Annotated in this window: 53 protein-coding genes and 1 other RNA gene (1 of these 54 only partly in view); 31 read left to right on the plus strand and 23 right to left on the minus strand. The window is 61.1% G+C overall.

Annotation, left to right across the window (positions count from 1 at the left end):
- Nucleotides 1-377: hypothetical protein (locus AACV02_RS01855; protein WP_177413681.1), on the plus strand; the 377-nt coding region annotated here is incomplete at its 5' end.
- Here AACV02_RS01855 and AACV02_RS01860 read toward each other — a convergent pair.
- On the minus strand, nucleotides 374-838 hold the full coding sequence (locus tag AACV02_RS01860) for a TIGR02444 family protein (RefSeq protein ID WP_119737277.1): 465 nt from the start codon (nucleotides 836-838) through the stop codon (nucleotides 374-376). The genes AACV02_RS01855 and AACV02_RS01860 overlap by 4 nt on opposite strands.
- A gap of 50 nt (nucleotides 839-888) precedes the next feature.
- Between AACV02_RS01860 and AACV02_RS01865 the strand changes: the two genes are divergently transcribed.
- The 3 genes from AACV02_RS01865 to AACV02_RS01875 all read left to right on the plus strand — a co-directional run bounded on the left by AACV02_RS01865 (nucleotide 889) and on the right by AACV02_RS01875 (nucleotide 4,093).
- On the plus strand, nucleotides 889-2,799 hold the full coding sequence (locus tag AACV02_RS01865; RefSeq protein ID WP_119737279.1) for an ATP-binding cassette domain-containing protein: 1,911 nt from the start codon (nucleotides 889-891) through the stop codon (nucleotides 2,797-2,799).
- Nucleotides 2,799-3,371 carry a mechanosensitive ion channel family protein gene (locus AACV02_RS01870; RefSeq protein WP_106575809.1) on the plus strand — a complete coding sequence of 191 codons (573 nt, stop codon included), beginning with the start codon at nucleotides 2,799-2,801 and terminating at the stop codon, nucleotides 3,369-3,371. The genes AACV02_RS01865 and AACV02_RS01870 overlap by 1 nt, the downstream gene beginning before the upstream one ends.
- Before the next feature lie 89 nt (nucleotides 3,372-3,460).
- On the plus strand, nucleotides 3,461-4,093 hold the full coding sequence (locus AACV02_RS01875; protein ID WP_106575808.1) for a LysE family transporter: 633 nt from the start codon (nucleotides 3,461-3,463) through the stop codon (nucleotides 4,091-4,093).
- A 138-nt stretch (nucleotides 4,094-4,231) separates the two neighbouring features.
- Here AACV02_RS01875 and AACV02_RS01880 read toward each other — a convergent pair whose 3' ends face one another.
- Genes AACV02_RS01880 through AACV02_RS01895 form a run of 4 tightly spaced genes read right to left on the minus strand, consistent with a single transcriptional unit; the run spans nucleotide 4,232 to nucleotide 7,375 of the window.
- Nucleotides 4,232-4,972: a penicillin-binding protein activator LpoB gene (locus AACV02_RS01880; RefSeq protein WP_119737281.1), complete on the minus strand. Its 741-nt coding sequence runs from the start codon at nucleotides 4,970-4,972 to the stop codon at nucleotides 4,232-4,234.
- 3 nt (nucleotides 4,973-4,975) lie between these two features.
- Nucleotides 4,976-5,563, minus strand: coding sequence for a penicillin-binding protein activator LpoB (gene lpoB, locus AACV02_RS01885; protein WP_106575805.1), 588 nt, complete (start codon nucleotides 5,561-5,563; stop codon nucleotides 4,976-4,978).
- A 35-nt stretch (nucleotides 5,564-5,598) separates the two neighbouring features.
- Nucleotides 5,599-5,970, minus strand: a complete 372-nt coding sequence (locus AACV02_RS01890) for a YcfL family protein (protein ID WP_106575804.1) — start codon at nucleotides 5,968-5,970, stop codon at nucleotides 5,599-5,601.
- Nucleotides 5,971-5,980: 10 nt separating this feature from the next.
- On the minus strand, nucleotides 5,981-7,375 hold the full coding sequence (locus tag AACV02_RS01895; RefSeq protein WP_119737283.1) for a COG3014 family protein: 1,395 nt from the start codon (nucleotides 7,373-7,375) through the stop codon (nucleotides 5,981-5,983).
- 257 nt (nucleotides 7,376-7,632) lie between these two features.
- On the opposite strand from AACV02_RS01895, the gene AACV02_RS01900 reads away from it, so the two are divergent.
- Entirely contained in the window at nucleotides 7,633-9,528 is a 1,896-nt protein-coding gene (locus tag AACV02_RS01900; RefSeq protein WP_119737285.1) for an FTR1 family protein, read from the plus strand.
- 2 nt (nucleotides 9,529-9,530) lie between these two features.
- The gene (locus AACV02_RS01905; RefSeq protein ID WP_101273534.1) at nucleotides 9,531-9,986 is read left to right on the plus strand and encodes a YaiI/YqxD family protein; all 456 of its coding nucleotides are present in this window, start codon (nucleotides 9,531-9,533) and stop codon (nucleotides 9,984-9,986) included.
- A 228-nt stretch (nucleotides 9,987-10,214) separates the two neighbouring features.
- Here AACV02_RS01905 and elbB read toward each other — a convergent pair whose 3' ends face one another.
- Nucleotides 10,215-10,880, minus strand: a complete 666-nt coding sequence (gene elbB, locus AACV02_RS01910) for an isoprenoid biosynthesis glyoxalase ElbB (protein ID WP_119737287.1) — start codon at nucleotides 10,878-10,880, stop codon at nucleotides 10,215-10,217.
- A gap of 116 nt (nucleotides 10,881-10,996) precedes the next feature.
- Between elbB and AACV02_RS01915 the strand changes: the two genes are divergently transcribed.
- Entirely contained in the window at nucleotides 10,997-12,232 is a 1,236-nt protein-coding gene (locus AACV02_RS01915) for a sterol desaturase family protein (RefSeq protein WP_106575800.1), read from the plus strand.
- Here AACV02_RS01915 and AACV02_RS01920 read toward each other — a convergent pair.
- On the minus strand, nucleotides 12,213-12,860 hold the full coding sequence (locus AACV02_RS01920; protein ID WP_106576073.1) for a DedA family protein: 648 nt from the start codon (nucleotides 12,858-12,860) through the stop codon (nucleotides 12,213-12,215). The genes AACV02_RS01915 and AACV02_RS01920 overlap by 20 nt on opposite strands.
- A gap of 208 nt (nucleotides 12,861-13,068) precedes the next feature.
- On the opposite strand from AACV02_RS01920, the gene hemB reads away from it, so the two are divergent.
- Nucleotides 13,069-14,082, plus strand: a complete 1,014-nt coding sequence (hemB, locus tag AACV02_RS01925) for a porphobilinogen synthase (protein WP_119737289.1) — start codon at nucleotides 13,069-13,071, stop codon at nucleotides 14,080-14,082.
- Nucleotides 14,083-14,100: 18 nt separating this feature from the next.
- A complete protein-coding gene (gene ppk1, locus AACV02_RS01930) occupies nucleotides 14,101-16,323 on the plus strand; it encodes a polyphosphate kinase 1 (protein WP_106575798.1) in 2,223 nt (740 codons plus the stop codon).
- A gap of 138 nt (nucleotides 16,324-16,461) precedes the next feature.
- Here ppk1 and ppx read toward each other — a convergent pair whose 3' ends face one another.
- A complete protein-coding gene (gene ppx / locus AACV02_RS01935; RefSeq protein ID WP_106576072.1) occupies nucleotides 16,462-17,964 on the minus strand; it encodes an exopolyphosphatase in 1,503 nt (500 codons plus the stop codon).
- A 483-nt stretch (nucleotides 17,965-18,447) separates the two neighbouring features.
- On the opposite strand from ppx, the gene AACV02_RS01940 reads away from it, so the two are divergent.
- The 4 genes from AACV02_RS01940 to AACV02_RS01955 all read left to right on the plus strand — a co-directional run bounded on the left by AACV02_RS01940 (nucleotide 18,448) and on the right by AACV02_RS01955 (nucleotide 22,967).
- The gene (locus AACV02_RS01940) at nucleotides 18,448-19,095 is read left to right on the plus strand and encodes a DUF1120 domain-containing protein (protein ID WP_106575797.1); all 648 of its coding nucleotides are present in this window, start codon (nucleotides 18,448-18,450) and stop codon (nucleotides 19,093-19,095) included.
- Nucleotides 19,096-19,227: 132 nt separating this feature from the next.
- On the plus strand, nucleotides 19,228-19,917 hold the full coding sequence (locus AACV02_RS01945; protein ID WP_119737291.1) for a fimbria/pilus chaperone family protein: 690 nt from the start codon (nucleotides 19,228-19,230) through the stop codon (nucleotides 19,915-19,917).
- A 70-nt stretch (nucleotides 19,918-19,987) separates the two neighbouring features.
- Entirely contained in the window at nucleotides 19,988-22,426 is a 2,439-nt protein-coding gene (locus AACV02_RS01950) for a fimbria/pilus outer membrane usher protein (protein WP_256680288.1), read from the plus strand.
- A 142-nt stretch (nucleotides 22,427-22,568) separates the two neighbouring features.
- Complete coding sequence (locus tag AACV02_RS01955) at nucleotides 22,569-22,967, plus strand: hypothetical protein (RefSeq protein WP_305955850.1); 399 nt, start codon at nucleotides 22,569-22,571, stop codon at nucleotides 22,965-22,967.
- On the opposite strand, the gene AACV02_RS01960 is transcribed toward AACV02_RS01955, so the two are convergent.
- From AACV02_RS01960 to AACV02_RS01975, 4 genes are read right to left on the minus strand one after another with little or no spacing between them, the layout of a single operon-like run.
- Nucleotides 22,939-23,676, minus strand: coding sequence for an amino acid ABC transporter ATP-binding protein (locus tag AACV02_RS01960; protein ID WP_106575793.1), 738 nt, complete (start codon nucleotides 23,674-23,676; stop codon nucleotides 22,939-22,941). The two genes, AACV02_RS01955 and AACV02_RS01960, sit on opposite strands and share 29 nt — an antisense overlap.
- Nucleotides 23,663-24,313 carry an amino acid ABC transporter permease gene (locus AACV02_RS01965; RefSeq protein WP_106575792.1) on the minus strand — a complete coding sequence of 217 codons (651 nt, stop codon included), beginning with the start codon at nucleotides 24,311-24,313 and terminating at the stop codon, nucleotides 23,663-23,665. The genes AACV02_RS01960 and AACV02_RS01965 overlap by 14 nt, the downstream gene beginning before the upstream one ends.
- Nucleotides 24,310-24,978 carry an amino acid ABC transporter permease gene (locus AACV02_RS01970; protein ID WP_064454658.1) on the minus strand — a complete coding sequence of 223 codons (669 nt, stop codon included), beginning with the start codon at nucleotides 24,976-24,978 and terminating at the stop codon, nucleotides 24,310-24,312. Before AACV02_RS01970 ends, AACV02_RS01965 begins: the two co-directional genes overlap by 4 nt.
- Nucleotides 24,979-24,995: 17 nt before the next feature.
- Nucleotides 24,996-25,781 carry a transporter substrate-binding domain-containing protein gene (locus tag AACV02_RS01975; protein WP_106575791.1) on the minus strand — a complete coding sequence of 262 codons (786 nt, stop codon included), beginning with the start codon at nucleotides 25,779-25,781 and terminating at the stop codon, nucleotides 24,996-24,998.
- A 255-nt stretch (nucleotides 25,782-26,036) separates the two neighbouring features.
- On the opposite strand from AACV02_RS01975, the gene AACV02_RS01980 reads away from it, so the two are divergent.
- The 6 genes from AACV02_RS01980 (at nucleotide 26,037) to AACV02_RS02005 (ending at nucleotide 33,330) form a co-directional block, all read left to right on the plus strand.
- On the plus strand, nucleotides 26,037-26,732 hold the full coding sequence (locus AACV02_RS01980; protein WP_106575790.1) for a FadR/GntR family transcriptional regulator: 696 nt from the start codon (nucleotides 26,037-26,039) through the stop codon (nucleotides 26,730-26,732).
- 121 nt (nucleotides 26,733-26,853) lie between these two features.
- Nucleotides 26,854-27,183, plus strand: a complete 330-nt coding sequence (gene trxA, locus AACV02_RS01985) for a thioredoxin TrxA (RefSeq protein ID WP_106575789.1) — start codon at nucleotides 26,854-26,856, stop codon at nucleotides 27,181-27,183.
- Nucleotides 27,184-27,417: 234 nt separating this feature from the next.
- On the plus strand, nucleotides 27,418-28,677 hold the full coding sequence (gene rho / locus AACV02_RS01990; RefSeq protein WP_003176825.1) for a transcription termination factor Rho: 1,260 nt from the start codon (nucleotides 27,418-27,420) through the stop codon (nucleotides 28,675-28,677).
- Nucleotides 28,678-28,832: 155 nt separating this feature from the next.
- A complete protein-coding gene (locus AACV02_RS01995) occupies nucleotides 28,833-30,836 on the plus strand; it encodes an acyltransferase family protein (protein ID WP_119737297.1) in 2,004 nt (667 codons plus the stop codon).
- Between the two features lie 59 nt (nucleotides 30,837-30,895).
- Nucleotides 30,896-32,362, plus strand: a complete 1,467-nt coding sequence (ubiD, locus tag AACV02_RS02000; RefSeq protein ID WP_106575787.1) for a 4-hydroxy-3-polyprenylbenzoate decarboxylase — start codon at nucleotides 30,896-30,898, stop codon at nucleotides 32,360-32,362.
- Nucleotides 32,362-33,330, plus strand: a complete 969-nt coding sequence (locus AACV02_RS02005; RefSeq protein WP_106575786.1) for a CDP-6-deoxy-delta-3,4-glucoseen reductase — start codon at nucleotides 32,362-32,364, stop codon at nucleotides 33,328-33,330. Before ubiD ends, AACV02_RS02005 begins: the two co-directional genes overlap by 1 nt.
- On the opposite strand, the gene AACV02_RS02010 is transcribed toward AACV02_RS02005, so the two are convergent.
- Nucleotides 33,327-33,809, minus strand: a complete 483-nt coding sequence (locus tag AACV02_RS02010; RefSeq protein ID WP_119737299.1) for a sn-glycerol-3-phosphate transporter — start codon at nucleotides 33,807-33,809, stop codon at nucleotides 33,327-33,329. The two genes, AACV02_RS02005 and AACV02_RS02010, sit on opposite strands and share 4 nt — an antisense overlap.
- 321 nt (nucleotides 33,810-34,130) lie before the next feature.
- On the opposite strand from AACV02_RS02010, the gene AACV02_RS02015 reads away from it, so the two are divergent.
- Nucleotides 34,131-36,518: a TonB-dependent receptor plug domain-containing protein gene (locus tag AACV02_RS02015; RefSeq protein WP_119737301.1), complete on the plus strand. Its 2,388-nt coding sequence runs from the start codon at nucleotides 34,131-34,133 to the stop codon at nucleotides 36,516-36,518.
- A gap of 40 nt (nucleotides 36,519-36,558) precedes the next feature.
- Nucleotides 36,559-37,212 (plus strand): gamma-glutamylcyclotransferase, encoded by a 654-nt coding sequence (locus tag AACV02_RS02020; RefSeq protein ID WP_119737303.1) that lies wholly within the window; start codon nucleotides 36,559-36,561, stop codon nucleotides 37,210-37,212.
- On the opposite strand, the gene glpT is transcribed toward AACV02_RS02020, so the two are convergent.
- Together glpT and AACV02_RS02030 are read right to left on the minus strand one after the other, a co-directional pair.
- Nucleotides 37,209-38,546: a glycerol-3-phosphate transporter gene (glpT, locus tag AACV02_RS02025; protein ID WP_106575782.1), complete on the minus strand. Its 1,338-nt coding sequence runs from the start codon at nucleotides 38,544-38,546 to the stop codon at nucleotides 37,209-37,211. The genes AACV02_RS02020 and glpT overlap by 4 nt on opposite strands.
- A 293-nt stretch (nucleotides 38,547-38,839) precedes the next feature.
- Nucleotides 38,840-39,817: an NADPH:quinone oxidoreductase family protein gene (locus AACV02_RS02030; RefSeq protein WP_106575781.1), complete on the minus strand. Its 978-nt coding sequence runs from the start codon at nucleotides 39,815-39,817 to the stop codon at nucleotides 38,840-38,842.
- Between the two features lie 150 nt (nucleotides 39,818-39,967).
- Here AACV02_RS02030 and AACV02_RS02035 point away from each other — a divergent pair, with 150 nt between their 5' ends.
- Entirely contained in the window at nucleotides 39,968-40,375 is a 408-nt protein-coding gene (locus AACV02_RS02035) for a flagellar basal body-associated protein FliL (protein WP_106575780.1), read from the plus strand.
- A 204-nt stretch (nucleotides 40,376-40,579) separates the two neighbouring features.
- Here AACV02_RS02035 and AACV02_RS02040 read toward each other — a convergent pair whose 3' ends face one another.
- The 4 genes from AACV02_RS02040 to AACV02_RS02055 form a co-directional block, all read right to left on the minus strand.
- Nucleotides 40,580-41,698, minus strand: a complete 1,119-nt coding sequence (locus AACV02_RS02040) for an ABC transporter permease (RefSeq protein ID WP_119737305.1) — start codon at nucleotides 41,696-41,698, stop codon at nucleotides 40,580-40,582.
- The gene (rbbA, locus tag AACV02_RS02045; RefSeq protein ID WP_119737307.1) at nucleotides 41,698-44,415 is read right to left on the minus strand and encodes a ribosome-associated ATPase/putative transporter RbbA; all 2,718 of its coding nucleotides are present in this window, start codon (nucleotides 44,413-44,415) and stop codon (nucleotides 41,698-41,700) included. Before rbbA ends, AACV02_RS02040 begins: the two co-directional genes overlap by 1 nt.
- Entirely contained in the window at nucleotides 44,412-45,377 is a 966-nt protein-coding gene (locus AACV02_RS02050) for an HlyD family secretion protein (RefSeq protein WP_119737309.1), read from the minus strand. Before AACV02_RS02050 ends, rbbA begins: the two co-directional genes overlap by 4 nt.
- 141 nt (nucleotides 45,378-45,518) lie before the next feature.
- A complete protein-coding gene (locus tag AACV02_RS02055; RefSeq protein ID WP_106575776.1) occupies nucleotides 45,519-45,968 on the minus strand; it encodes an EVE domain-containing protein in 450 nt (149 codons plus the stop codon).
- Between the two features lie 194 nt (nucleotides 45,969-46,162).
- On the opposite strand from AACV02_RS02055, the gene AACV02_RS02060 reads away from it, so the two are divergent.
- A complete protein-coding gene (locus AACV02_RS02060; RefSeq protein ID WP_010207387.1) occupies nucleotides 46,163-46,312 on the plus strand; it encodes a hypothetical protein in 150 nt (49 codons plus the stop codon).
- A gap of 6 nt (nucleotides 46,313-46,318) precedes the next feature.
- On the opposite strand, the gene AACV02_RS02065 is transcribed toward AACV02_RS02060, so the two are convergent.
- The 4 genes from AACV02_RS02065 to AACV02_RS02080 form a co-directional block, all read right to left on the minus strand.
- The gene (locus AACV02_RS02065; protein WP_119737311.1) at nucleotides 46,319-46,948 is read right to left on the minus strand and encodes a 5-formyltetrahydrofolate cyclo-ligase; all 630 of its coding nucleotides are present in this window, start codon (nucleotides 46,946-46,948) and stop codon (nucleotides 46,319-46,321) included.
- 57 nt (nucleotides 46,949-47,005) lie between these two features.
- Nucleotides 47,006-47,184, minus strand: a non-coding RNA gene (gene ssrS / locus AACV02_RS02070) — 6S RNA.
- A 30-nt stretch (nucleotides 47,185-47,214) separates the two neighbouring features.
- On the minus strand, nucleotides 47,215-47,532 hold the full coding sequence (locus AACV02_RS02075) for a cell division protein ZapA (protein WP_003213956.1): 318 nt from the start codon (nucleotides 47,530-47,532) through the stop codon (nucleotides 47,215-47,217).
- On the minus strand, nucleotides 47,529-47,738 hold the full coding sequence (locus AACV02_RS02080) for a TIGR02449 family protein (RefSeq protein WP_003177365.1): 210 nt from the start codon (nucleotides 47,736-47,738) through the stop codon (nucleotides 47,529-47,531). Before AACV02_RS02080 ends, AACV02_RS02075 begins: the two co-directional genes overlap by 4 nt.
- Before the next feature lie 138 nt (nucleotides 47,739-47,876).
- Between AACV02_RS02080 and AACV02_RS02085 the strand changes: the two genes are divergently transcribed.
- The 8 genes from AACV02_RS02085 to gcvT all read left to right on the plus strand — a co-directional run.
- Nucleotides 47,877-48,434, plus strand: coding sequence for a YecA/YgfB family protein (locus AACV02_RS02085; RefSeq protein WP_106575774.1), 558 nt, complete (start codon nucleotides 47,877-47,879; stop codon nucleotides 48,432-48,434).
- 20 nt (nucleotides 48,435-48,454) lie between these two features.
- Complete coding sequence (gene pepP, locus AACV02_RS02090) at nucleotides 48,455-49,777, plus strand: Xaa-Pro aminopeptidase (RefSeq protein WP_106575773.1); 1,323 nt, start codon at nucleotides 48,455-48,457, stop codon at nucleotides 49,775-49,777.
- Nucleotides 49,774-50,961, plus strand: coding sequence for a 2-octaprenyl-6-methoxyphenyl hydroxylase (ubiH, locus tag AACV02_RS02095; protein ID WP_119737313.1), 1,188 nt, complete (start codon nucleotides 49,774-49,776; stop codon nucleotides 50,959-50,961). Before pepP ends, ubiH begins: the two co-directional genes overlap by 4 nt.
- Nucleotides 50,954-51,439: a DUF4442 domain-containing protein gene (locus tag AACV02_RS02100; RefSeq protein WP_119737315.1), complete on the plus strand. Its 486-nt coding sequence runs from the start codon at nucleotides 50,954-50,956 to the stop codon at nucleotides 51,437-51,439. Before ubiH ends, AACV02_RS02100 begins: the two co-directional genes overlap by 8 nt.
- A 9-nt stretch (nucleotides 51,440-51,448) precedes the next feature.
- Nucleotides 51,449-52,666 (plus strand): 2-octaprenyl-3-methyl-6-methoxy-1,4-benzoquinol hydroxylase, encoded by a 1,218-nt coding sequence (locus tag AACV02_RS02105; protein ID WP_177413682.1) that lies wholly within the window; start codon nucleotides 51,449-51,451, stop codon nucleotides 52,664-52,666.
- 158 nt (nucleotides 52,667-52,824) lie between these two features.
- Nucleotides 52,825-53,829, plus strand: a complete 1,005-nt coding sequence (locus tag AACV02_RS02110) for an extracellular solute-binding protein (protein WP_119737320.1) — start codon at nucleotides 52,825-52,827, stop codon at nucleotides 53,827-53,829.
- Nucleotides 53,830-54,006: 177 nt separating this feature from the next.
- Nucleotides 54,007-55,623: an ABC transporter permease gene (locus tag AACV02_RS02115; RefSeq protein ID WP_119737322.1), complete on the plus strand. Its 1,617-nt coding sequence runs from the start codon at nucleotides 54,007-54,009 to the stop codon at nucleotides 55,621-55,623.
- Between the two features lie 156 nt (nucleotides 55,624-55,779).
- Nucleotides 55,780-55,912 carry the 5' end (the start) of a glycine cleavage system aminomethyltransferase GcvT gene (gene gcvT / locus AACV02_RS02120; protein ID WP_119737325.1) on the plus strand. The gene runs 950 nt beyond the window's last position, so 133 of the gene's 1,083 nt are visible here — the first part of the coding sequence; its start codon is at nucleotides 55,780-55,782; the stop codon falls past the right edge of the window.

A 55,912-nucleotide genomic window follows, 5' to 3' on the forward strand; every position in this document is an offset into this window, starting at 1 on the left:
CGGCCGCCAAGCCAGCCGCTAAAACTGCTGCTGCCAAACCAGCCGCCAAGCCAGCTGCCAAAACTGCTGTTGCAAAACCAGCTGCCAAGCCAGCCGCTAAAACTGCTGCTGTAAAACCAGCCGTCAAGCCAGCCGCTAAACCCGCTGCTGCAAAACCAGCGGCCAAGCCAGCTGCCAAACCGGCTGCTGCAAAACCAGCTGCCAAGCCAGCCGCAAAACCCGCTGCTGCAAAGCCAGCCGCCAAGCCTGCACCGGCCAAGCCAGCAACCCCTGCAGCTCCGGCTGCTACCCCGGCACCGTCCACCGCTCCAACTGCGTCGGCCAGCAGCACGCCTGCACCGGTAGCGCCAAGCACCACCCCAACCAGCGCTTCCTAAGTGCCGGTGGCCTCGACGCGCAGCGACTGCAGCGCGTCGTGGTCAAGGTTGGCGGCTTCGGTCGCCAAGCCTTCAAGCCATCTCGATTGACCCCCTTTCTCGCCCGTCGGCCATGTTTGCGCCAGTGCTTGCAGGCGCGTCAGCAACTGCCGTTCAGCTTCCAACTCCAGGGCCTTGACCCTTTCGCGTAGCGTCGCCAATTGCGCATCCTGCTGCGCCATGGCTCGCCATTGCACGCGTATCTGCCGCAATGGTTCGACCACGTCTTGCTGCCACGGCTGCGCAATCTGGCGCAACGCCTGCATGCGTTCGGCGGTCGGTGCAACACCGCGCTGCTCCAGCCAGGCGCCGCAGAGCAACAGGCACACATCCGCGCCTTGTGCCTGCAAGCGCAGGCAAGCGGCTTCGACGCCCGAGTGGGCATACGTCGAGAGGGCAAAGCTCCACAGGTCAGCGCACATATTCACACCCAAGCCAGCGGCCAACGAAGCTGGTAGACTCCGCCGCCATTATGATCCGACTTCAAAGCCTAACATTACAGCGTGGCCCGCAACGTCTTCTTGAAGACGCCGAGCTGACCCTGCACGCCGGTCACAAAGCCGGCCTGATCGGTGCCAACGGCGCCGGCAAATCCACGTTGTTCGCCCTGTTGCTCGGTGAGCTGACCCCGGATTCCGGGAACTGCCTGCTGCCGGCCGACTGGCGCATCGCCCATATGCGCCAGGAGATCGACACCCTGGACCGCATCGCGATCGACTACGTGCTCGATGGCGACCTGCGCCTGCGCCAGGTACAACACGACCTGGCCGAGGCCGAGAAAGCCCAGGACGGCGCCGCCCAGGCCCGCCTGCACTCGGAACTCGACAGTGCCGACGGCTACACGGCGGACGCTCGCGCCCGCAAGATGCTGGCCGGCCTTGGTTTTACCAATGAACAGATGGACCGCCCGGTGGCCGACTTCTCCGGCGGCTGGCGCATGCGGCTGAACCTGGCCCAGGCGCTGATGTGCCCATCCGACCTGCTGCTGCTCGACGAACCGACCAACCACTTGGACCTCGATGCGATCCTGTGGCTGGAGGATTTCCTCAAGAGCTACCCGGGCACCTTGCTGCTGATTTCCCACGACCGGGATTTCCTCGATGCCGTGGTCGACAATATCGCCCATGTCGAACAGAAGAAAATCACGCTCTACCGTGGCGGCTACACCGCGTTCGAACGCGCCCGCGCCGAACGCCTGGCTCAGCAGCAGCAAGCCTTCGAGAAGCAGCAAGCGCAACGTGCGCACATGGAAAGCTACATCGCCCGGTTCAAGGCCCAGGCCACCAAGGCCCGTCAGGCCCAGAGCCGGATCAAGGCGTTGGAGCGCATGGAAGAGCTGTCGGCGGCGCACGTCGATTCGCCGTTCGACTTCGTGTTCCGCGAGTCGGTAAAGATCTCCAGCCCGTTGCTGGACCTTTCGGATGCACGCCTGGGTTATGGCGACAAAACCATCCTGGAGAAGGTCAAGCTGCAGCTCACGCCGGGTGCGCGTATCGGTTTGCTCGGCCCCAACGGCGCCGGCAAGTCGACGCTGATCAAGAACCTGTCGGGTGAACTGCAACCCCTGGCCGGCCGCCTGACGCGCGGCGAGAACCTGGTGGTGGGCTACTTCGCGCAGCATCAGCTGGATTCCCTCGATTCCAAGGCCAGCCCGTTGCTGCACCTGCAGCGTCTGGCGCCGACCGAACGTGAGCAAACCTTGCGTGACTTCCTCGGTGGTTTCGACTTCCGTGGCGCACGCATCGATGAGCCGGTGTTGAACTTCTCCGGCGGCGAAAAAGCCCGCCTGGCCTTGGCCCTGATCGCCTGGGACCGGCCAAACCTGCTGCTGCTCGACGAACCGACCAACCACCTGGACCTGGAAATGCGCCTGGCGCTGACCATGGCCTTGCAGGAATTCAGTGGTGCGGTACTGGTGGTGTCTCACGATCGCCACTTGCTCAAGAGCACCACCGACAACTTCCTGCTGGTGGCTGACGGCAAAGTTGAAGAGTTCGACGGCGACCTGGACGACTACGCACGGTGGCTGACGGACTACCGTCTGCGCAACGCTCCGGCCAGCAACACGCCGGTCAACCCGGACAAAACTGACAAGAAGGCCCAGCGCCAGGCCGCCGCCGCACTGCGCCAGCAGTTGGCGCCGCACAAGCGCGAAGCCGACAAGCTGGAAGCCGAGCTGGGCAAGGTGCACGAGCGCCTGGCCAGGATCGAAACCAGCCTGGGCGACAGCGCCGTGTACGAGGCGGCGCGCAAGGACGAGTTGCGCGACCTGTTGGCCGAACAAGCCAAGCTCAAGGTGCGTGAAGGTCAGTTGGAGGAAACCTGGATGGAAGCCCTCGAACTGCTGGAAACCCTGCAAGCGGAGCTGGAGGCGCTGTCCTGATGGAAGCGCTGCAATTGCCATTGCCGACGCAGTGGGTCGAACCGGTCTGGATCGCTGTGCAAATCCTGCTGATCCTGCTGGCGGGTTATCTCGCCCAGCGCTTCGTCGCCAAGGGCCTGAATCGTCTGGGGGAGCGCTACCCGTTCCCGCCACAACTGCTGATGCCCCTGCGTGGCGGCCTGCGCTGGCTGATCATGGGCAGCGCGTTGATCTTTGTGCTGGGCCGTCTTGGTGTGTCAGCCACGGTGCTGTGGACGGCGCTGTCGGGGTTTGTCGCAGTGGCCGCCGTGGCGTTTTTCGCGATGTGGTCGGTGCTGTCCAACCTGCTGTGCGCGATCTTGATTTTCACCGTCGGGCCGTTCCGCCTGGGTGACATCGTCGAGTTGGTGGATACCGTCGACAAACCGGGCGTCAAAGGCCGGGTCGTGGCGATCAACCTGCTCTACACCACATTGATTGAAGTGCAGGACGCCGGTACCGACAGTGCGATGGTGCAAGTGCCTAACAGCCTGTTCTTCCAGCGCTCGGTGCGGCGTTGGCCCGGCACCCATGTGTTTCCGGGCGACCGCTAGTATTTACATCCTGTAAAAATATCTAGCCAGCCTTTGCTCGGCGGAGTTAGCTTTAGGCTCAACCGCTAACTCTCCCTCTGAGGTGTGTAATGGCACTCGACACATGGCTGGCCTTTTTTGTGGCCAGTTGGATCATCTCCCTGTCCCCCGGCGCTGGCGCCATCGCGTCGATGTCCAGCGGCCTGCAATACGGTTTCCTGCGTGGCTATTGGAATGCCATTGGCCTGCAACTGGGCCTGGCGATGCAGATTGCCGTGGTCGCGGGTGGCCTGGGTGCCATTCTGGCGGCGTCCTCGAACGCGTTTTATGCGATCAAATGGTTTGGCGTGGCGTACCTGGTGTACCTCGCGGTCAAGCAATGGCGCGCGCTGCCCATGGACATGAGCGAAGATTCAGCCATACGCCCGATCGGCAAGCCGCTGGCGATGATGTTCCGTGGTTTTCTGGTCAATGCCAGCAACCCCAAGGCGCTGGTGTTCATGCTGGCGGTGCTGCCGCAGTTCGTGAACCCGCAGGCGCCACTGCTGATTCAGTACCTGATCCTGGGCGCGACCATGATCTGCGTCGATATGATCGTGATGGCGGGCTATACGGGGCTGGCGTCGAAGGTCTTGCGCCTGCTGCGCACGCCGAAGCAGCAAAAGCGCATGAACCGCACCTTTGCCGGTTTGTTTGTGGGGGCTGCGGGTTTCCTGGCCAGCTTGCATCGCGCAACGGCTTGATTGACGAAACCGGATCAAAAATGTGGGAGCTGGCTTGCCTGCGATAGCATCACCGAGGTGTAACTGACGCACCGCAGTGTCTGTATCGCAGGCAAGCCAGCTCCCACATTTGTTATGTGTTGGCTCTGAGATGAGTGCTCAGCGCAGAATCTTCGGCGCTTCGTCCCTTGGCAGGTTGTTGCGCAGCGCAGGCTTGCCGGGTTCTTGATACCCGCCGCCCAGCTGCTCTGCCAATTGCCGGGCCACATCCTCACCCAAGGCTTTGGACACGTCCCTTACCACTCGCGGCCGGTTCAGACTCACGCGTAGATCGCGGCTGTTCACCAGCTTGGTGTCCTGGCCTTCACCCATCGCGGTAAATGCCGAGGTGATCTCGAAGGTGCGCGTGTTGATCAGGCTGAAATCCGCCACCAGCGTCAGGCCCAGCACGGCCGAGTAGCTGTTGGTGTGGTCCAGGGCGTTGATGTCCTGGGTGAAGTCGATGTCTGACAAGGTGCCGAACAGCACGTAGTCGGCGCCCTTGAAGTTGCCGGCCTTGATGCGCTTGATCACGTCATACACATCGCCCTTGGCGTCGGCGGTGTAAGGCGTGCCCTGTACCAGCTGGAACTGGTGCGACTTGAGAATCTCGCCCTTGATATCACCACTGAAATTACGCAGCTCAGCCTGTTCGATGTAGCTGGTGCGGCTCTCATACTCGCTGTAGCTCGACGCACCGCTGGCCTGATAGGCGCTGGCCTGGAAGTTGTTGCTGGCCGAGACCGCGTGGATGTATTCCTCGACCCGTGCCTCGTAGGCAAGGTCAGTCACCGCGATCTTCGGGGCGGCCGAGGCGCCAAAGGCGCACAGCAGGCCGATCATGCCGATCCATGCACGCATTGCTCAGCGCTCCGTGGTTTTGCGGATTTCTTTCTCGTCCATCCATTCGGCCAGGCCGCTCTCGACGTCGATCAGCTGCAGGCTGAATTTGTAGAAGACGTCTTTGTAGTCCGAGCTGCGCTTGACGATGGAGCTGATGGAGCCTTCCAGGCGGTACTTGGCGGCGACCATATTGCCGGTCTTGCTGACCGTGGCTTTTTTGTACAGGCCGCTTTGGTTTTGCAGCTTGAGCTGATCAACCTGGCTCTGCATATCGGTGTTGTCGCTGGCGAAGCGCGCAGTGCCGGTCTTCATCAGCTGGGTCTTGATCGACGTGGTGATCTCACGGGTGTCGATGTACTCGCTGGTCTTGTTCTTCACGTCATACACCTGCACGACCGGGCGGCCCTGCAAGATGCCGGACTGGGCCAGGGAGCGGGTCATGCTTTCGGCGATCATCTGCAGGTCGGTCGAGCCGAACTCGTTGGTGACCAATTCCACGGCCTTAGAGTCGCCGTAGCTGATGTTCTTGCCGCCAAGGACCGGCGAGGTGTTGGAGCAACCGCTGGCCAACAGGGCAACCACGGCGAGAATCGAGACGCGTGCAAACATGGGGAAATCTCTCTGAAAACTGATAGGTGAAGGCTTCAAGGCGTTTTCACTTCAAGACGAAAGTCCGCCGCCTGAGGCAGGTTGGCGATGGCCGGCAGGAAAGTGGCCTGGTTGGCGTACAGGTTCAGCACTTTCCAGGTTTCTTCATCGCCCACCGGGAAGCCGTCGGCGCCCAGCCAGGCAAAGCGGTAATACATCATCTGGTTGCTGCTGGTGATGTTGCTCAGCTGCACCTTGGCGGTGAGAAAGCCATTTTCGCGGGCCACACGAATGGCACCGACGGCGATGCCCTTGAACGTGCCCATCACCACGATTTTGCTGGCGGCGCTGCCAGGCTCCGGCGGCGGCGGGGTGGCACAGCCGGCGAGCAGGACCAGCGCCAGGGCGCCGAGAATGAAATGACGCATAGCGTGCTCCTTAAGGTTGTTTGAGGGCGATGGCCTGGTTGGCAGCACTCGGTACCACGTGGGCCGCGAGGCCACCCGCGAATACCTGGTTGCCGACCACGCGCAGGGTGATCACTTGATAGCGCTGGTCGGCCTTGACCGTCACCAGCGTGCCGCCCAGGGCGTTGGGCAGGCTGACCTGGTGGTCGCCGTGCTTGAGGCGCAGTCGCGTCACTTGGGTCAGGTCCGGCAGCGTGCGCCAGGTGCGAGTGTCGGCGCCTTCGGTCACGGCCGAGGCGATGCCCAGCACCAGGCCCGCCATGGGGTTGGTCTTGTTCAGGTTGTTCTGCGCCACGCCACGGCTGACCGCACGCACGGTGGTGCGCAGGATGATCCCCGGCATGTCGTCACGCAGGGCGCGGCGTGACATGGCCGTGGTGCTGTTGAGTGCGGTGAGGTTCTGTTGCCTGCCGTCCACGCCGATCTGGGCAAAGGTCGCCGTGGAGTTATCGGCCTTGATCACCGGGAACGACAGCGGGGTGATCACCAGGTTGCCATTGATCGGGATTGGCAATGGCAGGCGGATCGAATCGCGTGCCGGTGCCAGGCCGCTCTGGACCACGATCAGTACGTCGGTCTCATCGGCGCCGACCCTGGACTTGTCCAGCTCGAGCAACGCCTGCTCCAGCAGCGGCGTGTTGGGGCGCAGCTCGGCGGCCTTGCGGTAGCCGGGCGCAGCCAGGTCTTTTTCGCCGAGGGCTTCGTAGACGAAGCCTGCCAGGTAATGGCTGAACGCACTCTGGTAGCTGTTTTTCAGGCCGACCACATCCGGCGCGTCCAGCGCTTCCACCGGGTAACCGCGCAGGTCTTTGATCTGAGTGGTGACGCCTTGGCGCTCGGCTTCGTTTTCGCGCTTGAGGTATTCCTTGTCACGCAGGTCGGCGATCACCGCTTCACGTTCGTGGGTCTTCTTGATCTCGGTGCGGGCACCGTCGAAGTCATTCACGGCCAGCAGGTTCAAGGCCATCTGGGTGGTGAGCATGACTTTTTCGTAGTCATAACCTTCATAGCGACGCACTTTGTCGTTGACCAGGAAGCTGCCGAACTGGGCGAGGTACTTTTCGCTGTCGAACTTGACCGACTCTTCCCACTTGTAGACTTGCAGGTCGGCGCTGCGCCAGGCGGTCTGGCTGCCGGTGAGGTCGCCCTTGGCGCGCAACAGCTCGCCCTTTTCGAAGAAATAGAGCAGGTCTTTGTCGTCGCCGGTATTGTTTTTTTCCAGCAGGGTCAGGGCACCGTCGACATTGCCGGTGGCCAACTGTAGGTTGGTGGCTTGCAGCTCCGTGTCGTAGCTGCGAAACATCGAACAACCGGACAGCAAGGTCACCGCCGCGAGCGCGAGCGGGGTTAAGGCGCGAAATGCCATACAAACTTCTTCCCTGAAAATAATCAGCCGATGTGCCTATTCCTCATAAAAACGAGGAAATAAATTCCCTTTCGCAATAACAGGGCGCGGCATTATAGGCGCCATTACTGGCAAAACAATGGCTTTTTGCTTCGTTTATTTGTGCGATTGCCATCATGTCGACCGCGATATTTCCATCGCCTTGTCACTGACGTCTTGAGTCAAACCCCTTAACGTTAAACAATGTGTTACTTCGCATTTCCCTTTGAGATTCATTCATGACTGCCCTTTACCGTTTTCTCGCCTTGCTGATGCTGCCGGCGCTGATGTCGTGCAGCTTTAATCTGTTGGCGGCCACTGCCGAGGGCGCGCCTCAAGCCTTGCATCTGCTCGATTACATCGGGGCCGACTACCCGCCGACGGTGGACGCGGGCACGGTTGTGGATGAATCCGAATACCGCGAGCAGGTGGAGTTTCTTGGGGTATTGCAGGGCCTGGTAGCGGATTTACCCGAGAAGCCCGAACGCGCCGATTTGATAAAGGGCGTCAATGAATTGCTGGCGGCGGTGACCGCGCGTGAAGAGGGCACGACCGTCGCCCACCAGGCCCGTCAATTGGGTGCCAAGTTGGCCGTGGCGTACGAGGTCAGCCAGGCTCCGGCGATCACACCAGACCCCACGCGCGGCGCACCGCTCTATGCCCAGCACTGCTCGGTGTGCCACGGCACTGCGGGCGCCGGTGATGGCCCGGCCAGCACCGGCATGACGCCGCCGCCCGCGAACCTGCGTGACGCCGCGCGCCTGGACCGCCTGAGCCTTTACGCGATCTACAACACACTCGGCCTGGGCGTCGAGGGCACTGACATGCCGTCTTTCGCCGACCAACTCGATGACCGTCAACGCTGGGACCTGGCGACCTACATCGCCGGTTTCACCGCTGACCCGGCTGCGGCAAACAGCGAACAACCCTTCAACCTTGCCGACCTGGCCCGCCAGACCCCCAATGAAGTGCTGGCCGCAAACGGCCCGGCCGCCGCCGCGACGTTCCGCGCCCAGCGTGCGCAGCCGCCGCAGGTCAAGCGTGGCCCGGCACAGTTGCTCGATTACACCGCGACCACGCTGGACAAGAGCCTCGCCGCGTTCCGCAACGGTGATCACGAACAGGCCTACGACTTGTCGGTAGCCGCCTACCTGGAAGGGTTTGAGCTGGTAGAAAGCTCGTTGGACAACGTCGATGCCAACGTGCGCAAGGACACCGAGAAAGCCCTGATGGCCTACCGGCAGTCATTGCAGGACGGCCTGCCGATCGAGCAGGTGCAACAGCGTCTGGACGTGGCCAAGGGCAAACTCACTGAATCTGCCGGCCTGCTGGGCAGCGATGGCTTGAGCTGGTCGTTGAGCTACATCTCCGGCCTCCTGATTCTGTTGCGTGAAGGTCTGGAAGCGATCCTGGTGCTGGCGGCAATTCTGGCTTTCCTGCGTAACACCGGCCAGCAATCGGCGGTGCGCAGCGTCAACGTCGGGTGGGGCCTGGCGCTGTTGGCCGGGCTGGCGACGTGGGCATTGGCGGCGTATGTGATTGACGTCAGCGGCGCCCAGCGCGAATTGCTTGAGGGCTGCACGGCACTGTTCGCCAGCGTGATGGTGCTGTGGTTGGGCGTGTGGATGCACGACCGACGCCACGCGGCGGCCTGGCAGGATTACATCAAGAGCAGCCTGGTGGGCGGCGGCGGGCGCTTCGGCTTTGCGATGCTGGCGTTCTTCTCGGTGTACCGCGAGCTGTTCGAAGTGATCCTGTTCTACGAAACCCTGTGGCTGCAAGCCGGCCCTGCCGGGCACAACGCGGTGCTGGCCGGTGGCGCCACGGCGCTGGTGCTGCTGGTGGGCCTGGCGTGGGTGATCCTGCGCGGCTCGGCGAAGCTGCCCTTGGCGTTGTTCTTCGGCATCAACGCAGCGCTGCTGTGCGCGCTGTCGGTGGTGTTCGCCGGCCATGGCGTGAAGGCCTTGCAGGAAGCCGGCATCTTCGGCACACGGCCGGTGGCGTTCTTTGACTTCGACTGGCTGGGCATCCACGCCGACGCGTATTCGTTGAGTGCGCAGGCCGTGGCGATCCTGGCGATTGTGGTGCTGTACGGCCGCAGCCGCCTGGCAGAAAAACGCCGCGTGCCAGCCTGACCATGCGCGTGTGGATCGATGCGGATGCTTGCCCACGGGCGGCCAAGGACCAGGTGGTGAAATTCGCCCTCAAGCGCCAGTTCGAGGTGGTATTGGTGGCGGGGCAAAGCCAGATCAAACCGAGCTTTGCGTGTGTGAAGTTGATCGTGGTACCCAGCGGCCCGGATGCGGCGGATGACTACCTGGTGGAACACGCCGTGCCCGGTGAGCTGGTGATTTGCAGCGACGTGCCCTTGGCCGACCGGCTGGTGAAGAAGGGCGTCACGGCCCTTGACCCACGCGGTAAGGAGTTCAGCCCGGCAAACATGAGCGAACGGCTGGCAGTGCGTAACCTGTTTACTGATCTGCGCGAGCAGGGCCAGATGGGCGGAGGGCCGCCGCCCCATGGCGAAAAGGATAAGCAGGCGTTTGCCAATGCGCTGGACAGGATATTGACCAAGCTAATGCGCGAGGCCTGACGTTGGCGAGCGGTGTTCCTGTGGCGAGCGGGCTTGCCCCGCGTTGGGGGGCGAAGCCGCCCCAACACTTCGCGCCGCAGATTAACTGACTGACCGCGTCGCCTGAATTGGGGCTGCTGCGCAGCCCAACGCGGGGCAAGCCCGCTCGCCACAATTAGCCCTGCTCGCCACTAAGAGCTTGCTAGCCACAACGGGTGGACTGACCACCCTTAAGTGTTCGGGAGGCGATCAATCATCCTCGTGAGTCAATTCCAATACCCGATCCACGAGTTTGTTGATACCTGAGGCCACCTCGCTGATGTTCTTGCCAAGCATGTAGGCCGGGGTGCTCACCAGTTTGCGCGGGGTGTCCTCGACGATGTCTTCCACTGTGCAGTCGCGGTGGGTGGCGCCCATCTTGTCGAGGGCAGCGGCGGTGTCGGCATCGTTGCCGATGGTGCAGGTCACGCCGGGGCCGTAGATTTTCGCGGCCAGTGCCGGCGAAATGCAGATCAGCCCCACCGGCTTGCTCGCTTCGGCGAAGGCTTCCGCCAGCGCCAGCACCTGCGGATTGACGCTGCAACCTGCGCCTTCCACGGCAAAGTTCGACAGGTTCTTCGCCGCGCCAAACCCGCCGGGCACGATCAGCGCATCAAAGTCTTCGGCGCGGGCCTCTCGAATATCTTTCACGTCACCCCGGGCAATCCGCGCCGACTCCACCAGCACGTTACGCGACTCGGGCATCTCTTCGCCGGTGAGGTGGTTGATCACGTGATGTTGCGCGATATCCGGCGCAAAACATTGGACCTGGGCGCCCCGCTGGTCCAGGCGCAACAAGGTGATCACGCTTTCGTGGATCTCTGCGCCGTCGTACACGCCACAGCCGGAAAGGATCACTGCAATCTTTTTGCTCATGAGTATTTCTCCCTATTTCATGGCGTTAAATGTCTACTAATTTGTCACCTGTTGCCAATGGGATCTCGCGCCGCTACACCTAATCTTGATGTAACAAAAACAGACCGGACTAGCCCATGGACTTCGTGCCTTACGCGGTACCGTTTTTCATCGCCTTGATCGTGGTTGAGCTGCTGGCCGACCGCTGGCGCGGCGAGCGCAACTATCGGGTGGCCGACGCCATCAACAGCCTCAGCACGGGCGTGCTGTCCACCACCACGGGCTTGCTGACAAAAGGCGTCGGGCTGCTGACCTACGCCTTCGCCCTCAAGCACCTGGCCTTGATCGAACTCTCGGCCCAGAGCGTGTGGACCTGGGTATTCGCCTTTGTGTTCTATGACTTCTGCTACTACTGGCTGCATCGTTGCGGGCATGAGCGCAACATTCTGTGGGCCGCGCACTCGGTGCATCACCAGAGCGAGGACTACAACCTCACCACCGCCCTGCGCCAGACCAGTACCGGCTTCTTGCTGAGCTGGATTTTCTACCTGCCCCTGGCCGTGGTGGGCGTGCCGCTGGTGGTGTTTATCAGCGTGGCCTCGCTCAATCTTCTGTATCAGTTCTGGGTGCACACCCGCCACGTGCCCAAGCTTGGCTGGTTCGAATGGTTCTTCGTCACACCGTCCAATCATCGGGCTCACCATGCACAGAACGCTCTTTACATGGATCGCAACTATGGCGGCGTGTTCATTATTTGGGACCGGTTGTTCGGCAGCTTCCAGGAAGAAGACGACAACGAGCCGGTGATCTTTGGCGTGACCACGCCCTTGGCCAGTTGGAACCCGCTGTGGGCCAACCTGCAGTTTTATGCGCAGTTGTGGAGTGACGCGCGGCGTACCGAAAGTTGGTGGGACAAGCTGCGCATCTGGTTCATGCGCACCGGGTGGCGCCCGGCGGATGTCAAAGCCAAATACCCGCTGGCCAAGCCCGATTTGAGCCAGTTCCGCAAATTCGAAGTGCCGCTGGACGCACGCCAGCAAATCTACGTTGCCCTGCAATTTGCGGCATATGTAGGGTTTGGCAGCTATCTGATGAATGCCGGCGAAGGGCTGCCCACGGCGGCGTTGATCCTGGGCTGGAGCGCGATGGCGTCAGGGTTGTTCACGCTGGGCGTGGCGTTGGAAAATCGCCCCTGGGCCCTGAAAGCCGAGTTGGTGCGCCTGGGGCTGAATGTACCGTTGGTATGGCTGGCGCCGGTGGTGGGGCTGTGGCCGGCCAGCAATTTGGGCTGGCTGGGCCTGGTGAGTTACAGCTTGCTCAGCGTGATGGGTCTCTACTGCTGCAGAGACCGGCTTACTCGATTGGCGTCTTAGGCGCGTCGACCTTGGCGGGCTCGGCGAGTTGCTCTGCGGCCAGCCGGGCCTTGGCATCTTCGCAGGCCTGGCGGGCAATGCGCGCGTTCTTGAAGCGGCGGCGCAGCCACAGGCCCAAGCCCAGCAACAGCAGCGCGCCCAGCACCCACAGCTCATATTTCTTGATGCTGCCGAGCATGCCTTCCAGCACCGCGCCAAAATGATAAGCCGCAGCGCCCAGCGCCGCCGCCCACACCGCCGCGCCAATGCCGTTGAGCAGCAAGTAGCGCAAAGGCGGGTAGCCGGACAAGCCAATCGCCACCGGCATCACGGTGCGCAGCCCGTAGACGAACCGAAAGCTCAACACCCAGATATCCGGATGCTTGCGGATGTGTTCCAGCGCTTTGTCGCCCATCAATTGCCAGCGCGGCTTGCGCGCCAACAGTTTGCGGCCATGCTTGCGCCCCAGGAAGTACCACAGCTGGTCACCGGCATAGCTGCCAAAGAAGGCAACGACCACCACCAGATTGATATCCATGTATCCACGGAACGCCAGGAAGCCTGCGAGAACCAGAATGGTTTCGCCTTCGAAGAACGTGCCCAGGAAGAGCGCAAAGTAGCCGAAGTCATGCAGAAATTGTTGAAGCATGGTCTGGGGTGCTGGCGAAATGAACGCGCAGCCTACGCCTTCGTGAACATTCATGAAAGTATCGAGATGTGTCACGAAGTGAACAATTCCTACATATGCGACGAATGCGACTGCAGGTCGCATCGATAAGCACAACTGTCATTCCTTCGTCATAATGGCCGCTTATAACTGCAACGCTCGCCCGTAAACACGGGCTCAGGAGTCTGTCGTGAGCTTTACCCCTGCCAATCGCCTGTTCCCTGCTACCCGCCTGCGCCGCAATCGCCGTGATGATTTTTCTCGCCGCCTGGTGCGTGAAAACGTGCTGACGACGAACGATCTGATCTTGCCGGTGTTTGTGCTGGACGGTGAAAACCGTCGGGAAGCCGTGGCATCGATGCCGGGTGTGGAGCGCTTGACCATTGATCAGCTGCTGATCGAGGCGGCGAACTGGGTGGAACTCGGAATTCCGGCGCTGGCGCTGTTTCCAGTGACGCCGTCTGAACTCAAGTCTCTTGATGCTGCGCAAGCCTGGAACCCGCAAGGCATTGCCCAGCGTGCCACCCGCGCGTTGCGCGAGCGTTTCCCGCAGCTGGGGGTGATCACCGACGTGGCGCTGGACCCGTTCACCACCCACGGCCAGGATGGCATTCTTGACGAAGACGGCTATGTTCAAAACGACATTACCGTCGATGCGCTGGTCAAACAGGCGTTGTCCCACGCAGCCGCTGGCGCCCAGGTCGTCGCACCGTCGGACATGATGGACGGTCGCATCCAGGCGATTCGCGAAGCCCTGGAGCTGGCCGGCCACGTCAATGTGCGGATCATGGCCTACTCGGCCAAGTACGCCAGCGCCTATTACGGGCCTTTCCGCGATGCGGTGGGCTCGGCACTGAACCTGGGCAAGGCCAACAAGGCTTCGTACCAGATGGACCCGGCCAACAGCCAGGAAGCCCTGCACGAAGTCGCGGCGGATCTGGCTGAAGGCGCCGACATGGTGATGGTCAAACCAGGGATGCCGTACCTGGACATCCTTTATCGGGTCAAAGAGGAATTCAAGGTGCCGACCTTTGTCTATCAGGTCAGCGGTGAATACGCGATGCACATGGCCGCGATCCAGAATGGTTGGTTGAGTGAAGCGGTGATCCTCGAATCCCTGACTGCCTTTAAACGTGCCGGCGCTGATGGCATTCTGACCTACTTCGCCGCCCGCGCCGCCCAATTGCTTAGAGAGCAACAATAGCCCTCACAGGAACACTCAATGAATACCGAAGGACTCTCAGAAGTTGCCGTAAAAGACGCTCACCCGGTGGTGGAACAAGTCACCGAAACGCCGCCGGAGCTGGAGCCCGCACCGCCTGCCGTGGTGGCCGAGGCCCCCGCGCCGGCGCCGGTGGTGGCGGTGACCAACCTGGATGACAGCAGCCTGTACATCCACCGCGAGTTGTCACAACTGCAATTCAACATCCGCGTGCTCGAGCAGGCGCTGGATGAGTCCTATCCGCTGCTGGAACGGCTGAAATTCCTGCTGATTTTCTCCAGCAACCTGGACGAGTTCTTCGAGATCCGCGTCGCCGGCCTCAAGAAGCAAATCACCTTCGCCCGCGAACAAGCGGGCGCCGACGGCCTGCAGCCGCACCAGGCCCTGGCGCGCATCAGCGAGCTGGTGCACGGCCACGTGGACCGCCAATACGCGATCCTCAACGACATCCTGTTGCCGGAGCTGGAAAAACATCAGGTCCGCTTCATTCGTCGCCGGCACTGGACCACCAAGATCAAGACCTGGGTGCGCCGTTACTTCCGAGACGAAATTTCGCCGATCATCACCCCGATTGGTCTGGACCCGACGCACCCGTTCCCGCTGCTGGTGAACAAGAGCCTGAACTTCATCGTCGAACTGGAAGGCATCGACGCCTTCGGCCGCGATTCGGGCCTGGCGATCATCCCGGCGCCGCGTCTGTTGCCACGAATCATCAAGGTACCGGAAGAGGTGGGGGGCGCTGGCGACAACTATGTATTCCTGTCGTCGATGATCCACGCGCACGCCGATGACCTGTTCCAGGGCATGAAGGTAAAGGGCTGCTACCAGTTCCGCCTGACCCGTAACGCCGACCTGGCGCTGGATTCCGAAGACGTCGAAGACTTGGCCCGCGCCCTGCGCGGTGAGCTGTTCTCGCGCCGCTACGGCGACGCGGTGCGTCTGGAAGTGGCAGACACCTGCCCTAAACACCTGTCGGACTACCTGCTCAAGCAGTTCAACCTGGCCGAGTCCGAGTTGTACCAGGTCAATGGCCCGGTCAACCTGACGCGCCTGTTCAGCATCACCGGTCTGGACAGCCACCCCGAGCTGCAATACACGCCGTTCACGCCGCAGATCCCGAAATTGCTCCAAAACAGCGAGAACATCTTCAGCGTGGTGAGCAAGCAGGACATTTTGCTGCTGCACCCGTTCGAGTCGTTCACCCCGGTGGTCGACCTGCTGCGCCAGGCCGCCAAGGACCCGCATGTTCTGGCTGTGCGCCAGACGCTGTACCGTTCCGGCGCCAACTCGGAAATCGTCGACGCACTGGTAGATGCCGCGCGAAACGGCAAGGAAGTCACCGCGGTGATCGAGTTGCGTGCGCGTTTTGACGAAGAGTCCAACCTGCAACTGGCCAGCCGCCTGCAAGCGGCCGGTGCCGTGGTGATCTACGGCGTGGTCGGTTTCAAGACCCACGCCAAGATGATGCTGATCCTGCGCCGCGAAGCCGGCGAGATTGTGCGTTACGCGCACTTGGGCACTGGCAACTACCACGCCGGCAACGCCAAGCTCTACACCGACTACAGCCTGCTGACCTCAGACGACGCGTTGTGTGAAGACGTCGGCAAGTTGTTCAGCCAGTTGATCGGCATGGGCAAGACCTTGCGCATGAAGAAGCTGCTGCACGCGCCGTTCACGCTCAAAAAGGGCATGCTCGACATGATTGCCCGCGAGACCCAGTTCGCCCTCGACGGCAAACCGGCGCACATCATCGCCAAGTTCAACTCGCTGACCGATCCGAAGATCATCCGCGCGCTGTACAAGGCCAGCCAGTCCGGTGTGCGCATCGACCTGGTGGTGCGTGGCATGTGCTGCCTGCGTCCGGGCATCGCCGGGGTTTCGCATAACATCCACGTGCGATCGATCATCGGGCGCTTCCTGGAGCACACGCGGGTGTTCTACTTCCTCAACGGCGGCGAAGAGCAGATGTTCCTCTCCAGTGCCGACTGGATGGAGCGAAACCTCGATAAGCGTGTAGAGACCTGCTTCCCGGTGGAAGGCAAGAAGCTGATCATGCGCGTCAAGAAAGAGCTGGAAAGCTACCTCACTGACAACACCCACAGCTGGAGCCTGCAGTCGGACGGCCGCTACGTGCGCAACACGCCGACCGGCAACCAGAACCCGCGCAGTGCGCAGGCGACGTTGCTGGAAAAGCTGGGTAGCCCGATTCTTGCGGTGAACTAAAGCCAACGCGCTCTGAAAATGTGGGAGGGGGCTTGCCCCCGATGAAGGAGTGTCAGTCAACAGATTCATTGACTGGTCCTCCGCCATCGGGGGCAAGCCCCCTCCCACATGTGTTTGTGCAGTGTTCTTTAGATCGGCTCAGCGCAGGTTCAGGCTGAACCCCACCCGCGTCAGCCATTCCGCTTCCTGGGCAAAATCCGCCTGGGTCAGCTGGTTTTCATCCAGCCAGCCTTTGGGGAACACCACATCCAGGCTGTCGCCGTGGGCGCGCAGGGTGACCTGGGGCATTTCCTGGGTGCCGCGAATGTGGTGGAACAGGATTGCAAAGCGCAGCAGCACGCACAGGCGAATCAGCTTGCTGCCTTCGCTGCCGAAGTCGGCAAACTTGTCCTTGGGAATGTTGCGGCGATGGCCACGCACCAGCAGGGCGAGCATCTGTTGGTCTTCGCGCGAGAAACCGGCGAGGTCCGAGTGCTCGATCAGGTAGGCGCCATGTTTGTGGTAATGGTAGTGGGCGATGTCCAGGCCCACTTCATGCACCTTGGCAGCCCAGCCGAGCAGCTCGCGCCACACGCCGTCTGCCAGGTCCCAGTCCTCGGCCACTTGGTCGAAGGCATGCAGGGCCTTGCGCTCCACGCGCGCGGCTTGTTCCAGGTCGACGTGATAACGCTCCATCAACGAGCTGAGGGTGCGTTCACGCACGTCTTCATGGTGATGGCGGCCCAGCAGGTCATAGAGCACGCCTTCGCGCAGCGCGCCGTCGCAGTGGTCCATGCGTTGCAGTTCGAGGGCGTCGAAAATCGCCTCGAGAATCGCCAGGCCGGCCGGGAAAATGGTGCGCCGATCAGGCTTGATGCCGTCAAAGTCGATTTTCTCTGCATCGCCCAGCTTGAACAGTTTGCGCTTGAGCCAGGCCAGGCCTTCGGCGTTGACCTCACCGGTGCCATGGCCGCCGGCTTTGAGGGCCAGGCCGATCGCGCGGATGGTGCCGGACGAGCCGATGGCTTCATCCCAGGTCAAGCGATGCAGGGCGTGTTCGATGCTCATGATTTCCAGACGCGCCGCGGTGTAGGCCTGGGCATAGCGCGCCGGGGTGATCTTGCCGTCCTTGAAATAACGCTGGGTATAACTGACGCAACCCATCTGCAGGCTTTCGCGCAGCAGCGGTTCGAAACGCTGGCCGATGATGAATTCGGTGCTGCCGCCGCCGATGTCCGCCACCAGGCGTTTGCCCGGGGTGTCGGCCAGGGTGTGGGAGACGCCGAGGTAGATCAGGCGCGCTTCTTCGCGGCCCGAAATGACCTCTACCGGATGCCCGAGGATTGCTTCGGCGCGGCGGATGAACTCGCCGCGGTTGCGGGCTTCACGCAAGGCGTTGGTGCCAACGATTCGCACAGCGCCCAGGGGCATGCCGTTGATCAGTTGGGCAAAGCGCTTGAGGCAATCGAGCCCGCGCTGCATGGATTCTTCATTGAGCTGGCGCTCGTCGTCGATCCCGGCAGCCAGTTGCACTTTTTCGCCGAGCCGCTCAAGGATGCGGATTTCGCCGTTCTGGGCCTTGGCCACGACCATGTGAAAGCTGTTGGAGCCCAGGTCGATAGCGGCGATCAAGGACAGATTCTTGGCTTGGGATTGCGGCATGGTTTGGGGGTCTCGGTCGATAACCTGACCATCGTGCCACGATCGAACGCTGGCGCCAACGCGTTGTGCTTCAGTAATTTGCGTGATGCTGTCTGTGGGGAATTCATGTGGGAAATGTAGGCCGGTTTCGTAAGCATGCGATGAATAAGCCATTCAATGATGTAGGCATTTTGACGTTCGTGGTTTTCAAGGCGGATTCTGAATTTGCCTACAATGATTGAGTCGCTGTTCTCTTAGTTTGTTTTGTTATGGACTACCTTGTTATTAACTGAGAGCCACTACTTATTTTCATCACTCCGACAAATACTGATGTGTTGTCCGATTTTTTAATGAGGTACCAAAGCAGCAGACTGTCACTCGGCAATGTTGCCTGGGTGTTATTTATTTATCGTTATGTATGTCCGGGAAGATAAGTGGTTGGGCGATGGATTCGCCAGGACGCGAATAAACAATGCCTGTTAACTTCGTAGTGACAGGACAAAAATGAAAACAATTGTTGGTTTGACTCTCGGTATCGCCTGCCTGGCTGCAACCCTCAACGCTCAGGCGACCACCAGTGCCCAATTGGTCGTCAGGGGCACGATTACTCCCGCTGCCTGTAACCTCAGCCTCGCCGGCAGCGGCATCATCGACTACGGCACGATTCGCTCCGGCGAATTATCCCAGACCGCGTTCAACACCCGCGAAGAGAAGACCACTTCCCTGGTGGTCAATTGCGGCACAACGCCGGCGAGGTTCGGAATCTCCTTCACCGACCTGCAGGCGGGCAGCAAAGTGCCGGGTGTCCTGGGTCCAGGCTTTACCGAGGCGCAGAATTTTGGTTTGGGTTCTGTAGGGACTCGGCGAACCGGTGGCTATTCGGTCACGCTCAGGGACCTACGTTCTGCCGGCGTGGCGCTGTACCCCATCCTGCGTAATGGCACCGGCGTTTGGCTCACCAGCGATGGCAAAGTTGCTCAGTCACCTGCCCAGTATTCGTGGCGCAATAGCACCACCTTTACGCCGGCCTCTATCAACCAGTTGACCGGCACTCTTGCGGTGAAGGCGGTCATCAACCGGGCGCAGGATCTGGACTTGAGTCGCGATGTCTCCCTTGATGGGCGCGCCACACTGGTATTGAGTTACATCTAAACAGCGCAAAACAGCCAATCAAGAAACTGACACTTTCTGGTTGGCTGTTTTTTTGTGGGCGTTTAACTGCCCAGGGTCAACTTTGTCGGTTGCGGGGAACGTCGAGTGCGTGGGTTTTCAATAATAAGTTTTATGTTGTTTTGGAGTGCAGGTGCCTGTGGTTTTTTTACCGGTGTTGCCCTGGCGGACGGCATGCTGCCGGAAACAACGGTCGTGGTGCTTTATGAGGAAGAGGGCGAGGCCACAATAAACATCAAGAACACCGATGCCGGGCCGGCGTTGCTTCACTCGGTGGTGGAGAACGTGCCCGAGGACCCGCAACTGCTGTTGATCGTTACACCGCCCATCACACGAGTGGAGGCGGGCGATACGCAGTTGGTGCGTTTTATCAGCACCCAGGGTGAGCCGCTCAAGACCCAACGCCTCAAGCGTGTGTCGTTCGAGGGCATCCCCCAGGCGCGCACGGCGGGCGGTGCGACCATCGGTATCACCCTTCGGCAGAATTTGCCGCTGATCCTGCACCCCAAAGGTTTGCCTCGGCACTCAACCCCCTGGGAGTTGCTGAAGTGGAAGCGGACCGGGCAGGGCCTCACGGCCCATAACGACAGTGCCTATGTGGTGCGCCTGGCGCCGGAGGTGCGCCTGCTTCCACAAGGCGCCCCGGCCACGTTGCCGCGCGCTTACCTTTTGCCGGGTGAAGCATTGACCGCAGAGGTCGATGGCCCACTGGACGGTGTGGCCGAGGTCCAGATCCAGCCCGCCACGGTCTATGGGTTTTCGGTAGAAAACTACCGCGCCCCGATCCTTACCGATGAGGGTTGATCGGCCGATGATTAACCCTTCGAGTCACCGCATTGCGGCATTTTTTAGGCCCGGCAGGCCCACCTTGATCATGGGTTTTGCAGCCCTTTGGAGCTTGCCCGGCGTTGTTTCTGCGCTGGAGTTGGGAGAGGGCTTTGACCTCGCGGCACTGACAACCCACGGTATTGACCCCAAGGTCTCCGACTACTTTCGCAGTGCAGCGCGCTTTCGTGAAGGCGTGCACGTGGTGGGCCTGCGGGTCAATGGAAACCCGCTTGGGCTGGTAGATGCACGTTTCGATCACGAGGGTCGATTGTGTTTTACGCCTGGGCTGCTGGAAAAAGCCGGGCTGGTAAAGCCGCGCGACATCCTCCACGAAGGCGCTACACCGGACGCGGCCTGTCATGACTTTCTCGCTGCGTTCCCGACCACAATGCTGAGGTTGCGCCCCGGTACCGAGGAAGTGACGCTGGTTGTGCCGACCCAGTCATTGCGTGCGCCGCAGTGGGAGGCCGGGCCCTTTTCCACGGGCGGCGCAGCCGCGCTGTTCAACTATGACGTGCTGGGTTTGGACAGTCATTCGCGCAGTGGGCCCAGCCGGTTCATCTCGGCCTACACCGAGGCAGGCTTCAACCTTGACGATTGGGTGGTCCGCAGCCGCCAGTTCTATGTGTCCGACAACGGCAAGACCCGCACCGAACACCTTTACGCGTTTGCCCAGCGGGATATTGCTGCGTTGCAGTCGACGTTCCAGGTCGGCCAGATCTCCAGCCATAACCCGTTGTTTGGCGGGGTCCAGTTGTCCGGGCTGCAGTTTTACCCCGATGGCCAATCGCGTGCCGCTGCGGGCGGCAACCATGCGGTGGTTGAAGGGCTCGCCCAGAGCCAGTCGCGGGTTGAAGTGCGCCAGTCCGGTGCGTTGATCTACAGCACGTTGGTGCCTGAAGGCCCGTTCAGGCTTGCGGGGTTGCCGCTGCTCAATGACACCAGTGACCTGGACGTCAGCGTGATCGATGTGCGCGGTGTCAGGCGCAGCTTCGTGGTGCCGACGGCGTCGTTCGCGGGGGCTGGTCCGGCGGCGCCTGGTTATTATTTCTCGGTTGGCAAGTTGCGCAAAAACACCCTCGAAGAGGGGCCATCACCGCGGGTCGCCATGGCCAGCGGCACATGGGGGCTGGGGCGCGACTCGTCGGCGGGCTTTGGCTTGTTGAGCGCCGATGACTATGGGTCGGCGGGCGTCACCCTGAACAGCGTGTTTGTGCAGCGGGTGTCCGTGGGGGCACGTCACAACTTGTCGCGAGACAGCAAAAACGCAGTGTCCGGGTCGCGCAGCAGCGTCTCCGTGAGCAGCCCGGTGCTGCCCAATGTTGACGTCAACCTCAGTGCGACCACCCAGACCCAGGGTTATCGTGAGGTCACTGAAGCCGGCCGCGTCTCCCGGCCCGACGAATTGGGTTCGCGCTTCAAGAACCAGTACACGGCAGGCATGAGCTGGGCCGACCCCACGCTGGGGGTGTTCTCGCTGGGTTATACCCGCAGCGCCCAATTTGACGGGCGAACGAGCGAGCATGTGTTCACCTCGTGGAACAAGTCATTCAGCCGCGCCGATGTCGCGTTGATTGCCGACTCGCAAGTGGGCGGCACTCGGTCTGATCGTGACGTCACGCGTGCCGGCAACCGGCGCGAACGGGCGCTGGACAACGATTTGTCCGTGCGGTTGCAGGTCAGCGTGCCATTGGGTGGGGATCGTCGTGTGCACAGTTACACCAGTCGTCGCGGTGATCAGTTCACCGCCGGCACGTCGCTCAGCGAACGGGTCAACGAGTATGTGAATTACGAAGTGGGCGTCGAGCGCGACCTCAAGGCCCGGCAGGCATCGGTGCGCGGGCAGGTGGACCTGCTGCCTCGTTATACCCGGGTCGGCCTGGGTGTCAGCCGCGACCCGCAGGGCACCAGTTACACCGGGCAGCTGCAAGGCGGCGTGGTGGCTCACGCAGGCGGGCTGACCTTTTCGCCTTACCCCGTGCAGGACACCTTCGGCATCGTCTCTGTCGGGGATATCGGCGCGGCAAAAGTCCAGACCCCCCAAGGCCCGGTGTGGACCGATTTCAGCGGGCAAGCCGTGATCGCAGGCCTGCCGGCTTATACCAACAGCCGGGTTGAGGTGCAGACCCCGTCCTTGCCCAGGCGCGTCGACCTGAAAAACGGCACGCAGGTGCTCACGGCGGGCCGTGGATCCTTCAATGCCGTGGATTTCGATGTGGTGAAAGTGCGCCGTATTTTGCTCACCGCAAAGGATCAGCATGGCCGGCCATTGCCTCAAGGCGCCTCGGTGTTCGGCACGGGCGATCGCTTCGTGACCAGCGTGGTGGGCGAGGGCATGGTGTTCCTCAATGACGTCAATGAGGCGCAAAGCCTGCGTGTTTCATTGCCGGACGCTTCTACCTGCCTGCTACGCATTGACCTCAAGAGCCAACCCGACAATGACAAGTTCTATGAAACCACCTCGGCGGTGTGCCATGGCCGTTAAGCTTAAAAGCGTGCCTTTGCTAATGCTCTGCGCACTGCTCGCGACGCCTGATGCCCGGGCTGAAAATTGCCGGTTATCGGTGAGCCAGCCGCGCATAGACTACGGCGCTATTCGCAGAGAGGCGCTTGTTGAAAGCACGTCCATGGCGCTCGGCACTCGCTCGTTGAGCGTGAATGTACTGTGTGCTGAGCCCGCGGCAATCGCGTTGCGTTTTGTCGGCGTGGCGGCCGATGGCGAGAGCTTTCGTTTCGGGCGCCAGGGGCATTTCCGCCTGAACCTCACACACGCGCGTTTAGATGGGCAAGCCGTTGGCTGGGCGCCCGCGCACTCAGCCGGCGAGACGGTCAGCGGGCACCTGTTGCCCGGCCAGACGTTGATAGCGCGAGTGGCCGGGGGGCCGAGGGCAGGGCGTCAATTCACGGCCCAGGTCGATATCGACACCGACCTGGCTGCCGACGCCTTCCAGGTGCGTAGCGAGACGCACCTTGAAGGGCAGGGCAGTTTCGAACTGGTCAGCCCGGTTGTTCCACTGAGCCAATGAAGTTGGCGAATTCCGGCGTTTTTGGGTTGGCGAACAGTGTCTTGGGGTCGCCCACCTCATGCACTTTGCCTTGGTGCATGAACACCAGTTTGTCGCCGACTTCCCGGGCGAAGCGCATTTCGTGGGTCACCATGATCAGGGTCATGCCGTCGTTGGCCAGTTGACGCACCACGCTGAGCACTTCATTGACCAGTTCAGGGTCCAGGGCCGAGGTGATTTCGTCGCACAGCAGCACCTTGGGTGACATGGCCAGTGCACGCGCAATCGCGACGCGCTGTTGCTGGCCACCGGACAGGCGATCCGGGAAGGCGTCGAACTTCTCGCCCAGCCCGACGCGCTCCAGCATCTGCCTGGCAAGCTGTGCGGCTTTGGCCTTGGGCACTTTCTGCACCACTTGCGGCGCGAGCATGACGTTTTCGCCCACCGTCAGGTGCGGGAACAGGTTGAACTGCTGGAACACCATGCCGACTTTCTGCCGCAGGCTGCGCAGGTCGGCGCGCGCGGCATCGAGGTATTCGCCATCGACTTCGATCACACCGTCGTTGATCGATTCCAGGCCATTGAGGGTACGCAGCAAGGTGGACTTGCCCGAGCCGCTGCGGCCGATGATCGCCACCACCTGGCCCTCTTCCACGGTCAGGTCGATGCCCTTGAGTACGTGGTGATCGCCGTAATACTTATGCAGGGCGGAAATTCTAAGCAGAGGCATGCAGTCTCCTTTCCAGGTAGCGGGCACTGAGGGACAAGGGGTAGCAGAGCAGGAAGTAACCGAGGGCCACCAGGCCGTAGACCATAAAGGGTTCGAAGGTGGCGTTGGCGAGCATGCCGCCGGTCTTGGTCAGTTCGGTAAAGCCGATGATCGACGTCACGGCGGTGCCTTTGACCACCTGCACCGAGAACCCCACGGTGGGTGCCACGGCAATCCGCAGCGCTTGGGGCAGGATCACGTAGCGCAGTTGTTCAAGCGGGTTGAGCGCCAGGCTGGCCGACGCTTCCCATTGCCCATGGGCGATGGATTCAACGCAGCCGCGCCAGATCTCGGCCAGGTAGGCGCTGGTAAACAGGGTCAAGGCGATTGCCGCTGCCAGCCAGGGCGAAATATCCACACCCAGAAGGGCAATGCCGAAAAACACCAGGAACAGCTGCATCAACAGCGGCGTGCCCTGGAACAGTTCGATATAGGTGCGCGCAACATTGCGTGCGAAGGCTTTGCGGCTGATGCGCATGGTCATCACCAGCAAACCGATCAGGCCGCCGCCGACAAACGCCACCAGCGACAGCAACAGGGTCCATTGCAGGCCAACAGCCAGGTTGCGCACGATGTCCCAGAACGAAAAATCACTCATCGGCTGTTCCTCATCACAAACCGCCGGCCAATCCAGTTGAGCAACTGGCGAATCATCAATGCCATGCACAGGTACACCAGCGTGGTCAGTGCGTAGGTTTCAAAGGCGCGGAAGTTGCGCGACTGAATAAAGTTGGCGGCAAAGCTCAGCTCTTCGGTGGCGATCTGCGAACACACGGCCGAGCCGAGCATCACGATGATGATCTGGCTGCTCAGGGCCGGCCACACCTTGCCCAGCGCCGGCAGCAGCACCACGTGGCGGAACGCTTCGAAACGCGTCATTGCCAGTGCGGCGGCGGCTTCCAGCTGGCCGCGAGGGATGGCCTGGATGCCGGCGCGAATGATCTCGGTCGAGTAGGCCCCCAGGTTGATCACCATCGCCAGCACGGCGGCTTGCCATTCGGTTATTTTCAGCCCCAGCGAGGGCAGGCCAAAGAAGATGAAGAACAGCTGCACCAGAAACGGCGTGTTGCGGATCAACTCGACATACACACCGAAGAACCACGCAAACGGCTGGATCTTCCACGCCCGCACCACGGCGCCGACGGTGCCCAGGGCCACCCCGAGGATCGCGCCGATGGCCGTCAGCTCAAGCGTGAACAGCGCACCGCGCAACAGCAGGTCGGTGTTGGCGAGCACAGGCATAAAGTCAAATTGATACGCCATGAATCAGCTCCGTCGCTTTAAAGGTCGGCGGGCAGCGGCTCTTTAAGCCACTGCATCGCATTTTTCTCCAGGCTGCCATCGGCTTTGGCCGCTACCAGGATCTGGTTGACCTTCTCCAGCAGCGCCGGCTCGTTCTTGTTCACGCCCACGTAGACCGGCGAGTCCTTGAGTTTCACTTTCAGGGCCGGCACGCGTTTCGGGTTGCGCTCGCTGATGGCCACCATCACCACGTTGCCACTGGCGATCAGGTCGACCTGGCCGGCCAGGTAGGCGGCGATGGTCGAGTTGTTGTCTTCGAAGCGCTTGATCGTGGCTTCCTTGGGCGCTACGGCGGTCAACTCGATGTCTTCGATGGCGCCGCGGGTCACGCTGATGGTCTTGCCCTTGAGGTCGTCAGTGGTGCTGATCGGCGCATCAGGCGGACCAAACACCGCCAGGTAGAAGGGCGCATAGGCCTTGGAGAAATCGATGACTTTTTCCCGCTCGGCGTTTTTGCCCAGGCTGGAAATCACCAGGTCGACCTTGCCGGTGGTGAGGAATGGAATGCGGTTGGTGCTGTTGACCGGCGTCAGCTCCAGCTTGACCTTGAGCTGGTCAGCCAGCAGCTTGGCGGTGTCGATGTCCAGGCCGCGGGGCTTCATGTCCGGACCGACCGAGCCGAACGGCGGGAAGTCTTGAGGCACGGCGACCTTGAGGGTGCCACGGGCGACAATGTCGTCCAGACCATTGGCCTGGGCGGGTGCCTGGCTCAGCATCAGGCTGGCAAACAGGGCAGTGAGCAGGGCGCTGTAGCGCTTGGTCATGGCGACTCTCCGAAAAGGGCGAAGGGATTTTCTGATTTTGCTCAGTGCACAGCCCATGCCATCACTGCTGGTATTGCCTGCAAGGCCGGGATTTGTTGAGGTGCGGTGGTCTTACTGGTCTGAACAGTGCGTGCGCTTTTCGCACCTTTTTCGAGCGCCGGTAAAAGCCCGCGAGCCCCTTTGGGGCGTGGCTTGCCGCCGGCTGCGAATAGCTTTACAACTAGCCGCTCAGTTGTCTGGAACTATGAGTTTTATATGAATTCCATCGCCCAAGCCGTACCGGAAGCGGCCCTGCAGGCCATCCGCAAACTGATCAAGGAGCAGGGCTTTGCAGCGGGCGATGCGTTGCCCTCACAGCGCGACCTGGCGGTGCAGTTGGGTGTGAGTCGGGCATCGCTGCGCGAGGCGTTGTCGTCCTTGAGTGCGCTGGGCGTGGTCAGCGTGCAGCCGGGCAAGGGTGTGTTCGTGCAAGAGGTGCAGGAGGCGCCGGGTTTTGCCTGGCCCTTTGCCGCTCAGGCCACACCGCTGGATATCTTCCAGTTGCGCTATGCGCTGGAGGGTTTTGCCGCCGGGCTGGCGGCCGTAACGTTGAGCATCGATGAGTTGGACGGCCTGGAAGACAATGTCGAGGCGATGCGCAAGGTGCTCAAGGCCGGCGATTTTGAAGCCGCCGCCCGGCTCGACTTCGAATTTCACCAGCGGATTCTGCTGGCCAGTGGTAATCAGGCGATGGTGAGCATCCTGAGTGCCAGCGCCGAGGTGTTTCTGGAGAGCCAGAAACTACCGTTCATCCGGCCGGAACGGGCCATGGAAACCTGGCAGGAGCACCGCAAGATCCTGCGTGCACTGGCTCGGCGCGCCAGTGCGCAAGCCCAGAGAACCATGCAGGAACACGTACGCAATGCGGCATTGCGCACTGGCATTGCCTTCGTGACTCCCGTGACACCGTAAGTTGAGCTATACCCAAACTCATGCGTCACCATAGCAAGAGTCAATCAGAGGCGGCTTCCTGAACGGGGGAAGGGCGGCTATGATGGGCCACGTTTTTTTTGCTTACAATCCGGAGACATCCATGAGCAACGATCTTATCAAGCACGTCACCGACGCGAACTTTGAGGAACAAGTACTCAAGGCTCAAGGCCCGGTCCTGGTTGACTACTGGGCTGAATGGTGCGGCCCTTGCAAAATGATCGCCCCTGTTCTGGACGACATTGCAACCACCTACGACGGCAAGCTGACCATTGCCAAGCTGAACATCGACGATAACCAGGAGACTCCGGCCAAGCACGGCGTGCGTGGTATTCCGACCCTGATGCTGTTCAAGAACGGCAACGTCGAAGCCACTAAAGTAGGCGCGCTGTCCAAGTCCCAGCTGCAAGCTTTCCTCGACGCGAACATTTAAGCGTCGTCAAAAAAGCCCCGCAAATTGCGGGGCTTTTTCGTGAAACAGGGCTAGACGCTCCGAAACTCAGGTGGTACATTCGGCCCCGCACTGGCTTCTCCACTGCCCCCTGCAAGCCGTCGCCGACGCATTCCTTTTCGATTAGTACGCGATCCTGTCGCCTTCTCTGCGGCGCGGCCTCATTAAGCCAAAAGCTTAATTTCCCCCCTCCATAAATGATTACGTCATTCCTATATGAATCTGACTGAACTCAAGCAAAAGCCGATTACCGACCTGCTCCAATTGGCCGAAGAAATGGGCATAGAAAATATGGCCCGTTCGCGCAAGCAGGACGTGATTTTCTCCCTGCTCAAAAAGCACGCGAAAAGCGGCGAGGAAATCTCCGGTGATGGCGTGCTGGAGATTCTCCAGGACGGCTTCGGCTTCCTCCGCTCTGCAGACGCCTCCTATCTTGCCGGCCCAGACGACATCTATGTCTCGCCGAGCCAGATCCGTCGCTTCAACTTGCGCACCGGTGACACCATCGTTGGCAAGATCCGCCCTCCTAAGGAAGGCGAGCGTTATTTCGCCCTGCTCAAGGTCGACACGATCAACTTCGACCGTCCCGAGAACGCGAAAAACAAGATTCTCTTCGAGAACCTGACCCCGCTGTTCCCGACTGTGCGCATGAAGATGGAAGCCGGTAACGGTTCCACCGAAGACTTGACTGGTCGTGTCATCGACCTGTGCGCCCCGATCGGTAAAGGCCAGCGCGGTCTGATCGTCGCACCGCCGAAAGCCGGTAAGACCATCATGCTGCAGAACATTGCAGCGAACATCGCTCGTAACAACCCGGAAGTTCACCTGATCGTGTTGCTGATCGATGAGCGTCCGGAAGAAGTAACCGAAATGCAGCGCACTGTGCGCGGCGAAGTGGTTGCCTCCACGTTCGACGAGCCGCCGACCCGCCACGTGCAGGTTGCCGAAATGGTGATCGAGAAGGCCAAGCGCCTGGTCGAACACAAGAAAGACGTGGTGATCCTGCTCGACTCCATCACCCGTCTGGCCCGTGCCTACAACACCGTGATCCCAAGCTCCGGCAAAGTGCTCACCGGTGGTGTCGATGCCCACGCCCTGGAGAAACCAAAGCGTTTCTTCGGTGCTGCGCGGAACATCGAAGAAGGCGGCTCGCTGACCATTATCGCCACCGCGCTGGTTGAAACCGGCTCGAAGATGGACGAAGTGATCTACGAAGAGTTCAAGGGTACCGGCAACATGGAACTGCCGCTTGACCGTCGTATTGCTGAGAAGCGTGTGTTCCCTGCGATCAACATCAACCGCTCCGGCACCCGCCGCGAAGAGTTGCTGACCGCCGATGACGAACTGCAGCGCATGTGGATCCTGCGCAAGCTGCTGCACCCGATGGACGAAGTCGCCGCCATCGAGTTCCTGATCGACAAGCTGAAAACCACCAAGACCAACGACGAGTTCTTCCTGTCGATGAAGCGTAAGTAACACGACGCTCCAGGTCCGAAAAAATGGCGCCCTTCGGGGCGCCATTTTTTTGTGTTGAGAAAGAGAGCTTTGCAGGACAATAGTGTCAGTTAAGAAACAAAAAAACTGAGTGCGGCTACGCTCATTCCCATTCGAATCAGGCTGACCTACGATCTATGACCGCTCTTGCTTACCGAAGGGACATTGACGGCCTGCGTGCCATCGCTGTCCTGGCTGTTGTGCTGTTCCATTTTGGAGTACCAGGCGTCACTGGCGGCTTTGTTGGCGTTGATGTGTTCTTTGTGATTTCAGGGTTTCTGATCACTTCGATTATCTGGCGCGAGCGTGAAGCCGGGCGTTTCAGTTTTCTCGATTTCTGGGCTCGCCGGGCCCGGCGCATCCTGCCGGCACTGGTCGTCATGATGTTCGTGTCATTGGTGGTTGGCTGGTTTTTGATGGCGCCCAAGGACTATTCAGAGCTGGGACGCTCGATTCACAACCAAGTGATCTTCATCTCCAACCTCTTCTTTATGCGGCAGGACGGCTATTTCGATACAGCCTCCGATATGAAGCCGATGCTCCACACCTGGTCGCTTTCGGTTGAAGAGCAGTTCTACATCGGTTTTCCACTCTTGCTGGCGCTGCTGTCGAGCCGGCTCAAGCAATGGCGTGGTGCCTTGTTTGTGCTGATGCTCGCCTCATTTGCTGCCAGCGTGTGGGCGGTGTCCCGAGAACCGGACAAGGCCTTTTTCCTGCTGCCGATGCGGGCCTGGGAGTTGTTGGCGGGTTCCATGCTGGCGGTAATGCCGGCGCGGGCGCAGCGCGCAAGCCCGATGCTGGCGCAGACGGTCAGCTTGATCGGCCTGGGAATGATTCTGGTGGCGGTACTGGGTTATGACGCCAGCACCGCCTTTCCAGGGGTTGCAGCGCTGTTGCCGGTAGTGGGTGTGGTGGGGCTTATTTGGGCCAACGGTCAGCACATCACACTGGTAGGCCGGTTGTTGGGTAGCCGTGTGCTGGTGGGCGTGGGGCTGATTTCCTATTCCTGGTACCTGTGGCACTGGCCGGTGCTGGTGTTTGGCAAGTACGCCAGCATTTTCGGCCTGGCGCCTGTGGAGGTTGCGGGCCTGTTTTTCCTGAGCCTGTTACTGGGCTATGGGTCCTGGCGATTCGTTGAGGGGCCCTTTCGCGAGCGGCGTCTGTTGGCGGGCAATCGGGCAATCCTGGCCGCGGGCGTCATGGCGCTCGTCAGCCTCGGCCTGATCGGCAAGAGCCTGGTGTGGTCGGATGGTTTTGCGTGGCGGCTGCCGCCTCAGGCGCTGCAATTTGCCCAGGCGTACACCTGGAGTCCCACGCTTATGAACTGTTTGTCGGACGACAAGAAAAACAAGCACCGTGAGTTGTGCCATTTTGGTCCGCAGGCGGCCACGGCCAAGGCGCTGGTCTGGGGCGACAGCCATGCCTCGGCGTTGATTCCGGCATTGAGCGATGCTTCAAAACAGTACGACTTCAGCATCACCCAGGCGGGCTACGCCGGTTGCCTGCCGTTCTACCGCAAAGAAAACACCCCAGGGTGCGGGGCGTTCAACGAGCGCGTTACGCAGTTGCTCAAGCGCGAGCCCTTCAGTGATGTGGTGCTGGTGGCGCGCTGGAGCCTCTACGTGTATGGGCAGCGCTCCGGTGATACCGGTGCGTCGATCCATGACCCGGCGACGGGGAAATATGACCGCGCCGTGGCTGAGCAGCTATTCAGCGAGGGTTTGAATACCTTGGTGCAGCAATTACGCGCCGGTGGTCATCGTGTATGGCTGGTCAAGGAAGTGCCGCTGCAGGAATTCAATGTGCCGTACCGGCTTAGCCGTTTGGCCATGTTGGGGCGCCCGACCGACCGCGAAGGCTTGCCCCTGGCCGAACACCTGCAGCGCCAAACCTTCATCAGCGGTGTCTTTGAGCAGATCGCAGCGGCCGATCCAGGTGTTCAACTACTGGACCCGGCGCCGAAGCTGTGCGACACCAACGGGTGGTGTCGCGTCGAACTCGGCGGCCAGTCGCTGTATACCGATGACAACCACCTCTCAAGCGTGGGCACGCGGTATGTGGAAGGGTTCCTGGAGCCGTTCTTCCGCACCCTGCGCCAGGCCTCGGTGCAAACAGATGTAAGCCGCAATGATGTGCAATAAGCTGCCAGCGCTCGTAAGAGCAGGTAGGATGTACGCCTATTTTACGAGTGGCATGGTTAATGAAATTCAAGGATCTTCGGGATTTCGTGCAGCAACTTGAGCAGCGCGGAGAGTTGAAACGTATCCAGGTGCCGATTTCCCCGGTGCTGGAAATGACTGAGATTTGCGACCGTACCCTGCGTAACAAGGGCCCGGCGCTGCTGTTCGAAAACCCGACCGGCTTTGATATTCCGGTGCTCGGCAACCTGTTCGGCACGCCCGACCGTGTTGCCTTTGGCATGGGCGCCGAGTCGGTCAGCGAGCTGCGCGAGATCGGCAAGCTGCTGGCCTTCCTCAAGGAGCCCGAGCCACCCAAGGGCCTCAAGGATGCCTGGTCGAAGCTGCCGATCTTCCGCAAGATCATCGCCATGGCGCCCAAGGTGGTCAAAGACGCCGTGTGCCAGGAAGTGGTCATCGAAGGCGATGACGTCGACCTCGGCATGCTGCCTGTGCAGACCTGCTGGCCGGGCGACGTCGGCCCGCTGATCACATGGGGACTGACCGTCACCAAAGGCCCGAACAAAGACCGCCAGAACCTCGGCATCTACCGTCAGCAAGTGATCGGCCGCAACAAGGTGATCATGCGCTGGCTGAGCCACCGTGGCGGCGCACTGGACTTTCGTGAGTGGTGCGAAAAACACCCCGGCAAGCCGTTCCCGGTTTCCGTTGCCCTGGGCGCTGACCCGGCGACGATTCTCGGCGCCGTCACGCCAGTGCCCGACAGCCTCTCTGAATATGCCTTCGCCGGCCTGCTGCGCGGTAACCGTACCGAGCTGGTGAAGTGCCGCGGCAACGACCTGCAAGTGCCGGCCACCGCCGAAATCATCCTTGAAGGCGTGATTCATCCGGGCGAAATGGCCGATGAAGGCCCTTACGGCGACCATACCGGCTACTACAACGAAGTCGACAGCTTCCCGGTGTTCACCGTCGAGCGCATTACCCATCGGATCAAACCGATCTACCACAGCACCTACACCGGCCGTCCGCCGGATGAGCCGGCCATCCTGGGCGTGGCCCTCAACGAAGTGTTTGTGCCGATCCTGCAGAAGCAATTCCCGGAGATCACCGACTTCTACCTGCCGCCGGAAGGCTGCTCGTACCGCATGGCCATCGTGACGATGAAGAAGTCGTACCCGGGCCACGCCAAGCGGGTAATGCTCGGTGTGTGGTCGTTTTTGCGACAGTTCATGTATACCAAGTTCGTTATTGTCACCGACGACGACATCAATGCCCGGGACTGGAACGACGTGATCTGGGCCATCACCACGCGCATGGACCCCAAGCGCGACACGGTGATGATCGACAACACGCCGATCGACTACCTCGACTTCGCATCGCCAGTGTCAGGCCTGGGCTCGAAAATGGGCCTGGATGCCACCCACAAATGGCCGGGTGAAACGACCCGCGAATGGGGCCGGGTAATCGTCAAGGATGACGCCGTGACCGCGCGTGTCGATGCAATCTGGAAAGAATTGGGAATAGATTGATGCGTGTAACCCTGCAACCTTCCGGCGCTGTACTGGAACTGGTCCCTGGCGAGCGGATCCTCGAAGGTGCGCGCCGCCTGGGCTACGAGTGCCCGCAAGCCTGTCGCAATGGCGTGTGCCATGTGTGCGCGGCGCTGCTGGTAGAAGGGCGGGTACAGCAAGCCGGCGAGGTGCGCGACCATGGTGAGTTCTACACCTGCATCGCCGAGCCGCTGGAAGATTGCGTTGTGTTGTGGGATGGCGTGCTGGCGCCGGGAGAGTTGCCGTTGCGCAAGTTGTCGTGCCAATTGAGTGAGTGTGTGGAAGTCGGTGGCGATGTATGGCGCGTGCGCCTGCGGGCTCCGGCCGGCAAGCCGGTGCGTTACCACGCCGGGCAATACCTGATGATCGAGCGGGAGAATGGCGAGAAGTCGGCGTTTTCTTTGGCCTCGGCGCCCCACGCCGGGCGTGAGCTGGAATTGCATGTGCTGGCCCGTGAGGACAGCGCGCGTAACCTGCTCGAACAGTTGCAGCGTAATCAGATGGCTCGCATCGAATTGCCGTTTGGCGACACCCACCTGGCTGAACTGCCGGACGGGCCGCTGGTATTGATCGCCGCCGGCACCGGCATGGCGCAGATGCACAGCCTGATCGAGCATTGCCGCGCCTCTGGCTTCAAGCACCCGGTGCACCTGTACTGGGGCGTGCGCCGCCCGGAAGACTTCTACGAAATCGAGCACTGGGACCAGTGGCTGAAACTGCCCAACCTGTTCCTGCACAAAGTGGTCAGCGACCTCTGTGGTTGGGAAGGCCGTTGCGGCCTCCTGCATGAAGCGGTGTGTGAAGACATCAGCGACCTTAAAGCCGTGCATGTCTACGCCAGTGGCTCGCCGGCGATGATCTACGGCACGCTGGATGCGCTGGTTGAAGCGGGTATGGATGCGCACCAGATGCGCGCCGATGTGTTCGCCTACGCACCGCGCCCTTAAAAGCGCACGCCGGTGGTGACCATCGCGGCATTAAAGCCCAGTAACACCAGCTCTGCTGCTACCGGCCCATAGTGGGCGCCCACGGACGGGATGATCACCGGCGCAACGCCGAAACGGTTCAACGGGATCTTGTCGCGGTACTCGCCGCGATAGCCCTGCAATAACCCGCCCGTGAGTTTTACATATACCGGATAGTCGGCCATGTCATAGCGCTTGCCTGCATAGGCGTAGTAAGCGCGTTGGCTGAACGAATTGCGAAATGTCGCCGCGCCATACACAAAACCTGACGCCTCATTGCGCTCCAGGCCGATCAGGTCCTGATTGTTGTTGTGCTTAGGGTCGGGCGCGAAATGCCGGGTATAGACGCTGGTCTGCGCGTACCAGAACCCCTTGTCTTCATCAGCCGGCGGTACTTCGGCCGCCAGTGCGGTGGTGGCCTGGGCCAGGAACAACAGGCTGGGCAATCGAAACTTCTTCATGGGTGCGACCTCGATAGGCGGTTGGACGGCTAAGTGGGTCGTGCTGTGCGCTATTTTGAGGGCTTGGCGCGTTGTCAGGCTGAACCGCGGCTGAAATTACCGGGATTGCTGGCCCCAATCCTGATGAACAGGTGCGGCGCTTATGCTTTTGCTTATGCTTTAAAGGTATTTAATTTGTTACATAAATATCATTAAGCTATATCTCAACGGACTACCGACTATCTGCCAATAACCAATAACTGACCGCCACCGCCCGCCAGCCGGATCGATCGTAGGAACTCAGAGCTTGACGTTCTGATGTTTGATTCTGAGGGGAGCGGTATGGGGAGCTACAAGAAACACGCGCTGTACACAGCGATTTTGTCGGCCAATTTGCTGACTGCTGTGGGATTCAATCCCGTCATGGCTGCGCAGACAGCGACCACCGACGCACCAAAACTCGACACCGTCATCGTCACCGGCACTCGCGCCCAAGAGCGCACGGCCAGTGCTTCGCTGTCGCCCATTGATGTGATTTCCGGCGACAGCCTGCGCAGCACCGGCTCCGATGAGCTGGGCGCTGTGTTGGCGCGCCTGATTCCGTCGATCAACTTCCCGCGTCCGAGCCTGGTGGACGGCGCCGAACTGGTGCGCCCTGCGCAACTGCGCGGTCTGTCGCCGGATCAAGTGCTGGTGCTGGTCAATGGCAAACGCCGCCACACCAGCGCCTTCGTCAACCTTGGCGGGGCGGTGGGGCGTGGCTCGGCCCCGGCGGATTTGAATGCGATCCCGTTGTCGGCAGTCGACCACATCGAAGTGCTGCGTGACGGCGCGTCAGCGCGTTATGGCTCTGACGCGATCGCCGGCGTGATCAACGTGATCCTCAAGCACGACGACCACGGCGGTTCGATCTCGACCAAGTTCGGCGAATACAAAAAGGGTGATGGCATCCAGCGCAATGTCAGCGGCAATACCGGGTTTGCCTTGGGCGACAATGGCTTTATCAATGTCTCGGGCGAAGGTGCCGACAACGATTACACCAACCGCGCCGGCGACGACTTCCGCCCAGGCAGCATCGGTTCCACCACGTATGGCCAGCGCGTGTTCCGTCAGGGCGAACCGGCCACCAATGAAGGCAAATTCCAGTTCAACTCGGAATATTCCTTCAACGATGCAGCCGAGTTCTACACCTTCGGCGGCTACAGCAAGCGTCGCGGCGAGACGGCGGCGTTCTACCGGGCGAGCAATGCGTCCAATAACATCCCGGCGCTGAACCCTAATGGTTATCTGCCGTTGATCAAAGGCAACCTGGAAGACACCTCATTGGTCGTCGGCCTGCGCGGCTTGCTGGCTTACGACTGGCATTACGACCTGTCGGCCAACTACGGCAAGAACCAGTACGAGCTGAGCACTGAAACCATCAACACCTCACTGGGCCTGGCCACGCCGCGCAAGTTCGACAACGGCACCCTGAGCAATGACCAGAAGCAAGTCAGCCTGGACCTGTCGCGCGAATTCGACGTGGGCTTCCTGCCGTACCCGGTGTCGGTGGCGTTTGGCGGCGAGTACCTGCGCCAGAGCTATGAAATCGAAGCCGGAGAACCTGCGTCCTACTATCAAAGCGGCAGCTCGGGCCTGGGTGGTTTCCGTGATGCCGACGCCGGCAGCAGCGCGCGGCATAGCTGGGCGCAATACCTGGACCTGGAAACCAACTTCACCGAAAAACTCAGCGCCTCGGCCGCCGTGCGTCATGAGGACTACAGCGACTTTGGGTCCAACGTCAGCGGTTCGCTGTCGGCCCGTTATGACTTCACCCCGCAAGTGGCCTTGCGTGGCAGCATCTCGAACGGTTTTCGCGCACCTTCCCTGGCCCAGCAGAACTTTGCCTACACCTCGTCCCAGTTGATCGGTAACACCATTCAGGAAGCCGGCACGTTCCCGGCCAACAGCCAGGTGGCCCGCCTGCTCGGCGCCGAAGACCTGAAAGCCGAGAAGTCGCGCAACTACAGCCTTGGCCTGGTGCTGGAGCCTGCCGATGACTTGACCGTGACGCTCGACGTGTACCGCATCGATATCCGCGATCGCATCAGCCTGTCCTCCAACCTCAATCTCAACCCGGCCACCATCGCCTACCTGCAAGCCAATGGGGTAGGCAATATCAACTACACCAGCGCCCGTTACTTCACCAACGCCACCGACACCAGCACCGACGGCGTCGATCTGGTGGCCAACTATCGCTACCCGTTCGATAACGGCATCCGCTGGAACAGCACCGTGGGCTACAACTACAACCACACCAAAGTGACCGACGTGAAGCCTAACCCGGCGATTCTGGACAGCCTGGGCGCCAACCTGGTGCGGGTGGACCGTCGTGAGCGCATCGGTTTGCTCGGCGACACCACGCCTCAGCACAAACTGAGCCTGGGTAACGATTTCACCTATGGCCATTGGGCGCTGCACAGCAACCTGGTTCGCTACGGTGAATTCACCAGTTATCAGGCGGACAAGGTCAACGACCAGACCTTCAAGGCCGCCTGGGTGTTGGACCTGTCGGCGGACTACAAGCTCAAGAACTGGACCTTCACCCTGGGCGGCGACAACGTCACCGATAAATACCCGGAAAAGGTCAACGCTTACGCCAGCAGTGGCGGCAACCTCGCCTATAGCACTTTTTCGCCGTACGGTTACAGCGGCGCGTTTTATTACGGTAAAGTTGCTTACAACTGGTAACAGCTTATTTGAGTGATAAAGGAGACCTAAGCGATCCGCCATGACCGTTATTGAAACCGATCTTTTGCAATTGGCTTACCCTCCGCGGCTCGATCTGGGGCCGCAACTGACTCACGAGCAATTAATGAGTTCGATGCAGGCCACCATGGCCAAGCACAAGGGTGGGCCGGTCTGGCTGTTCGCTTATGGTTCGCTGATCTGGCGCCCCGAATGCTCGTCGACCCAGCGCATGCGCGCACGGGTTCACGGCTATCACCGGGGTTTGTACCTGTGGTCACACGAGCATCGGGGTACGCCGGAGTTGCCAGGGTTGGTGTTCGGTCTGGATCGCGGCGGCTCATGCAGCGGGTTTGCCTACCGCTTGCCGGAGGATCAGCTGGAGGCCTCGCTTTACGCCCTGTGGCAGCGCGAGATGCCCTATCCCTCATACCGGCCGCACTGGCTCAGCTGCCGTCTGGAAGATGGCAGTCAGGTACAAGCGTTGGGGTTTGTGTTGGAGCGGCATTTGCCCAGCTATGCCGGCAACTTGCCCGATATCGTGCTCAATCACGTACTGGAAAGCGCTTGCGGGCGTTACGGCACCACGCGCGATTATGTCGAGCAGACCGTTAACGCCCTGCGTAGCCACGCCATGCCAGATAAAAATCTGGAGGCGCGGCTCAAGCGTTGTGCAAAGGATTGCTCAGGCGGTTAACGCGCTGCGCTGACGCTGTTGGTGTGCCACAGCGTTGGGATCAGGAAGGCAATCGCCAACAGACACGCGCCTACCAGCAACACAAACCCACCGTCCCAGCCGAAATGGTCCACGGTGTAGCCCATGGCCGCACTCGCTGCCACTGAACCGCCCAGGTAACCGAACAAGCCTGTGAAACCCGCAGCGGTGCCCGCGGCTTTTTTCGGCGCCAGTTCCAGCGCCTGCAGGCCGATCAGCATCACCGGGCCGTAAATCAGGAAGCCGATGGAGAACAGCGCGATCATGTCGATCATCGGGTTGCCTGGCGGGTTGAGCCAGTAAACCAGGGTCGCCACGGTGACCAGTGCCATGAACACGATGCCGGTCAGGCCGCGGTTGCCACGAAAGATCTTGTCCGACATCCAGCCGCACAGCAGCGTGCCGGGAATACCCGCCCACTCATAGAAGAAGTATGCCCACGAGGTTTTATCCACGTCGAAGTGCTTGGCTTCCTTGAGGTACGTTGGCGCCCAGTCCAATACGCCGTAGCGCAGCAGGTAGACGAAGACGTTGGCGAAGGCGATGTACCACAGCATTTTGTTGCGCAGCACGTACTTGACGAAGATTTCCTTGGCGCTGAATTCGTCCTCGTGGCTGGCGTCGTAGCCTTCCGGGTAGTCGTTCTTGTATGCCTCGATTGGCGGCAGGCCGACCGATTGCGGGGTGTCACGCATGGTGATGAAGGCAAACGCCGCCACCAGCAATGCCACGGTCGCCGGCACATAGAACGCTGCGTGCCAGTCGTTGAACCAGGCCATGCCCAGCAGGAACAGCGGGCCGATCAGGCCACCGCCGACGTTGTGCGCCACGTTCCATACCGACACCACGCCGCCGCGTTCTTTCTGCGACCACCAGTGCACCATGGTGCGTCCGCTCGGCGGCCAGCCCATGCCCTGAGCCCAGCCGTTGATGAACAGCAAAATGAACATCATGGTCACGCTGGACGTGGCCCAAGGCGCGAAACCGAAAATGAACATCACCCCGGCCGATATCAGCAGGCCGAAGGGCAGGAAATAGCGTGGGTTGGAGCGGTCGGACACCAGGCCCATGAGGAATTTGGACAAGCCGTAGGCAATTGCAATCGCCGACATCGCCAGGCCCAGCTCACCACGGGTGTAACCCTCGTCGATCAGGTACGGCATGGCCAGCGAGAAGTTTTTGCGCAGCAGGTAGTAACCGGCGTAACCAAAGAAAATACCGGCGAAGATCTGCCAGCGCAGCCGTCGGTAGGTACTGTCTATTTTTTCTTCAGGCAGAGGCGCCTGGTGTGCGGCAGGACGAAAGAAAGCAAACATTCAAGAGCTCCAAATTTCTTGTTTTGACTGCGGATGCGAATGTTACAGTTTCGTTACCGAAAATAGCATCGCCTCTTATCCGCAAACACAGGAAATCGGAGCGATTGCATGTTCTCTTATGAACATGTCGCTAATAGGTAAGTGTGGGTCGTGATTGCGTTCTGCAGAACGATGGGAATCCAAATGTGGGAGCGGGCTTGCCCGCGAAAGCGCTGGGTCAGTCAGAACATGTGTCGCTGACAGACCGCCTTCGCGAGCAAGCCCGCTCCCACATTGACCGCGTTTCAGATCAGTCAGCGGGTCTGGACGACGACCTTGCCCACCGCCTTGCGCTGCCCCAGATCATTGATCGCCTGGGCAGCCTGCTCCAGCGGATACACCTGCGACACCAGCGGCTTCAACTTGCCCTCGGCGTACCAGGTGAACAGTTGCTGGAAATTCGCCGCATTGTCCTGCGGCTGGCGCTGGGCAAACGAACCCCAGAACACCCCGACCACCGACGCACCTTTGAGCAGCGCCAGGTTCACCGGCAGCTCGGGAATACGCCCACTGGCAAAACCCACCACCAACAGGCGGCCGTTCCAGGCGATGCCGCGAACGGCCTGGTCAAACAGATCGCCGCCCACCGGGTCGTAGATCACATCGACACCGTTGCCGTCGGTCAGGCGCTTGATCTCATCCTTGAGGCTGGCTTCGCTGTAGTTGATCAACTCGTCTGCACCGGCCGCCTTGGCCACGGCGAGTTTGTCGGCGCTGCTGGCGGCGGCGATCACGCGGGCACCCATGGCCTTGCCGATTTCCACGGCGGCCAGGCCCACGCCGCCAGACGCGCCGAGCACCAACAGGGTTTCGCCGGGCTGCAGGTTGGCCCGTTGTTTCAAGGCATGCATCGAGGTGCCGTAAGTCATGCTGAACGCGGCCGCGACGTTGAAATCCATGCTCGGCGGGATCGGCAGCACGTTGTAGCCGGGGACCGCGACCTGCTCGGCAAAGCTGCCCCAGCCGGTCAGCGCCATGACCCGGTCGCCGACTTTCAAATGGCTGACCTTCTCGCCCACTTCACTGATCACGCCCGCCGCTTCGCCACCCGGCGAGAACGGGAAGGGCGGCTTGAACTGGTATTTGCCCTCGATGATCAAGGTGTCCGGGAAATTGACCCCGGCCGCGTGCACGTCCAGCAGGATTTCGTTCTTCTTGATCGTGGGGCTTGCGATCTCTTCCAGCACCAGGGTTTCGGCGGGGCCGAAGGCTTTGCACAGCACAGCTTTCATCGGACTATTCCTTTTGGCGTCATGGCCGATAAGTGTAGGAGGGTACGCCCGTGGGTCAACGAGCATGCCCAGGCCTGATAAGTCGCCATAAGCTTGTGCTCAGCCTTGCTAGCGTTATGCTACCCGGCAACCGAATTTGAGGAATGAACTGTGAAAGCGTGGATCCTGTTGATGCTCGCCCTGACCTTGCCGATGGCAGCCCAGGCCGAAGAAGCGAAAGAAGGCGAGGCACCGAAGGTCAGCTACATCAGCCTGACGCCGCCGTTCGTGGGCAACTATGGCCTGGACGGCTCCGCAAAGCTCAAGGTGTTCAAGGCCGACATTGCCCTGCGCGTGACCGGGCCTGAAGCCGCCGCTGCGGTCAAAGCCAACGATGCGTTGATTCGTAACCAACTGGTGGCGTTGTTCACCCAGCAGACCAACGAGGCCATGAGCACCGTTGAGGGCAAGGAAAAGCTGCGCCAGGAAGCCCTCAAGCAAACCCAGCAAGTGATGAACGACGAGACCGGCAAGCCGGTGGTGGAAGACCTGTTGTTCAACAACTTGATCATCCAGTAACGGTTCCATGTAGCGAGCGGGCGTGTCGTGGCAAGCAGGTTTGTCGTGGCGAGCGGGCTTGGGCTTGCCACGCGTTGGGTGGCGAAGCCGCCCCACAACCATACGCCTCGGTACACCTGCACCAATGCGCTGGCTTTGAATGGGCCTGCTGCGCAGCCCAACGCGGGGCAAGCCCGCTCGCCACAACACGCCCGCTCGCCACGATTAAGAGGCCAGGCTCTTTCTGAACCGTGCCAGTGCCACTGCAAAAAACACTAACCCAATCCCCGCCAGCGCCAGCACATCCGGCCACACCACGCTCACGCCTGCGTCCCTGAACAGAATCGCCGCGCTCAAACTCACAAAGTGTGTCGACGGCGATCCCTGCATCACCCATTGCAACCACTCGGGCATGCTGTCCAACGGCGTACTGCCGCCCGACAGCAACAGCATCGGGATGATCACCGGAATCGCCAGCAGCCCGAACTGTGGCGTCGAACGGGCGAGAGTGGCGAGGAATATCCCCAGCGCGGTGCTCGCAAACAAATACAGCGCCGTCACAAACAGAAACAGGCTCAAGGAGCCGGCCAACGGCACGCCGAGCAGGCCTTTGACCACCAGCTCCAGCGACAGCCACGTGCACAGCACCACCACCAGCATGTTGCTCCAGATTTTTGCCAGCATGATTTCCAGCGCGGTCAGCGGCAGCACCAGCAAATGATCGAGGGTGCCGTGCTCGCGTTCGCGCAGCAGCGCGGTGCCGGTCAGCACAATCGCGAGGATGGTGATGTTGTTGACGATCTGGATCACCGCCAGAAACCAGCCGCCTTCCAGGTTGGTATTGAACAGCGCGCGGGTGGTCAGCAGTGCAGGCGCCTTTTGGCTGGCGGCGGTTTGGCCGCTGTAGTTGAGCAATTCGCGCTGAAAAATCCTGCCGATGTAACCTGCGCCCATAAACGCCTGGCTCATCGCCGTGGCATCCACGTTGACCTGCACACCTGGCTGGCGCCCGGCCAGCAGATCGGCCTGGAAATTGGCCGGCACGTTGATCACGAATGTGTACTCGCCGCTGTCCATGACCTTGTCCAGCTGGTCGTAGGCCAGCGGCGCAGGCGGCTGGAATTCGGGCGGTTGTAACGCCTCGGCCATTCGCCGCGAGAGCGCACTGTGGTCTTCATCGACAAAGGCCACGCTGGCGTTGTGCACGCCAATCACCGAACCGGCGGCGGGCATGTAGATCGCGACTGTAAATGCGTAGGCCAGAAACAGCAGCAATACGCTGTCATGGCGCAGGCTGGTCAATTCCTTGAAGCCCAGGCGCAGGATATGAGCGAGCTTGTGCATCAGGCCTCCTGCTTCTTGAGCATGATCAGGCTCAGGCCGGTGAACCCGACGAAAAACCCGAACAGCGCCAGGCATTGCGGCCACAACTGGCGCAGGTCGAGGGCCTTGGTGAAGGTGCCCACGGCGATATCCAGAAAGTGCCCGGCCGGAAACAGCATGCCCATCAGCGCGGCTGCGCCCTCCAGGGATGAGCGCGGCACGATCAGCCCGGAGAACTGGATGGTCGGCAGGCTGGTGATGATCATCGTGCCCAGGATTGCCGCGATCTGCGTGCGTGTGAACGCCGAAATCAGCAAGCCCATGCTGGTGGTGGCCAACACATACAACAGGCCGCCAAATGCCAGCGCCAGGCCGCTGCCCTTGAACGGCACGCCGAACAACCAACGGTTCATGGCCACCAGCAACGCCAGGTTGACCAGGCTAACGGCCAGGTACGGTGCCTGCTTGCCCAGCAGAAATTCCAGGCGGGTCAGGGGCGTGGCATAGAAGTTGGTGATCGAGCCCAGCTCTTTTTCGCGCACGATGCCCAGCGCGGTGAGCATCGCCGGGATAAACGCCAGGATCAGCGCCATCACGCCGGGGCCAATGGCATTCACGCTGACCACGTCCTGGTTGTAGCGAAAGCGCGTTTCCAGCTTGACGGCGGCTTGAGTGCTGCGGGGCAGGCTGCTCAGGTCGGCCAGTTGCTGGAGGTTGCCTTGGTGTACCGCTTCCACGTAATTACGGCTGGTTTCCGCGCGAAACGGCATGCCGCCGTCAATCCACGCCGCCACGGTGGGTTGGCGGCCGGCGTAGAGGTCACGGCCGAAGCCGGGGGGGATTTCCAGGGCGAGTTTGATTTCCGAACGTTGCAGGCGCCGATGCAGTTCGTTGGCATCGCGAATGGGCGCCTGTTCGGCGAAATAGCGCGAGCTGCGGAAGGCTTCCAGGTAGGCGCGGCTTTGTGGGGTCTGGTCCTGGTCATAGACGGCGAAGGCGAGGTTTTCCACGTCCAGGGAAATGCCGTAGCCGAAGATCACCATCATGAACATCGCCCCGAGCAGGGCAAAGGCCATGCGCACTTTGTCGCGCAGCAGCTCTTTGCCTTCGCGGCTGGCCACGGCCAACAGCCGAGAAAGACTGAAACCACGTTTGCTCACGGGCGGCGCACTGGTTTCGCTGACGGTGCTGCTGGGAGCTGCGGGTTCGGGAGCGCCTTGAGCTTGCTCCAGGCAGGTGACGAACGCGGCTTCCAGGGTGTCGCCGTGAAATTGCTGTTGCAGGGCGTCGGGTGTGTCACATGCCAGCACTTTACCCGCGTGCATCAGAGAGATGCGGTCGCAGCGCTGGGCTTCGTTCATGAAATGGGTGGACAGGAAAATCGTCACGCCTTGTTCGCGTGACAGCTCGATCAGCAGTCGCCAGAAGTCATCCCGCGCCGCCGGGTCGACGCCCGAGGTGGGCTCATCGAGGATCAGCACTTCCGGGCGATGCAGCACCGCCACGGCCAATGACAAGCGCTGGCGCAGGCCAAGGGGCAATTCGCCGGAAGGCTGCTCGGCCACCTCGCCGAGGTCGAAGCGCTGAATCAACTCATCGATACGCGGGCCGCTGTCGGCCTTGGGCAAATCGAACAGCTGCGCGTGCAACACCAGGTTCTGGCGAACGCTGAGTTCGCCGTACAGCGAGAAACTTTGCGACATGAACCCAACGCGCTTGCGGGTCGCCAGGTCCTTGGCATTCACCGGGTTGCCGAGCAGCGTGGCACTGCCCTCGGTGGCCGGCATCAGGCCGGTGAGGACTTTCATGGTGGTGGTCTTGCCGCAGCCGTTGGAGCCGAGAAAGCCGAAAATCTCACCGCGACCAATCGCGAAGCTGACCTTGTTTACCGCCGTGAAATCACCAAAGCGCAGGGTCAGGTCGTGGGCTTCGATGGCGATATCGGTGTTGCCGCTTTCGCGCGGCGGGATCACCAACGGCTGATTGTTGTGGGCGCTGTCGCCCTGGAAATGGGTAAAGGCTTCATCGAGTTTGCCGCTGGGTGTCGCGGCTGCCAGTTCGCGGCTCAGGCCATCGGCGATGAGTTTGCCGCGGTCGAGCATCAGGCAATGTTCGAACTGCTCGGCTTCTTCCATGTAGGCCGTAGCCACCAGCAGCGTCAGTTGCGGGCGCTCGCTGCGCACGCTTTCGACCAGTTCCCAAAAGCGTCGGCGCGACAGCGGGTCGACGCCGGTGGTGGGCTCGTCGAGGATCAACAGGTCCGGGTCGTGGATCAGTGCACAGCACAGGCCGAGTTTCTGTTTCATGCCGCCGGACAACTTGCCGGCCGGGCGCTCGGCGAAGCGTGCAAGGTCGGTGGCCAGCAGCAGGTTGTGCATGCGCTGTTCGCAATCGCCTTTCGACAGGCCGAACAGTGTGGCGAAGAAGCGGATGTTCTCGCTGATGGACAATTCCGGATACAGGTTGCCACCCAGGCCTTGGGGCATGAAGGCAATACGCGGGTACAGGCTGTTGCGGTGGCGGCGATCCTCGATGGAGCCGCCGAGCACTTCGAGCTGCCCGTCTTGAAGTTTTTTAACCCCGGCGATCAACCCCAGCAAGCTCGATTTGCCCGCGCCGTCCGGACCGATCAACCCGCAGCGCGTGCCGGCGGGCAGGCTGAAGGCAATGTCGACCAGTGCCTGTTGCTTGCCGTAGCGATGGTTGATGCCCGTGGCGTGCAGCGCCAGGCCGGTCATTGCAGGTTGGCCGGCCAGTCGATATCCGCCGTGCGCACGTAGCCGGCGCCGGGCATGCCCGGTTTGGCTTGCGGTACGGCACTGGGTTGGGTCAGGCGCAGTTTGACGCGAAACACCAGCTTCTGGCGTTCGTCGCGGGTTTCCACTTCCTTGGGCGTGAACTGCGATTTAGCCGCGACAAAGCTGATTTTGGCCGGCAGCGGTTGTTGGGGCAGGGCGTCGAGCAGAATGCGCGCGTCACTGCCGACGGTCAGGCGACCGGTGACAGAGGCAGGCAGGTAGAGGTTCATGTACTGGTCATTCGGATCGATCAGCAGCAACACGCGACCGCCCGCGCCGAGCACTTCACCTGGCTCGGCCAGGCGCAATTGGATAATGCCGTCGATGGGCGCGCGCAGGCTGCTGTCGTCGATTTCGCTGGTGAGCTGCGCAACCTGGGCCTGTGCGGCGCCGATGGCAGCCTTCACCGAGTTGACCTGGGCTTGCGCGGCGATCACCGCGGCATTACCGGTGTTCTGGCGTGCTTGTTGTTGGTCAATCAACTGGCTGCTGGCGAAGCCGCGCTTGTACAGCTCCTGGGTGCGCTTGAGTTCCTGATTGGCCAGCAGTTGCTCGCTTTGGCGCAACTGCACGTTGGCCTGGGCGGCGGCGAAGTTTTCTTTGGCGCGCAGCACTTCGGCTTCGGCCTGGGCGCGCTGGGCTTCGAGGGTGCGTGTGTCCATGCGCGCGAGCAATTGGCCCTTGAGCACTTTGTCGCCTTCATCCACGCGCACTTCGGCCAGGCGCCCTGGGATCTTGGCGGCGATCTGTACTTCGGTGGACTCCAGGCGGCCATTGCCCATGCTCAAGCCTTCGGGCAGGCGGTCCTGGGTCGATCGCCAGTAACCGAAGCCGCCTGCGCCCAGTAACAGGACGATCAGGGCGATGGCGAAAAGGCGCGACATATGATGGTTCGTAGACATGGCTGCATCCTGCGGCATTAGCATCCTAGTTTGACCGATAGCGCCGGAGCGGCCGTTGATACCGGTCAAATGAAGCGCAAGCCTAACCCGCTTGGCACGCAGATGCATGCGCCAGAAGTGTGACCGCAGGGTTCTGCCCTTTCAGCGCAGCGCCAGCACCGCCGCCCACTGCTCGGCGGTCACCGGCATCACCGACAGTCGGCTGCTTTTTTGCACCAAGGGCAACTCGGCGAGGGCGCTTTGTTGTTTCAGATAGCCCAGGCCCAGCACCTTTGCGAAGGTTTCGACGTGGGCGACGTTGATTGCACTCCACGGATTTTTCTGCGGGCTGGCCTTGGCGTCGAAATAGTGGCTTTGCGGCTCCAGCGCTGTCGGGTCCGGGTAGGCTGCTTCGACGATCTTGCCGATGCCGGCAATGCCGGGCTCGGGGCAGCTGGAGTGGTAAAAGAAAAACTCGTCACCGACGGCCATGGCGCGCAGGAAATTGCGTGCCTGGTAATTGCGCACGCCGTCCCAGCGGGCTTCGCCGAGCGTTTCCAGGCCCTTGATGGAGAGTTCGTCGGGCTCGGATTTCATCAGCCAGTAGGCCATTGTTGGGCTCCTGAAAAAGGCATTGGGCAAGTTGTCGGGCAATCCCATGACAAACCGACAGTCGGTTGGCGCCAAGGTTTGCGTGTTGGTTCACGTTACCGCAGAATGCGCGCTTTTAAGCTTGACGCAGCTGCAACGGACTACTTTGGAACGTTGTTGTCATCGTGTACGAGGTGCCTGAAGGGGGGCAATCGATGCAACGTAAACCGGATTTACTATGGATTTTGGTTATTTTGTTTGGTCTGGGCGTCGTGACCACCGGGTATGCCCAGAGCTTGTGGTCGAACAAGACCGATGCGCCGGTTGAACTGGCTCAGCAGCAGCCACAACCGTTCAAGCGTTAACACCCTTCAAGGCGTCGCTGGTTCCAGCGACGTTTGTGCGACATACCACTGCTTATCCGTGACGGTGCCTGCCAGCGGCACATCCCAGCTTGCCTGCGCCAGGCGCTCGACTTTCTGACATTCATGGGCCAGCCCCAGCAGCGCGGGCGTGCGCCAACTCTGGCGCCTGGCGAGGTAGGCCAGGCTGCGGTCGTAAAAACCACCGCCCATGCCCAGACGCCCACCCACATCATCGAACCCCACCAGCGGCAGCAGCACCAGGTCGAGTGCCCAGACGGGGCGCTGGCGATTGGCATTCACGCGCGGCTCCAGGATACGAAAACGGTTGGGCGACAACTTGTCCCCAGGCCGCACCCGCTGGAACACCATCTTGGTTCGCGGCCAGGCGCTGAGCACTGGCAGGTAAGTCGCCTTGCCCCGGCGCTGAGCGGCGCGCAGCAGCAGGCGCGGATCGATTTCACCGTCCGTCGGTAGATATAAGGAAATATGTTTAGCCCGGCGAAACAGCGGGTGCTGCGCCAGTTGCCGATACAGGCCATGGGCGGCCTTGCGCTGCTCGCTCGGCGTCAGTTCGCGGCGGGCTTTGCGCAACATGCGTCGAAGTTGCGGACGGGAAAGCGGCGCAGGTTCGGTCATGGTTTTTCGGCTCATAAAACAATGCCAGTCCGAGGACTGGCATTGAGTTTGGAATTCAGGCTCCCCGACAGAGCCGCTGTCGACTTAGCCCTTGAACCCGAAAGTTCAAGGTGGAAGATGCAGTAGGCTTTAAGGCTTTCCGTCTAGCGGACATGCACACCAGCCCAACGTGCAACTTCCAGGGTAGTGCGAATCGGCTCAGGGACATCGCCGACTGGCAAACACGCCAGGGAGTGGGGCGAGTATACCTCAAACAGACTCGGCAATCAGCCCTTGGGTGGCTCTGGATCGGTAGAAAGTACCAGATCAACCCGTTCCAGCAGGTCGCGCACTTGCTCGCGCGTCGAACCACTGGCCTGCACGTCAGGCCGTTCCTGCTTATGCAGCAAATCGTGGGTAATGTTCAGCGCGGCCATCACGGCGATACGATCGGCGCCGATGACTTTGCCGCTGCTGCGGATTTCACGCATCTTGCCATCCAGGTAGCGGGCAGCACTCACCAGGTTGCTGCGTTCTTCCTGGGGGCAGATGATCGAATATTCTTTGTCGAGGATCTGCACGGTAACGCTATTGCTTGAACTCATGAGTCTTGCTCCAGGGCCTTCAGGCGCGAAATCATCGATTCGACCTTACGCCGGGCGATTTCGTTTTTTTCAATGAGGTGAGCGCGTTCCTCGCGCCAGGTCTTTTCCTGAGCTAATAGGAGTCCGTTTTGACTCTTAAGTTGCTCGACCCGATCAATTAGCAATTCGAGTCTGGCCATCAGCGCTTGCAGGTCGGTGTCTTCCATTGGGTTCCACTGGATTTGTCTGATGAATGGCAACTGCAGGATAAACGATCTGACGCCCTCGATAGTCTTGGTACGTCTGCCGGTGCTAGGATACAGCGCTTCATTCTAGACATTGCGCCGTCTGGCGCCTAGCTCACCATGCCTATTCAGAACTCCCCGTACGACGCTTTTTCCAAACTGCTGAGCACCAGCGGTCATCCTTGCTCGCCTGCCGAACTGCACGGCGTGTTGTTGGGCCGCAGCTGCACCGGTGTTGGCTTTGATGCCGACAATTGGCTGGCTGATGTGGCCGAGCTGCTGGAAACCGAGCCGACCGAGAACGTGCGTAACGCGCTGATCGGCCTGCAAGAGATGGTCAAAGGCGAGCTGACCGGTGATGACGTCACCGTGGTCCTGCTGCTGCCGACCGACGACGCGCCGCTGACCGAGCGCGCTGCTGCGCTGGGCCAATGGTGCCAGGGTTTCCTCCACGGTTTCGGCGTGAACGCCGGCGGCCTGGAGCTGAGCACCGACGCCAAGGAAGTGCTGCAGGACCTGGCGGCTATTTCCCAGGTGCAAGACGCCCTGGAAGAGTCCGAAGACGGCGAAGGCGATTACATGGAAGTCATGGAATACCTGCGCGTCGCGCCACTGCTGCTGTTCACCGAGACCAAAAAAGCCGCTGAGCCAGCCGCACCCAAGCCGTCGCTGCACTAAGAAAGGAAGCCCATCTGCCCATGATCCATATCCCGAAAGCGGAATACACCCGTCGCCGCAAGGCGCTCATGGCGCAGATGGAACCCAACAGCATCGCAATTCTGCCGGCCGCCGCCGTGGCGATCCGCAACCGTGATGTCGAGCATGTTTACCGCCAGGACAGCGACTTTCAATACCTGAGCGGCTTCCCTGAACCGGAAGCGGTGATCGTGCTGATGCCTGGTCGCCAGCACGGCGAGTACGTGCTGTTCTGCCGCGAGCGCAATGCCGAGCGCGAATTGTGGGACGGCCTGCGCGCTGGCACCGAAGGCGCGATCCGTGACTTTGGCGCCGACGACGCGTTTCCCATCACCGATATCGACGACATCCTGCCCGGCCTGATCGAAGGCCGTGACCGGGTGTATTCGGCCATGGGCAGCAACGCCGAATTCGACCGGCACGTGATGGAATGGATCAACGTGATCCGCTCTAAAGCGCACCTGGGCGCCCAGCCACCGAACGAGTTTGTTGCCCTGGATCACCTGCTTCACGACATGCGCCTGTATAAATCGGCGGCAGAAGTGAAGGTGATGCGCGAGGCCGCGCGAATTTCCTGCGCGGCGCACGTTAAGGCGATGCAGGCCAGCCGCGCCGGGTTATATGAGTTCAGCCTCGAAGCCGAGCTGGATTACGAATTCCGCAAGGGCGGCGCGAAGATGCCGGCCTATGGCTCCATCGTCGCTGCCGGGCGTAACAGCTGCATCCTGCATTACCAGCAGAATGACGCCGTGCTCAAGGACGGCGACCTGGTGCTGATCGACGCCGGTTGCGAGATCGACTGCTACGCCAGCGACATCACCCGCACCTGGCCGGTCAACGGCAGGTTTTCGCCCGAGCAAAAGGCGATCTACGAGATTGTGCTGGCCTCCCAGGAAGCCGCCTTTGCCGAGATCGCGCCGAACAAACATTGGAACCAGGCCCATGAGGCGACGGTGCGCGTCATCACCGCCGGGCTGGTAAAGCTGGGACTGCTGCAAGGCGATGTCGACGAGTTGATCGCCAGCGAAGCCTACCGCGCTTTTTATATGCACCGCGCCGGCCATTGGCTGGGCATGGACGTGCATGATGTGGGCGAATACAAGGTGGGCGGCGAATGGCGGGTGCTGGAAGTCGGCATGGCGTTGACCGTGGAACCCGGCATCTATATTTCGCCGGACAACCAGAACGTGGCGAAGAAATGGCGTGGCATTGGCGTACGCATCGAGGACGACGTGGTAGTGACCAAGCAAGGCTGTGAAATTCTGACCGGCGGCGTGCCCAAGACTGTCGCTGACATCGAAGCGCTGATGGCGGCTGCCCGATGAGCCGGGTCAACCTGGCCATCATCGGCGGCGGACTGGTAGGCGCCAGCCTGGCGTTGGCCTTGCAGGCGGGTGCCAAGGCACGGGGTTGGAAAATCGTGCTGATCGAACCCTTCGCGCCAGGCGACAGTTACCAACCGAGCTACGACGCGCGTTCTTCGGCGTTGTCCTACGGCGCCCGGCAGATTTATCAGCGCTTGGGTGTGTGGCAGGACATCTCCCACCGCGCCGAGCCGATCAAACAGATTCACGTGTCGGACCGTGGCCGTTTCTCCACCGCGCGCTTGTCTGCCATGGAGGAGGGCGTGCCGGCCCTCGGCTACGTGGTGGAAAACGCCTGGCTTGGCCAGTGCCTGTGGCAAGGTTTGGACAAACAAGTGGTCAGTTGGCGCTGCCCGGCGGAAGTCACCCGCATGGAGCCACTGCCCGACGGGTATCGCCTGACGCTCAACGACGAAACCGTGCTCGAATGCGACCTTGCGGTATTGGCCGATGGCGGCCGCTCCGGTTTGCGCGAGCAATTGGGCATCGGCGTGAAAACCCGGCCCTACAACCAGAGCGCGCTGATCGCCAACATCACTCCAAGCGAGGCGCACAATGGCGAGGCGTTCGAGCGCTTTACCGACGAAGGCCCAATGGCCTTGCTGCCGCTGCCGGACAACCGTTGCGCGCTGGTATGGACGCGCATCGGCATGGACGCCCAGCGCCTGGCCAACCTCGATGAGCGCAGTTTCCTGAGTGAATTGCAGGGCGTTTTCGGCTACCGCCTGGGCACGCTGAAACAAGTCGGCGCCCGCCATTTGTACCCGCTGACGCTGGTGGAGGCCGAAGAACAAGTGCGCTCGCACCTGGCAATCCTCGGTAATGCCGCCCACAGCCTGCACCCGATTGCCGGGCAGGGTTTCAACTTGTCCCTGCGCGACGCGAACGCCTTGGCCGAGGCCTTGCTGGCCGGGCCGGCAGTGCCCGGCGACCTGGCAACCTTGCAACGCTATCGCGAGCGCCAGCGCCAGGACCAGCAACTGACCGTAGGTTTTTCCGATCAAGTGACCCGACTGTTTGGCAGCGCGCAACCGTTAGTGGCATTGGGCCGTAACATGGGCCTGCTGGGCCTGGATTTGTTGCCGCCCGCCAAACGCTGGTTCGCCCGTCAGGCCATGGGCCTGGGCACACGCCCTGATGCGTAACTGGCTGACCCGACACCTGGGCAAGGCGCGGCTGTTGCGCTGGGTGCTGTCCCTGTACCCGCCGTACCTGGGCGCGGGAATTCGGGTGCAGGTCCTCAGCGCCGATTTTCGCCATGCCAAGGTGCGCATGGGCCTGGGCTGGTACAACCGCAATTACGTCGGTACGCAATTTGGCGGCAGCCTGTATTCGATGGTCGATCCGTTCTACATGTTGCTGTTGATGGAGAACCTGGGGCGCGACTACATCGTCTGGGATAAAGCTGCGAGCATCGACTTCGTGTCGCCTGGCAAAGGCCCGGTCTACGCTGAGTTTTCCATCGACGAGGCCTTGCTGGACGAGATTCGCCGGCAAACCGAAGGCGGCGAGAAGTATTTGCCCCTCCTCAAAGTACAGATTCATGACGGCTCCGGCACTCTGGTGGCGCGGGTCGACAAAACCCTTTACGTGCGGCGCAAGCCGCCAGCAAAGCAGGCTTAAAGCATGGACATGCGCGCAGATGTGCTGATTGTCGGGGCCGGAATGGTCGGAAGCGCCCTGGCGCTGGCGTTGCAAGGCAGTGGCCTGCAGGTGCTGCTGCTCGATGGCAGCCCGCTGAGCGTTAAACCGTTCGACCAGGATGCGGCCTTCGAGCCCCGTGTGAGTGCCTTGTCGGCCGCCAGCCAGCGCATTCTGGAGCGCCTGGGCGTGTGGGATGGCATTGTCGAACGGCGCGCCAGCCCTTACGGTGAAATGCAGGTATGGGACGGCAGCGGCACCGGGGAGATCCATTTTTCGGCGGCCAGTGTGCATGCTGAAGTGCTCGGGCATATCGTCGAGAACCGGGTGGTTCAGGATGCTTTGCTCGACCGCCTGCACGACTGCGACCTGGGCCTGCTGGCCAACGCGCGCCTGGAGCAGATGCGTCGCTCCGGCGATGACTGGCTGCTGACCCTGGCCGACGGTCGCAAATTGCGTGCGCCCCTGGTGGTGGCCGCCGACGGTGCCAATTCTGCCGTGCGGCGCTTGACCGGCACCGCCACGCGCGAGTGGGATTACCTGCACAAGGCCATCGTCACCAGCGTGCGCTGCAGCCAGCCGCACCAGCGCACGGCGTGGCAACGCTTTACCGATACCGGCCCGCTGGCATTTTTGCCGCTGGTGCGCGAGGGTCAAGAGGACTGGTGCTCGATCGTGTGGTCGACCACACCCGCTGAGTCCGAGCGCCTGATGGCGTTGGATGATGAACGCTTCTGCCGTGAGCTGGAGCGAGCCTTTGAAGGGCGACTCGGTACGGTCATCAGCGCCGATCCACGGGTCTGTGTGCCGTTGCGCCAGCGTCACGCCAAACGCTATGTGGCCGAAGGCCTGGCGTTGATCGGTGACGCGGCCCACGTCATCCACCCGTTGGCGGGGCAAGGTGTGAACCTGGGCTTTCTTGATGCGGCGGTGTTGGCTGAAGTGCTGTTGTCGGCGACCGAACGCGGCGAGCGCCTGGCGGATGTGAAGGTGCTGAGCCGTTACGAGCGTCGGCGCATGCCGCATAACCTCGCGCTGATGGCGGCAATGGAAGGCTTTGAACGGTTGTTCCAAGCGGACCGGCTGCCGTTGCGTTGGCTGCGCAATGCCGGATTGAAACTGGTCGACCAGATGCCCGAAGCCAAGGCAGTGTTTGTGCGCCAGGCCCTCGGGCTAACGGGCGACCTGCCAGACCTCGCAAAGCCCTGAATCGAAATATGCCCCCTGTGGGAGGGGGCTCGCCCCGATGAGGCCAGCCCATCCATCGCACATCCCAACTATGCAACATCTGGTAACGCCTCCAGCAAGCGCTACTAAATGTGAGTCCTTATCATTTGCCCTCTTTTTGCAAATGAGAGACCGCACCCATGTTGGCACCCAAGCGCCTCCTGACTGCCCTGGCACTCACCCTTATCGGCAGCACCACCGTGCAGGCAGCCGACGAAGTCGTGGTCTACTCCTCGCGCATCGACGAACTGATCAAACCGGTGTTTGACGCCTACACCCAGAAGACCGGCGTGCAGGTGAAGTTCATCACCGACAAGGAAGCCCCCTTGATGCAGCGGATCAAGGCCGAAGGCGAAAACGCCACGGCCGACCTGCTGCTCACCGTTGATGCCGGCAACCTCTGGCAAGCCGAACAGATGGGCATCCTGCAGCCGTTCACTTCTGCAGTGATCGACAAGAATATCCCCCTGCAATACCGCTCTTCCAACCACGCCTGGACCGGCTTGAGCCTGCGCGCGCGGACCATCGCCTATTCCACCGACCGGGTAAAACCGGGTGACCTGACCACTTACGAAGCCCTGGCCGACAAGCAATGGGAAGGCCGCTTGTGCCTGCGCACAGCGAAGAAGGTCTACAACCAGTCGCTGACCGCCACGCTGATCGAAACCCATGGCGCGGCCAAGACCGAAGAAATCGTCAAGGGTTGGGTCAACAACCTGTCCACCGACGTGTTCTCCGATGACATCGCCGTGCTCGAAGCGATCAACGCCGGGCAGTGCGACGTAGGCATCGTCAACACCTACTACTACGGCCGCTTGCACAAGCAGAAACCGGACCTCGCGGTGAAGCTGTTCTGGCCGAACCAGGGCGACCGTGGCGTGCATGTGAACCTGTCGGGCATCGGCCTGACCAAACATGCGCCGCACCCGGAAGCCGCCAAGGCCTTGGTGGAATGGATGACCACGCCTGAGGCGCAGAAGATCTTTGCCGACGTGAACCAGGAGTTTCCGGCCAACCCCGCTGTGCCGCCATCGGCGGAAGTCGCAACCTGGGGCAAGTTCGTGGCCGATACCTTGCCGGTGGAAGTAGCCGGTAAACGTCAGGCTGAGGCCATTCGCCTGATGGATCGCGCGGGCTGGAACTGAGTACCGATCCAAATGTGGGAGCGGCCTTGTGTGGGAGCTGGCTTGCCTGCGATAGCATTACCTCGGTGTGACTGACGCACCGAGGTGCCTGCATCGCGGGCCAGCCCGGCCCCACACAACCCGCTCCCCACAGTGTTAGCCGCGACTTCAACACCATCATTTCCAGAGAACTTTTCCTTGGCCCACCCCGCCCAACGTCGCTGGTACCTGCCGGTTTTCACCGTCGCCGCACTGGTGCTGTTGCCGCTGAGCGTGTTGTTGCTGTCCTGGCAGAGCATCGATCAACAGATCTGGTCGCACCTGTGGGAAACCCAGATGCCCCGCCTGCTGGGCAACACCCTGACATTGGTGTTGGGCGTTGGCGCCGGCGTGACGCTGTTGGGCGTAAGCCTGGCCTGGCTGACCAGCCTCTGCGAATTTCCGGGGCGGCGCTGGCTCGACTGGGCGTTAATGCTGCCCTTCGCGATTCCGGCCTACGTGCTGGCTTTTGTGTTTGTCGGCCTACTGGATTTCGCGGGGCCGGTGCAAACCCTGCTGCGCGAATGGTTCGGCAACGGCCTGCGCCTGCCACGCGTGCGCTCTACCAGCGGCGTGATCATCGTGCTGGTGCTGGTGTTCTATCCCTACGTCTACCTGTTGGCGCGCACTGCATTTTTGGCGCAGGGCAAAGGCCTGATGGAAGCGGCGCGGGTGCTCGGTCAATCGCCATGGCAAGCGTTCTGGCGTGTCGCATTGCCCATGGCGCGGCCGGCGATTGGTGCCGGCGTCGCCTTGGCATTGATGGAAACCCTGGCGGACTTCGGCGCGGTTTCGGTGTTCAACTTCGACACCTTCACTACGGCCATCTACAAGACCTGGTACGGCTTTTTCAGCCTTTCCAGCGCCGCCCAACTGGCCAGCCTGTTGCTTCTGGTGGTGATGCTGGTGCTGTACGGCGAACGACGTGCCCGAGGCGCCAGCCGCCCGAGTAATGAGCGACCCCGTGGCAAGGCGTTGTATCACCTGCGCGGTTTCAAAGCGGCGGCAGCCAGCACGTGGTGCGGCTTGGTGTTCGCCTGCGCCTTTGTCATCCCCATGCTGCAACTGGTCGCCTGGTTCTGGCAACGTGGCCGTTTCGACCTGGATGAGCGTTACAGCGGCTTGATCATCCATACCCTTTACCTGGGTGGCATCGCGGCACTGATTACGGTCAGCGTGGCGTTGATATTGGCCTTTGCCAATCGCCTGGCGCCTACGCGGGCGATTCGCTCCGGGATCAGTCTGGGTAATGTCGGCTATGCCTTGCCGGGCTCGGTGCTGGCCGTGTCGATCATGCTGGCGTTCAGCTACCTGGACCGTGAACTGGTGGTGCCATTGTCGAGTTGGCTCGGCGGCGCGGGCAAGCCTCTGTTGCTGGGCAGCCTGTCGGCGCTGGTGCTGGCGTATCTGGTGCGTTTCCTGGCAGTGGCCTACGGGCCGTTGGAAAACAGCCTGGCGCGAATCCGCCCTTCTTTGCCGGAAGCCGCGCGCAGCCTCGGCGTGAGCGGACCGCGACTGTTTTGCAAAGTGTATCTGCCGCTGTTGCTGCCGGGGACGTTGAGCGCGGCGCTGCTGGTGTTTGTCGATGTGCTCAAGGAAATGCCTGCGACCCTGCTGATGCGCCCGTTTGGCTGGGACACCCTGGCTGTACGAATTTTTGAAATGACCAGCGAAGGGGAGTGGGCGCGAGCCTCATTACCCGCACTCACGTTGGTGTTGGTGGGCCTGTTGCCGGTGATCGGCCTGATTCGACGCTCCGCCCGGCAAATCGGTTAGGTGCCAGTCCTACGGCTTGCGGCTACAATGCGCGGCATTCGGTGCGCTCCGTCCTTCGGATCGAGTCGCTGTGTGTCGCTGCAGGCCTTGTAGTCAGAGGTATTGAGCGCAAACAGCAGCTCTGTGCATCTTCGCCAATCCCGGAAGGAGAAACCCATGGGACAGCGTACGCCTCTGTATGACCTGCATCTCGCCCTCGGCGCGAAAATGGTCGATTTTGGCGGTTGGGATATGCCTCTGCACTACGGCTCGCAAGTTGAAGAGCACCATCAGGTGCGACGCGACTGCG

It is taken from the genome of Pseudomonas sp. Larv2_ips (assembly GCF_963879675.1).
Taxonomy (GTDB): domain Bacteria; phylum Pseudomonadota; class Gammaproteobacteria; order Pseudomonadales; family Pseudomonadaceae; genus Aquipseudomonas.

Bases quoted from the DNA above. Each gene is read 5' to 3' on its own strand.
- AACV02_RS01860 (WP_119737277.1), bottom strand. From the start codon at position 838: ATGTGCGCTGACCTGTGGAGCTTTGCCCTCTCGACGTATGCCCACTCG.
- AACV02_RS01865 (WP_119737279.1), top strand. From the start codon at position 889: ATGATCCGACTTCAAAGCCTAACATTACAGCGTGGCCCGCAACGTCTT.
- AACV02_RS01870 (WP_106575809.1), top strand. From the start codon at position 2,799: ATGGAAGCGCTGCAATTGCCATTGCCGACGCAGTGGGTCGAACCGGTC.
- AACV02_RS01875 (WP_106575808.1), top strand. From the start codon at position 3,461: ATGGCACTCGACACATGGCTGGCCTTTTTTGTGGCCAGTTGGATCATC.
- AACV02_RS01880 (WP_119737281.1), bottom strand. From the start codon at position 4,972: ATGCGTGCATGGATCGGCATGATCGGCCTGCTGTGCGCCTTTGGCGCC.
- lpoB (WP_106575805.1), bottom strand. From the start codon at position 5,563: ATGTTTGCACGCGTCTCGATTCTCGCCGTGGTTGCCCTGTTGGCCAGC.
- AACV02_RS01890 (WP_106575804.1), bottom strand. From the start codon at position 5,970: ATGCGTCATTTCATTCTCGGCGCCCTGGCGCTGGTCCTGCTCGCCGGC.
- AACV02_RS01895 (WP_119737283.1), bottom strand. From the start codon at position 7,375: ATGGCATTTCGCGCCTTAACCCCGCTCGCGCTCGCGGCGGTGACCTTG.
- AACV02_RS01900 (WP_119737285.1), top strand. From the start codon at position 7,633: ATGACTGCCCTTTACCGTTTTCTCGCCTTGCTGATGCTGCCGGCGCTG.
- AACV02_RS01905 (WP_101273534.1), top strand. From the start codon at position 9,531: ATGCGCGTGTGGATCGATGCGGATGCTTGCCCACGGGCGGCCAAGGAC.
- elbB (WP_119737287.1), bottom strand. From the start codon at position 10,880: ATGAGCAAAAAGATTGCAGTGATCCTTTCCGGCTGTGGCGTGTACGAC.
- AACV02_RS01915 (WP_106575800.1), top strand. From the start codon at position 10,997: ATGGACTTCGTGCCTTACGCGGTACCGTTTTTCATCGCCTTGATCGTG.
- AACV02_RS01920 (WP_106576073.1), bottom strand. From the start codon at position 12,860: ATGCTTCAACAATTTCTGCATGACTTCGGCTACTTTGCGCTCTTCCTG.
- ppk1 (WP_106575798.1), top strand. From the start codon at position 14,101: ATGAATACCGAAGGACTCTCAGAAGTTGCCGTAAAAGACGCTCACCCG.
- ppx (WP_106576072.1), bottom strand. From the start codon at position 17,964: ATGCCGCAATCCCAAGCCAAGAATCTGTCCTTGATCGCCGCTATCGAC.
- AACV02_RS01940 (WP_106575797.1), top strand. From the start codon at position 18,448: ATGAAAACAATTGTTGGTTTGACTCTCGGTATCGCCTGCCTGGCTGCA.
- AACV02_RS01945 (WP_119737291.1), top strand. From the start codon at position 19,228: ATGTTGTTTTGGAGTGCAGGTGCCTGTGGTTTTTTTACCGGTGTTGCC.
- AACV02_RS01950 (WP_256680288.1), top strand. From the start codon at position 19,988: ATGGGTTTTGCAGCCCTTTGGAGCTTGCCCGGCGTTGTTTCTGCGCTG.
- AACV02_RS01955 (WP_305955850.1), top strand. From the start codon at position 22,569: ATGGCGCTCGGCACTCGCTCGTTGAGCGTGAATGTACTGTGTGCTGAG.
- AACV02_RS01960 (WP_106575793.1), bottom strand. From the start codon at position 23,676: ATGCCTCTGCTTAGAATTTCCGCCCTGCATAAGTATTACGGCGATCAC.
- AACV02_RS01965 (WP_106575792.1), bottom strand. From the start codon at position 24,313: ATGAGTGATTTTTCGTTCTGGGACATCGTGCGCAACCTGGCTGTTGGC.
- AACV02_RS01970 (WP_064454658.1), bottom strand. From the start codon at position 24,978: ATGGCGTATCAATTTGACTTTATGCCTGTGCTCGCCAACACCGACCTG.
- AACV02_RS01975 (WP_106575791.1), bottom strand. From the start codon at position 25,781: ATGACCAAGCGCTACAGCGCCCTGCTCACTGCCCTGTTTGCCAGCCTG.
- AACV02_RS01980 (WP_106575790.1), top strand. From the start codon at position 26,037: ATGAATTCCATCGCCCAAGCCGTACCGGAAGCGGCCCTGCAGGCCATC.
- trxA (WP_106575789.1), top strand. From the start codon at position 26,854: ATGAGCAACGATCTTATCAAGCACGTCACCGACGCGAACTTTGAGGAA.
- rho (WP_003176825.1), top strand. From the start codon at position 27,418: ATGAATCTGACTGAACTCAAGCAAAAGCCGATTACCGACCTGCTCCAA.
- AACV02_RS01995 (WP_119737297.1), top strand. From the start codon at position 28,833: ATGACCGCTCTTGCTTACCGAAGGGACATTGACGGCCTGCGTGCCATC.
- ubiD (WP_106575787.1), top strand. From the start codon at position 30,896: ATGAAATTCAAGGATCTTCGGGATTTCGTGCAGCAACTTGAGCAGCGC.
- AACV02_RS02005 (WP_106575786.1), top strand. From the start codon at position 32,362: ATGCGTGTAACCCTGCAACCTTCCGGCGCTGTACTGGAACTGGTCCCT.
- AACV02_RS02010 (WP_119737299.1), bottom strand. From the start codon at position 33,809: ATGAAGAAGTTTCGATTGCCCAGCCTGTTGTTCCTGGCCCAGGCCACC.
- AACV02_RS02015 (WP_119737301.1), top strand. From the start codon at position 34,131: ATGGGGAGCTACAAGAAACACGCGCTGTACACAGCGATTTTGTCGGCC.
- AACV02_RS02020 (WP_119737303.1), top strand. From the start codon at position 36,559: ATGACCGTTATTGAAACCGATCTTTTGCAATTGGCTTACCCTCCGCGG.
- glpT (WP_106575782.1), bottom strand. From the start codon at position 38,546: ATGTTTGCTTTCTTTCGTCCTGCCGCACACCAGGCGCCTCTGCCTGAA.
- AACV02_RS02030 (WP_106575781.1), bottom strand. From the start codon at position 39,817: ATGAAAGCTGTGCTGTGCAAAGCCTTCGGCCCCGCCGAAACCCTGGTG.
- AACV02_RS02040 (WP_119737305.1), bottom strand. From the start codon at position 41,698: ATGCACAAGCTCGCTCATATCCTGCGCCTGGGCTTCAAGGAATTGACC.
- rbbA (WP_119737307.1), bottom strand. From the start codon at position 44,415: ATGACCGGCCTGGCGCTGCACGCCACGGGCATCAACCATCGCTACGGC.
- AACV02_RS02050 (WP_119737309.1), bottom strand. From the start codon at position 45,377: ATGTCTACGAACCATCATATGTCGCGCCTTTTCGCCATCGCCCTGATC.
- AACV02_RS02055 (WP_106575776.1), bottom strand. From the start codon at position 45,968: ATGGCCTACTGGCTGATGAAATCCGAGCCCGACGAACTCTCCATCAAG.
- AACV02_RS02060 (WP_010207387.1), top strand. From the start codon at position 46,163: ATGCAACGTAAACCGGATTTACTATGGATTTTGGTTATTTTGTTTGGT.
- AACV02_RS02065 (WP_119737311.1), bottom strand. From the start codon at position 46,948: ATGACCGAACCTGCGCCGCTTTCCCGTCCGCAACTTCGACGCATGTTG.
- AACV02_RS02075 (WP_003213956.1), bottom strand. From the start codon at position 47,532: ATGAGTTCAAGCAATAGCGTTACCGTGCAGATCCTCGACAAAGAATAT.
- AACV02_RS02080 (WP_003177365.1), bottom strand. From the start codon at position 47,738: ATGGAAGACACCGACCTGCAAGCGCTGATGGCCAGACTCGAATTGCTA.
- AACV02_RS02085 (WP_106575774.1), top strand. From the start codon at position 47,877: ATGCCTATTCAGAACTCCCCGTACGACGCTTTTTCCAAACTGCTGAGC.
- pepP (WP_106575773.1), top strand. From the start codon at position 48,455: ATGATCCATATCCCGAAAGCGGAATACACCCGTCGCCGCAAGGCGCTC.
- ubiH (WP_119737313.1), top strand. From the start codon at position 49,774: ATGAGCCGGGTCAACCTGGCCATCATCGGCGGCGGACTGGTAGGCGCC.
- AACV02_RS02100 (WP_119737315.1), top strand. From the start codon at position 50,954: ATGCGTAACTGGCTGACCCGACACCTGGGCAAGGCGCGGCTGTTGCGC.
- AACV02_RS02105 (WP_177413682.1), top strand. From the start codon at position 51,449: ATGCGCGCAGATGTGCTGATTGTCGGGGCCGGAATGGTCGGAAGCGCC.
- AACV02_RS02110 (WP_119737320.1), top strand. From the start codon at position 52,825: ATGTTGGCACCCAAGCGCCTCCTGACTGCCCTGGCACTCACCCTTATC.